General features: G+C 62.5%; 48 protein-coding genes and 1 tRNA gene (2 of these 49 cut by a window edge). 26 read left to right on the forward strand and 23 right to left on the reverse strand.

Annotated elements, in window-relative coordinates:
- A protein-coding gene (locus LJY25_RS21370) for a translocation/assembly module TamB domain-containing protein (protein ID WP_227608507.1) crosses the window boundary here: on the reverse strand, positions 1-36 show its 5' end (the start). Its footprint begins 4,533 nt before the window's first position; 36 of the gene's 4,569 nt are visible here — the first part of the coding sequence; it begins with the start codon at positions 34-36; the stop codon falls past the left edge of the window.
- Between the two features lie 174 nt (positions 37-210).
- On the opposite strand from LJY25_RS21370, the gene tsaD reads away from it, so the two are divergent.
- The 5 genes from tsaD to LJY25_RS11635 all read left to right on the forward strand — a co-directional run bounded on the left by tsaD (position 211) and on the right by LJY25_RS11635 (position 4,683).
- Positions 211-1,221 (forward strand): tRNA (adenosine(37)-N6)-threonylcarbamoyltransferase complex transferase subunit TsaD, encoded by a 1,011-nt coding sequence (gene tsaD, locus LJY25_RS11615; RefSeq protein ID WP_227608508.1) that lies wholly within the window; start codon positions 211-213, stop codon positions 1,219-1,221.
- Between the two features lie 246 nt (positions 1,222-1,467).
- On the forward strand, positions 1,468-1,935 hold the full coding sequence (smpB, locus tag LJY25_RS11620; protein ID WP_227608509.1) for an SsrA-binding protein SmpB: 468 nt from the start codon (positions 1,468-1,470) through the stop codon (positions 1,933-1,935).
- 165 nt (positions 1,936-2,100) lie between these two features.
- Positions 2,101-2,889, forward strand: a complete 789-nt coding sequence (locus tag LJY25_RS11625) for a C40 family peptidase (protein ID WP_227608510.1) — start codon at positions 2,101-2,103, stop codon at positions 2,887-2,889.
- A gap of 175 nt (positions 2,890-3,064) precedes the next feature.
- The gene (locus LJY25_RS11630) at positions 3,065-3,559 is read left to right on the forward strand and encodes an HNH endonuclease (RefSeq protein WP_227608511.1); all 495 of its coding nucleotides are present in this window, start codon (positions 3,065-3,067) and stop codon (positions 3,557-3,559) included.
- 59 nt (positions 3,560-3,618) lie between these two features.
- The gene (locus tag LJY25_RS11635) at positions 3,619-4,683 is read left to right on the forward strand and encodes a fatty acid desaturase family protein (RefSeq protein ID WP_227608512.1); all 1,065 of its coding nucleotides are present in this window, start codon (positions 3,619-3,621) and stop codon (positions 4,681-4,683) included.
- A 109-nt stretch (positions 4,684-4,792) separates the two neighbouring features.
- Here the strand turns inward: LJY25_RS11635 and LJY25_RS11640 are convergent, their stop codons facing one another.
- The 3 genes from LJY25_RS11640 to LJY25_RS11650 all read right to left on the reverse strand — a co-directional run bounded on the left by LJY25_RS11640 (position 4,793) and on the right by LJY25_RS11650 (position 6,402).
- Positions 4,793-5,656, reverse strand: a complete 864-nt coding sequence (locus tag LJY25_RS11640; protein WP_227608513.1) for an alpha/beta fold hydrolase — start codon at positions 5,654-5,656, stop codon at positions 4,793-4,795.
- 195 nt (positions 5,657-5,851) lie between these two features.
- Positions 5,852-6,109, reverse strand: a complete 258-nt coding sequence (locus tag LJY25_RS11645) for a hypothetical protein (protein ID WP_227608514.1) — start codon at positions 6,107-6,109, stop codon at positions 5,852-5,854.
- A gap of 29 nt (positions 6,110-6,138) precedes the next feature.
- Positions 6,139-6,402 carry a hypothetical protein gene (locus tag LJY25_RS11650; RefSeq protein ID WP_227608515.1) on the reverse strand — a complete coding sequence of 88 codons (264 nt, stop codon included), beginning with the start codon at positions 6,400-6,402 and terminating at the stop codon, positions 6,139-6,141.
- Positions 6,403-6,511: 109 nt separating this feature from the next.
- Between LJY25_RS11650 and LJY25_RS11655 the strand changes: the two genes are divergently transcribed.
- The 4 genes from LJY25_RS11655 to cphA all read left to right on the forward strand — a co-directional run bounded on the left by LJY25_RS11655 (position 6,512) and on the right by cphA (position 12,482).
- A complete protein-coding gene (locus LJY25_RS11655; protein WP_227608516.1) occupies positions 6,512-6,934 on the forward strand; it encodes a hypothetical protein in 423 nt (140 codons plus the stop codon).
- Positions 6,935-7,164: 230 nt separating this feature from the next.
- Positions 7,165-9,297, forward strand: coding sequence for a 30S ribosomal protein S1 (gene rpsA, locus LJY25_RS11660; protein ID WP_227608517.1), 2,133 nt, complete (start codon positions 7,165-7,167; stop codon positions 9,295-9,297).
- 198 nt (positions 9,298-9,495) lie between these two features.
- Positions 9,496-9,566, forward strand: a tRNA-Cys gene (locus LJY25_RS11665).
- A gap of 270 nt (positions 9,567-9,836) precedes the next feature.
- Complete coding sequence (cphA, locus tag LJY25_RS11670) at positions 9,837-12,482, forward strand: cyanophycin synthetase (protein WP_227608518.1); 2,646 nt, start codon at positions 9,837-9,839, stop codon at positions 12,480-12,482.
- Between the two features lie 78 nt (positions 12,483-12,560).
- Here cphA and LJY25_RS11675 read toward each other — a convergent pair whose 3' ends face one another.
- On the reverse strand, positions 12,561-13,508 hold the full coding sequence (locus LJY25_RS11675) for a hypothetical protein (RefSeq protein ID WP_227608519.1): 948 nt from the start codon (positions 13,506-13,508) through the stop codon (positions 12,561-12,563).
- 114 nt (positions 13,509-13,622) lie between these two features.
- On the opposite strand from LJY25_RS11675, the gene LJY25_RS11680 reads away from it, so the two are divergent.
- From LJY25_RS11680 to LJY25_RS11690, 3 genes are all read left to right on the forward strand, one after another.
- The gene (locus tag LJY25_RS11680) at positions 13,623-14,228 is read left to right on the forward strand and encodes a methyltransferase domain-containing protein (RefSeq protein ID WP_227608520.1); all 606 of its coding nucleotides are present in this window, start codon (positions 13,623-13,625) and stop codon (positions 14,226-14,228) included.
- Between the two features lie 63 nt (positions 14,229-14,291).
- Positions 14,292-15,116, forward strand: a complete 825-nt coding sequence (kdsA, locus tag LJY25_RS11685; protein ID WP_227608521.1) for a 3-deoxy-8-phosphooctulonate synthase — start codon at positions 14,292-14,294, stop codon at positions 15,114-15,116.
- A gap of 87 nt (positions 15,117-15,203) precedes the next feature.
- Positions 15,204-16,034 (forward strand): phosphatase PAP2 family protein, encoded by an 831-nt coding sequence (locus tag LJY25_RS11690; RefSeq protein ID WP_227608522.1) that lies wholly within the window; start codon positions 15,204-15,206, stop codon positions 16,032-16,034.
- A gap of 64 nt (positions 16,035-16,098) precedes the next feature.
- On the opposite strand, the gene LJY25_RS11695 is transcribed toward LJY25_RS11690, so the two are convergent.
- Positions 16,099-16,881 (reverse strand): O-methyltransferase, encoded by a 783-nt coding sequence (locus LJY25_RS11695; protein ID WP_227608523.1) that lies wholly within the window; start codon positions 16,879-16,881, stop codon positions 16,099-16,101.
- A gap of 98 nt (positions 16,882-16,979) precedes the next feature.
- Positions 16,980-17,366, reverse strand: coding sequence for a Co2+/Mg2+ efflux protein ApaG (apaG, locus tag LJY25_RS11700; RefSeq protein ID WP_227608524.1), 387 nt, complete (start codon positions 17,364-17,366; stop codon positions 16,980-16,982).
- A gap of 106 nt (positions 17,367-17,472) precedes the next feature.
- On the opposite strand from apaG, the gene ung reads away from it, so the two are divergent.
- Positions 17,473-18,135 (forward strand): uracil-DNA glycosylase, encoded by a 663-nt coding sequence (gene ung, locus LJY25_RS11705; RefSeq protein WP_227608525.1) that lies wholly within the window; start codon positions 17,473-17,475, stop codon positions 18,133-18,135.
- A gap of 272 nt (positions 18,136-18,407) precedes the next feature.
- Here ung and lepB read toward each other — a convergent pair whose 3' ends face one another.
- From lepB to LJY25_RS11740, 7 genes are all read right to left on the reverse strand, one after another.
- Positions 18,408-19,592, reverse strand: coding sequence for a signal peptidase I (gene lepB, locus LJY25_RS11710; RefSeq protein ID WP_227608526.1), 1,185 nt, complete (start codon positions 19,590-19,592; stop codon positions 18,408-18,410).
- 85 nt (positions 19,593-19,677) lie between these two features.
- The gene (dapB, locus tag LJY25_RS11715; protein WP_227608527.1) at positions 19,678-20,397 is read right to left on the reverse strand and encodes a 4-hydroxy-tetrahydrodipicolinate reductase; all 720 of its coding nucleotides are present in this window, start codon (positions 20,395-20,397) and stop codon (positions 19,678-19,680) included.
- Positions 20,394-21,041, reverse strand: a complete 648-nt coding sequence (locus LJY25_RS11720; protein ID WP_227608528.1) for a DUF5683 domain-containing protein — start codon at positions 21,039-21,041, stop codon at positions 20,394-20,396. Before LJY25_RS11720 ends, dapB begins: the two co-directional genes overlap by 4 nt.
- A 10-nt stretch (positions 21,042-21,051) precedes the next feature.
- Positions 21,052-22,008 (reverse strand): ParB/RepB/Spo0J family partition protein, encoded by a 957-nt coding sequence (locus LJY25_RS11725; RefSeq protein WP_227608529.1) that lies wholly within the window; start codon positions 22,006-22,008, stop codon positions 21,052-21,054.
- Between the two features lie 199 nt (positions 22,009-22,207).
- Positions 22,208-24,442, reverse strand: coding sequence for an FG-GAP-like repeat-containing protein (locus LJY25_RS11730; RefSeq protein ID WP_227608530.1), 2,235 nt, complete (start codon positions 24,440-24,442; stop codon positions 22,208-22,210).
- A gap of 292 nt (positions 24,443-24,734) precedes the next feature.
- Positions 24,735-25,544 (reverse strand): ParA family protein, encoded by an 810-nt coding sequence (locus LJY25_RS11735; RefSeq protein WP_227608531.1) that lies wholly within the window; start codon positions 25,542-25,544, stop codon positions 24,735-24,737.
- Between the two features lie 104 nt (positions 25,545-25,648).
- Entirely contained in the window at positions 25,649-26,329 is a 681-nt protein-coding gene (locus LJY25_RS11740; protein ID WP_227608532.1) for a metal-dependent hydrolase, read from the reverse strand.
- Between the two features lie 152 nt (positions 26,330-26,481).
- On the opposite strand from LJY25_RS11740, the gene LJY25_RS11745 reads away from it, so the two are divergent.
- Positions 26,482-28,152: an ABC transporter substrate-binding protein gene (locus tag LJY25_RS11745; RefSeq protein ID WP_227608533.1), complete on the forward strand. Its 1,671-nt coding sequence runs from the start codon at positions 26,482-26,484 to the stop codon at positions 28,150-28,152.
- A gap of 190 nt (positions 28,153-28,342) precedes the next feature.
- On the opposite strand, the gene LJY25_RS11750 is transcribed toward LJY25_RS11745, so the two are convergent.
- The 3 genes from LJY25_RS11750 to LJY25_RS11760 form a co-directional block, all read right to left on the reverse strand.
- Positions 28,343-28,927 carry a DUF6438 domain-containing protein gene (locus LJY25_RS11750; protein ID WP_227608534.1) on the reverse strand — a complete coding sequence of 195 codons (585 nt, stop codon included), beginning with the start codon at positions 28,925-28,927 and terminating at the stop codon, positions 28,343-28,345.
- 205 nt (positions 28,928-29,132) lie between these two features.
- Entirely contained in the window at positions 29,133-30,965 is a 1,833-nt protein-coding gene (gene yidC / locus LJY25_RS11755) for a membrane protein insertase YidC (RefSeq protein ID WP_227608535.1), read from the reverse strand.
- 320 nt (positions 30,966-31,285) lie between these two features.
- Positions 31,286-32,932, reverse strand: coding sequence for a CTP synthase (locus tag LJY25_RS11760; protein WP_227608536.1), 1,647 nt, complete (start codon positions 32,930-32,932; stop codon positions 31,286-31,288).
- A 201-nt stretch (positions 32,933-33,133) separates the two neighbouring features.
- Between LJY25_RS11760 and LJY25_RS11765 the strand changes: the two genes are divergently transcribed.
- From LJY25_RS11765 to LJY25_RS11775, 3 genes are all read left to right on the forward strand, one after another.
- Positions 33,134-34,486 (forward strand): D-alanyl-D-alanine carboxypeptidase/D-alanyl-D-alanine-endopeptidase, encoded by a 1,353-nt coding sequence (locus LJY25_RS11765; RefSeq protein WP_227608537.1) that lies wholly within the window; start codon positions 33,134-33,136, stop codon positions 34,484-34,486.
- A gap of 186 nt (positions 34,487-34,672) precedes the next feature.
- Entirely contained in the window at positions 34,673-36,082 is a 1,410-nt protein-coding gene (locus LJY25_RS11770) for a D-alanyl-D-alanine carboxypeptidase (protein ID WP_227608538.1), read from the forward strand.
- Between the two features lie 307 nt (positions 36,083-36,389).
- Positions 36,390-38,177, forward strand: coding sequence for an FG-GAP-like repeat-containing protein (locus LJY25_RS11775; RefSeq protein ID WP_227608539.1), 1,788 nt, complete (start codon positions 36,390-36,392; stop codon positions 38,175-38,177).
- Positions 38,178-38,442: 265 nt separating this feature from the next.
- On the opposite strand, the gene LJY25_RS21375 is transcribed toward LJY25_RS11775, so the two are convergent.
- From LJY25_RS21375 to serA, 3 genes are all read right to left on the reverse strand, one after another.
- Positions 38,443-38,571, reverse strand: coding sequence for a hypothetical protein (locus LJY25_RS21375; protein WP_317206595.1), 129 nt, complete (start codon positions 38,569-38,571; stop codon positions 38,443-38,445).
- A 237-nt stretch (positions 38,572-38,808) separates the two neighbouring features.
- Positions 38,809-39,312 carry a hypothetical protein gene (locus LJY25_RS11785; RefSeq protein ID WP_227608540.1) on the reverse strand — a complete coding sequence of 168 codons (504 nt, stop codon included), beginning with the start codon at positions 39,310-39,312 and terminating at the stop codon, positions 38,809-38,811.
- A 100-nt stretch (positions 39,313-39,412) separates the two neighbouring features.
- Positions 39,413-41,317 carry a phosphoglycerate dehydrogenase gene (gene serA, locus LJY25_RS11790; protein WP_227608541.1) on the reverse strand — a complete coding sequence of 635 codons (1,905 nt, stop codon included), beginning with the start codon at positions 41,315-41,317 and terminating at the stop codon, positions 39,413-39,415.
- A gap of 184 nt (positions 41,318-41,501) precedes the next feature.
- On the opposite strand from serA, the gene LJY25_RS11795 reads away from it, so the two are divergent.
- The 3 genes from LJY25_RS11795 to LJY25_RS11805 all read left to right on the forward strand — a co-directional run bounded on the left by LJY25_RS11795 (position 41,502) and on the right by LJY25_RS11805 (position 44,423).
- Positions 41,502-42,215 carry an outer membrane beta-barrel protein gene (locus LJY25_RS11795; RefSeq protein ID WP_227608542.1) on the forward strand — a complete coding sequence of 238 codons (714 nt, stop codon included), beginning with the start codon at positions 41,502-41,504 and terminating at the stop codon, positions 42,213-42,215.
- 245 nt (positions 42,216-42,460) lie between these two features.
- The gene (gene fbaA / locus LJY25_RS11800) at positions 42,461-43,543 is read left to right on the forward strand and encodes a class II fructose-bisphosphate aldolase (protein WP_227608543.1); all 1,083 of its coding nucleotides are present in this window, start codon (positions 42,461-42,463) and stop codon (positions 43,541-43,543) included.
- A gap of 199 nt (positions 43,544-43,742) precedes the next feature.
- Complete coding sequence (locus LJY25_RS11805; protein WP_227608544.1) at positions 43,743-44,423, forward strand: alpha/beta hydrolase; 681 nt, start codon at positions 43,743-43,745, stop codon at positions 44,421-44,423.
- Between the two features lie 11 nt (positions 44,424-44,434).
- Here LJY25_RS11805 and LJY25_RS11810 read toward each other — a convergent pair whose 3' ends face one another.
- The gene (locus LJY25_RS11810; RefSeq protein WP_227608545.1) at positions 44,435-44,890 is read right to left on the reverse strand and encodes a hypothetical protein; all 456 of its coding nucleotides are present in this window, start codon (positions 44,888-44,890) and stop codon (positions 44,435-44,437) included.
- Positions 44,891-45,119: 229 nt separating this feature from the next.
- Here LJY25_RS11810 and LJY25_RS11815 point away from each other — a divergent pair, with 229 nt between their 5' ends.
- From LJY25_RS11815 to LJY25_RS11830, 4 genes are all read left to right on the forward strand, one after another.
- Entirely contained in the window at positions 45,120-45,389 is a 270-nt protein-coding gene (locus LJY25_RS11815; protein ID WP_227608546.1) for a hypothetical protein, read from the forward strand.
- A complete protein-coding gene (locus tag LJY25_RS11820; protein ID WP_227608547.1) occupies positions 45,374-46,285 on the forward strand; it encodes a helix-turn-helix domain-containing protein in 912 nt (303 codons plus the stop codon). The genes LJY25_RS11815 and LJY25_RS11820 overlap by 16 nt, the downstream gene beginning before the upstream one ends.
- A 112-nt stretch (positions 46,286-46,397) precedes the next feature.
- Positions 46,398-46,913 carry a hypothetical protein gene (locus LJY25_RS11825; protein ID WP_227608548.1) on the forward strand — a complete coding sequence of 172 codons (516 nt, stop codon included), beginning with the start codon at positions 46,398-46,400 and terminating at the stop codon, positions 46,911-46,913.
- A 39-nt stretch (positions 46,914-46,952) separates the two neighbouring features.
- A complete protein-coding gene (locus LJY25_RS11830; protein WP_227608549.1) occupies positions 46,953-47,516 on the forward strand; it encodes a YceI family protein in 564 nt (187 codons plus the stop codon).
- A gap of 97 nt (positions 47,517-47,613) precedes the next feature.
- Here LJY25_RS11830 and LJY25_RS11835 read toward each other — a convergent pair whose 3' ends face one another.
- Together LJY25_RS11835 and LJY25_RS11840 are read right to left on the reverse strand one after the other, a co-directional pair.
- Positions 47,614-47,823 carry a PID-CTERM protein-sorting domain-containing protein gene (locus LJY25_RS11835; RefSeq protein ID WP_227608550.1) on the reverse strand — a complete coding sequence of 70 codons (210 nt, stop codon included), beginning with the start codon at positions 47,821-47,823 and terminating at the stop codon, positions 47,614-47,616.
- A gap of 66 nt (positions 47,824-47,889) precedes the next feature.
- Positions 47,890-54,552 (reverse strand): IPT/TIG domain-containing protein, encoded by a 6,663-nt coding sequence (locus LJY25_RS11840; RefSeq protein ID WP_227608551.1) that lies wholly within the window; start codon positions 54,550-54,552, stop codon positions 47,890-47,892.
- A gap of 201 nt (positions 54,553-54,753) precedes the next feature.
- Here LJY25_RS11840 and LJY25_RS11845 point away from each other — a divergent pair, with 201 nt between their 5' ends.
- On the forward strand, positions 54,754-55,278 hold the full coding sequence (locus LJY25_RS11845; RefSeq protein ID WP_227608552.1) for a GNAT family N-acetyltransferase: 525 nt from the start codon (positions 54,754-54,756) through the stop codon (positions 55,276-55,278).
- Positions 55,279-55,397: 119 nt separating this feature from the next.
- Positions 55,398-57,193 carry the 5' portion of an FUSC family membrane protein gene (locus tag LJY25_RS11850; protein WP_227608553.1) on the forward strand. The gene runs 355 nt beyond the window's last position, so the window shows 1,796 of its 2,151 coding nt (coding positions 1-1,796); the start codon lies at positions 55,398-55,400; its stop codon lies beyond the right edge, outside the window.

The raw sequence follows: 57,193 nt of genomic DNA on the forward strand, positions 1-57,193 counted from the left end.
CAGGATGGTCAGCGTAAGACGAAGGGGACGGGGCACCGGAACGAAAGCTTAAAGTAAGTGGGCGGCTTGGTAAAAGAGCGGAAAAGCAGTGGGGGCGTTGCCTGTAACGAAAGAAGGCGAGGTTGAACGTTTTAAACGACCTTTGCAGAGAAAATATGCGGCGCCGCCGACAAGCAGCAGCCCGGCCCGCCGCGCAAGCCTGGTTTAACTATGTCATTTCCTGTAATTCTGGCCATTGAATCCTCCTGCGACGATACGTCGGCGGCTGTCATGGCCGGGGGCGAAATTCTTGCCAATGTGGTGGCAACGCAGCAGGTTCACGAACAATACGGGGGGGTAGTACCGGAGTTGGCGTCGCGGGCGCACCAGCAACACCTGATTCCGGTTGTAACGGAGGCACTTCGCCGCGCAAAGGTAGAGAAATCAGACCTTGACGCCGTCGCCTTCACCCAGGGCCCCGGTTTGCTGGGTTCCCTGCTGGTAGGCGGCATGTTCGCCAAGTCGTTTGCCCTGGCGCTGAACAAGCCGCTGATTGCCGTCAACCACATGCGGGCCCACATTCTGGCGCACTTTATCCGCCCGCCCCGGCCGGTGTTTCCCTTTCTGTGTTTAACGGTTAGCGGCGGGCACACCCAGCTGGTGGTCGTGCGCAGCCCGATGGACATGGAAGTGGTGGGGCAAACCATCGACGATGCCGCCGGCGAGGCCTTCGACAAAACCGCCAAGCTGCTCGGGCTGCCTTATCCCGGCGGCCCCCACCTCGACCGGCAGGCCCGGGAAGGCAACCCGACGCGGTTTCCGTTTCCGGTGGGCGCCATGCCCGGCTACGACTTCTCGTTCAGCGGGCTGAAAACGTCGGTACTTTACTTTCTGCGCCAGCAGACCGCCCAGAACCCGGATTTCATCGCCCAGAACCTGTCCGACCTCTGCGCCGGCATTCAGCATACCATCATTCAGACGCTGCTGCGCCAGCTCGTCCGGGCGGCCACCGACCTGGGCCTGACGCAGATTGCCCTGGCCGGGGGCGTAGCGGCCAACTCGGGCCTGCGAACCGCCTTGCAGAATCTGGCGGGCGAAAAAGGCTGGGAGGTGTTTATTCCCGATTTCGAGTTCTGCACCGACAACGCCGCCATGGTAGCCATGACCGGGCACTTCCAGTTCGAGGCCGGGGATTTTGCCACCCAGCTCGTCAGCCCCGACCCGCGGCTGAAGCTAAGCTGAGGATCCGGGCTTCAAGCTGCAAGCTCCAAGCCGCAAGCTTTAAGTCGTAGCATTAACCCCACACCCGAATACCCAATACCGTAGCACTAACTCTGTCCGGTAAGCCTGGGAATTCCGCGCTACTTTTGACTCCGGCCAAGCTACGCTTTTGCCAGCCGCGTAAAAGTCCGGGGCAGCGCCATTCCGGAGCCTGTCCGCTTCCGCGGTGCCGTCAGCCGCTGCCCGGCCCTTCTTCAGAACAGTACCATGAGTAAAGACACCGCCCCCAAGAAAGTCAACATCCTGAACCGCCGGGCCAGCCACGAATACACGTTCCTGGTGAAGTACGACGCGGGCATGATGCTGCAGGGCACCGAAATCAAGAGCATCCGCGAAGGCAACGTGAACATGCAGGACGGCTTTTGTGCCTTCCACGCCGACGGCAGCCTGTGGGTCCACAACCTGAGCATCTCGCAGTACACCCTGGGCACCTACAACAACCACGAGCCCAAGCGGGAGCGGAAGCTGCTGCTTAATAAGCGCGAAATGCGGCAGCTGGCCGATAAAGCCAAAGAGCAGGGCCTCACCATCGTGCCCATCCGCCTGTTCGTCAACGACCGGGGCTTCGCCAAGCTGGAAATTGCCCTGGCCAAAGGCAAAAAGCTCTACGACAAGCGCGAGGACATCAAAGCCAAAGACCAGAAGCGCGAAATGGACCGCGCCAAAGAGTATTAAGGGCAAACCCGAGCCCGGGCGGGGCGGTTTTTCCGCCGGATGTTTGGCCGGCTGGCTTTTAAGCAGGAGTTTCGTAGGAATTTCCCCGCAGTGCCTGCAAGCGGAAGCTTCTGATGCTGGCTCTTTTGCCACTGCGCCATCTTACAATTTCACCAATTCCCTTCTGTGGAACACGGAATCTGCGCTTTGAGCGCCGTGCCGGTCCGGGCCGAGCCCTCCGACCGGGCTGAGCTCGTCACCCAGCTTATTTTTGGCGAGTGCTACTCCATTCTGCTCACCCAGGGTGCCTGGCACCAGATCCGGATTGCGGCCGACCAGTACGTGGGCTGGATTGACTTCAAGCAGCACCTGCCCGTCTCGGCCGAGTATTTCCAGGCCTGGGGCGCCGAAGACCATCCCCGCAGCCTCGACGTGGTGCAGATGGTGAGCGACGCCACGGTGCGCATTCCGGTGGTGCTGGGCAGCCGCCTGCCTTTTTTCGACGGCATGACGCTGCGCCTGGGCGAGCGGAACCTGTTCTACAACGGAGCAGCCACCAACCTGAGCTACAACCAGAACGGCCGCCGCGCCGCCCAACTGCTCAAGATGGGCCAGCACTTCCTCAAGGCGCCCTACGTGTGGGGCGGCAAGTCGGTGTTCGGCATCGACTGCTCGGGCCTGATGCAGCAGCTCTACGGGCTGGTCGGGATTCAGCTGCCCCGCGACGCCCGCCAGCAGATCGACCACGGCCAGCCGGTGCATTTCGTATCCCAGACCCAGCCCGGGGACCTGGCGTTCTTCGACAACGCCGAGGGCAACATCGTGCACGTAGGCATGCTGCTCGACGATCAGCAGATTCTGCACGCCAGCGGGGAAGTCCGCATCGACCCGCTCGACCACAACGGCATCTACCGCCGCGACCTGCAGAAATATTCCCATAAGCTCCGCCTCATCAAGCGCCTGCTGCCGGAGTAGGGGGTGCCTGCGTGCGCCGGAATCCAGTGGGAACTGCGCAAGCCGGGCCCTGGACCGCCTGCCCTTCTTCGTCGGGGCGCTCCGGTACCGGAACGCAACTCAAACCGGCCTGCTGTTGTTAATACGCTTAGAATCATCTAGCTTTCGCTGTACCCGATGATTCCACCCTGAGCGTATGGATCAAAAAGTTCTTGTCCTGAACGGCGACTACACGGCTATTACGCTTTGCAGTGTGCAGAAGGCATTTGTGTTGTTGTTTCTGGATAAAGCCGAGATGATTGCCAAGTCGGAGCACGGCACGCTGCGCTCCATCAGCCAGAGCTTTCCCAAACCCAGCATTATCCGGCTGCAGCGCTACGTGCGGGTACCCTACAAAGGCATTGCCCTGAGCCGGCACAACATCATGAAGCGGGACCATTTCGAGTGCCAGTACTGCGGCTCGACGAAAAACCTGACCCTCGACCACGTGGTGCCCCGCTCCCGGGGCGGGGAATCGAGCTGGACCAACCTGCTGACCGCCTGTGCCCGCTGCAACCATGCCAAGGGTCACCGCACGCCTCAGGAGGCGGGGCTTACCATCCGGCAGCAGCCGAAAAAGCCCACGCTCACCGGTTTTCTCAAGCTCAGCGCCGGCACCATCGACCAGAACTGGCACGCGTACCTGAACTGATGAGTTGCGTATAGGGTTAGGCAGGCTACCTTCGCCTTCTTTTTCTGACCCACCCCTATATGCACGCACCCAAGTTCGCGGCTTCGCGCTCGTTCCATACGGAGCTCAAAACCCGCATCAACGACTACTTCGCCGAAGTAGGCCACTCCACTACCGGAAACTACAGCCTGTTCATCAAGGCCGTGATTCTGATGGTGGGGTTTTCTTTTTTGTACATCCACCTCGTTTTCTTTACGCCCGCCGCCTGGCTGGGCATTCTGGAGTGTATTCTGATGGGCGGCGTCGGCGCCGCCATCGGCTTCAACGTGATGCACGACGGTGCCCACGGCAGCTTCAGCAAATACAAGTGGGTAAATGAGCTGGCCTCGTTTTCGCTGAACGTGATGGGCGGCAACAGCTTTATGTGGAACATGAAGCACAACCTGATTCACCACATGTACACCAATGTGGACGGCGTAGACGATGACATCGACGTGCAGCCCTGGATGCGGATGAGCACCACCCAGCCCCGCCACTTCATGCACCGCTTCCAGCACCTGTACTTCTGGTTTCTGTACTCCCTGCTGTACATCGCCTGGATTTTCGTGATGGACTACCTGAAGTATTTCAAAGGAAAGATCGGAGGTATGCCCATCAAGAAGATGACCTACGTCGACCAATCGGTGTTCTGGGGCTTTAAGGTGCTGCACCTGTTCCTGTTCGTAGCCCTGCCCATCTACATGGTTGGCTTTCTGCCCTGGCTGGTCGGCTTCCTGGTGTTTGGCAGCGTGGCCGGCTTTACCCTGAGCCTGGTGTTTCAGCTGGCCCACACCGTGGAGCATGCTGACTTCCCGATGCCCCACGCCGTGACCGGCAAGATGGAGGACGAGTGGGCCGTGCACCAGGTGAAAACCACCGCCAACTTCGCCACCGATAACAAAATCATCAGCTGGCTGGTGGGCGGGCTCAACTTCCAGGTCGAGCACCATCTGTTCCCGAAAATCTCGCACGTGCACTACCCGGCCATCAGCAAGATCATCCGGCAGGTGTGCGAGGAATTCAACGTTACCTATAACGAGTATCCCAAGATGCGCTACGCCGTGGCTTCCCACGTGTCGTTCCTGCGGCAGATGGGCCGCGACTAACCCGGCGTAAACGCAGAAGAGCCCGGCCCGGAAGCAATGCTTCGGAGCTGGGCTCTTTTTTATGCGCGGACTACAAAGTCCATGCGACATGTTGCGGCTAAGTGCCGGCTTAGAAACGGTTCGGCTGCGGGCGGGCCGGGGAACCGGCAAACCGGAGCAGGTCCTGATTCAGCCGGTCTTTCTCCGTGATGAACAGACCGTGCGGAGCGCCGTCGTATTCCACGTACTCGGCGTGGGGCAGAAACTCCTTCATCCGGGCCCCGCTGACTTTAATCGGTACGGTTTCGTCGGCGGTGCCGTGGACGACCAGGGCCGGCACCTTGATAGCCTGTAGATCCTGGCGGAAGTCGGTGGCGGCAAAGGCGTACACGTCCTGCTCGGTGGCCCGGGGCGAGGCCTGCTGGCAGATCGACTGCATCCAGTCGAGCGTGGGCTGGCTGACGGGGTGGCTCAGGGTGCCCACGCCGAAAAACTGCTTGCCGAAGGTGGTCAGGAAGTCGAACCGGTCCTTGTGCAGGCCTTCGATTATCTTGTCGAAGTTGGCTTTGGGCGCCCCGTCGGGATTATCGTCGGTCTGCAGCAGGAAAGGCGTTACGGAGGCCACGAAGGCTACGCGGGCTACCCGGGCGCCGCCGTGCCGGCTCATATAGCGGGCCACTTCGCCCCCGCCCATCGAGAAGCCCACCAGCGTCACGTTCTGCAGGTTCAGCTCGTCGAGCACGGCTTTCAGGTCGTCGGCCAGCGTGTCGTAGTCGTGGCCGTCCCAGGTTTTGGTGGAGTTGCCGAAGCCGCGGCGGGTGTAGGCAATTACGCGGTTGCCGTGCTTGGGCAGCTCGGCCAGCTGGTACTCCCACATTTCGTAGGAAGCGGGCCAGCCGTGAATCAGCACGATGGGGTTGCCCTGGCCCTGGTCGATGTAATGTAGTCGGACGTCTTCACCATTGGTATCCTGGCTTACTTTAATGTAGCTCATAATAGGAGGGAGGTTTTGGTTGTTGGATACCTCTGCTTACTCCCTAAGCTCAACCGGAGTTGGTGCCTGAGCAAACATAAAAAAGCCACAGACGACCAAGCCGCGCCCCGGCCCGGTGAAAAGCACCAGATCCCGGATAAAGCGGCGGCCCTGCCCCAAATTTTATACAGTTGAGCTTTGCTGCCCGGCGGCCGTTCAGCGCATGATCTTGCCCTGCAAGTCCCAGTGGCTGTGCCGGACGGCCATGCTGCCCGGCTCCCGCTTGATGGTGCGGGTGTACCGCTGCCCGGCGATAAGCCCGTCGGGGCGGCGCTTGCCGAAAAACAGCAGCACCGGTTCTCCGTGCTCGTTGGTGACGAAGGTGATGTCGTAGCCCTTGAAGACGTCGTCGATGGAGGTGGATGGCTCAAAGGTTTTGCTGAGCTTCTTTTCTAGTTCGCGGTGGAGCGGCATAGGTCGGTACGGGAGTGGTGGTAAATGCCCTATTCTTCGACGGTGGTGGGGTGGGCAGCGGGGAAGCCGGCTTGCTGCAGCGCCTTTTTAATGGCGGGCCAGTCCGGGTCGGAGCTCGTGGCGGAGGTCACGATGGCTTCGCCGGCTTCGAGCCGGTCGACGAGCAGGTTATGGCTCATCAGAATTTCGCGCACCGCTACCAGCTGGTCGGCGGCAGTCATGGCCGGCAGCTCGATGCGGTAGCGCACAATCTGGGTGAGGTGGCCGGAGGGGTCGGGAGGGAGGGTGGACATGGTCGGAATGTTAGCTTCTTGAGCCTCCTACGGAATTAAGCGCCCGCAAGGCTGGTACTGCCGGGCTAGGCGCGCTGGGCCGTTCGCGCGAATCGTTTCCTGTGCCGCCGTGAACGTCCTGCTCCCGTTCGGTCTGCTAACCTCCGCTCCCCTCCAGCCGTCAGCCGAGCTTCGGGCCGTGCTGCGGCAGGCGTTCGGCTACCCGGCGCTGCGGCAGTACCTGACCCATCCCGGAGCCCGGCCTCTGGTTTTTCGCTACGACGCGAGGCCCGTCTACCAGAACCGCCCCCTGTCGCGTCCCACGTTCGACGTGCCCCTGCCCGGCCAGCCGACGATCTGCTACGCCGCCGCGCCTCAGGACAGCCTGGATAAGCGCAACGTCTTTATCGTCGTCAGAGAGCTGCGCATCGACCGCGACCCGGCCGTGGTACGCCAGCTGATTCCCTATGAGGGCGTGGTGGGCCGGTTTCGGCTGGGAAAAGGCCCGAAAGGGGAGTGGCGGGTACGCAAGGCGGAGGTTGTTGAGCAGTAGTACCTTACTAGGGGCTAGTCATTCCGAGGCGGTGATGGGTAACCAGCCGGCTCTCATCCACTAAAGAAGCAGCAACAACCCGCAGTTCACCCTCGGAAACCTGCCCCAAAGTCTCTATCTTTGCGCCCCCGCCAGGGTGGCGGGCCTGGGCTTGAAGCTCAGGGAGTTACTCATAACGCGCCCGGTAGGTGGCCCTGAGCCGGACGTGTACAGAAGGGCCAAACAGTTTTATGGCAGTAGAAGTAGTAGACAACTTCGATTGGGACAACGTCGCCGCAACCGGCTTCGGTGGTAACTATACCCCCGAGCAGCGCGCTGAGATGGAGCAGATGTACGGCGACACCTTGACGACCGTACAGGAAGAAGAAGTAGTGAAGGGCACCGTAGTCGGCATCACCGACCGCGACGTGATCCTGAACATCGGCTTCAAATCCGACGGCCTCGTGCCCCTGTCCGAATTCCGCGACCTGGTAGACCTGAAAATCGGTGACCAGGTGGAGGTATTCATCGAAGACCAGGAAGACCTCAACGGTCAGCTGATCCTGAGCCGCAAGAAGGCGAAGATCAAGCAGGCGTGGAAGTCGATTTACGACGCTCTGGAGTTCGACAACATCCTGGAAGGGGTGGTTAAGCGTCGTACCAAGGGTGGTCTGATCATGGACCTGGAAGGCGTAGAAGCCTTCCTGCCCGGCTCGCAGATTGATGTGAAGCCCATCCGTGACTTCGACATCTATGTAGGTCGCCGCATGGAAGTGAAGGTGGTGAAAATCAACGCCGCTTTCGACAACGTAGTAGTATCGCACAAAGTGCTGATCGAGAAAGACCTCGAGAAGCAGCGTGAGGCTATCCTCAACAACCTGGAGAAAGGCCAGATCCTCGAGGGCGTCATCAAGAACATGACCAACTTCGGCGTGTTCATCGACCTCGGCGGTGTTGACGGCCTGCTGCACATCACCGATATCTCGTGGGGCCGCATCGCGCACCCGAGCGAAGTGTTGCAGCTCGACCAGAAGCTCAACGTTGTGGTGCTCGACTTCGACGAAGCCAAGAAGCGTATCTCCCTCGGTCTGAAGCAGCTGACTCCCCACCCGTGGGATTCGCTCGTGGCCGAGATGGGCGTAGGCTCGAAGGTGAAGGGCCGCATCGTGAACGTAGCCGACTACGGCGCGTTCATGGAAATCATCCCCGGCGTGGAAGGCCTCATCCACGTTTCGGAAATGAGCTGGAGCCAGCACCTGCGCAACCCGCAGGACTTCATCAAGCAGGGCGACGTGGTAGAAGCGCAGATTCTGACGCTGGACCGCGAAGACCGCAAGATGAGCCTCGGCATCAAGCAGCTGACCGAAGATCCCTGGACCCGTGGCGACTTCGGCACGAAGTACGCCGTTGGCTCCAAGCACAACGGTCTGGTACGCAACCTGACCAACTTCGGCCTGTTCGTTGAACTGGAAGAAGGTGTGGACGGCCTCGTGCACGTTTCCGACCTGTCGTGGACCAAGAAGATCAAGCACCCCTCCGAAATGGTGAAGGTGAGCGACCGTCTGGACGTGGTAGTACTGGAGCTGGACGTAGCCAACCGTCGTCTGGCCCTGGGTCACAAGCAGCTGGAGGAAAACCCCTGGGATACGTTCCAGACGGTGTTCACCCCCGGCTCGGTGCACCGCGCTACCATCACCGAGAAAACCGACCGTGGTGCCGTGCTCGAGCTGCCCTACGGCATCGAAGGCTTCGCCTACCCGAAGTCGCTGCAGAAAGAAGATGGCTCGCAGGCTGAAAACGGCGAAGCACTCGACTTCCGCGTAGTAGAGTTCTCGAAGGATGACCGCCGCATCGTGCTTTCGCACACGGCCGTGTTCAACCAGGCTTCGGAAGACGAAGGCCGCGCCTCGAAGTTCGCCAAGAAGAAGCCTGCCGGCGGTGCCGGTGCTGCTCAGGGCGAAGGCAAGATGAGCGACCTGAAGAAGCCCGCCACGGCGGAGAAGTCGACCCTCGGTGACCTGGATGCCCTGTCCGCCCTGCGCGACAAGATGATGGGCAATGAGCGTCAGGCCGGTGAGCAGAAGCTCCAGGCCAGCGCTGCTCCCAAGGCTGCTCCCGCTGCCGAGGAGGCTGCTCCCGCTGTCGAAGGTGGTATCCTGGCTGCCGTAACCGGTGCCGCTGCTGCCGCTTTCGACAAAGTATCGGAAGTAGCCGGCGACGCTGTTGAAGCTGCTACCAGCACCGACGCTTTCGCCAAAGCCAAGGAAATTGCCGGTGACCTCGCCGACCGCGCTACGGAAGTAGCCGGCGACGTAGTGGACCGCGCCAAGAACCTGGTTGCCGGCGACGACGAGGCTGACAAGAAGGACGAGGAGAAAGCCTAAGCTTTCCTGACGCCAACCAAGAGAAGCCCCGGCCGCCGCCGGGGCTTTTTTTGTGGCTTCTTATCCAGAAACGCCGGGGCTGGCCAGGAGCCTGTGCTGCTTGTGCCAGAAAGCCAGGAGGTTAAAAGCCCCGGCTCAAAAATCAGCCCGTGGTTTGGCGGAAGCCGGATTATGGTGTAAGTTTGCAGCCTGTTACCCGGCGACGTGACCGAGTGGCTAGGTAGAGGTCTGCAAAACCTCCTACAGCGGTTCGAATCCGCTCGTCGCCTCTTTTTCCTGTTTACCTGTTTTCATTGAAAGTGCCCCAGCTGATTAGCCCCAGCTGGGGTTTTTTGTTTTTAGCCGGTTTGGGTTTTCAAGAAGAGCTGAGTGCCGCAGGCCGGGCGCCAGATAAAGGCCGGATCACGCTGCAAAATGGTGCTGGGAGCTTGACAGCGGCGAAAAAAACGGGAAAATGGGTTTCTCAAAACAGAATCCCTACATTACATCACCCCGTACAAACGCCCACAAAACTCTCCTTTCCCAAGCGCAGGACTTTTATGAAGATTATTGACCTCCGCGCCATGCGCGGGCCCAGCTACTGGTCTGTCAAGCACAATAAACTCATTGTGATGAAGGTCGACCTGGAAGACTACGCCGACCAGTGGTCCAACGCGGTGCCCGGTTTCGCCGGCCGCCTTACCAAGCTGTTTCCCGACCTCGGCAAAAGTCAGAACAACACCGAATCCACCAAGCAGTCGGCCAAGCATCCGCCGCTGACCAAAGAGCAGCTCGCCGACGGCGAGCCCCTGGGCCACGTTATTCAGCACGTTGCCCTGGAGCTGCAGCGCATGGCTGGCATGCCGGTGTACTGGGGCAAATCATACCCGGCCCGGGAAGAAGGAGTAGAGTTTGTGGTGTTTGCCTATCAGGAGGAGCGGGCCGGCCGCCGGGCCGCTGAGGCCGCCGTGGAAATCGTGGAGTCTCTCTGCACCAAGCAGAAAATCGACGTCCGGCCCATCATTGATGAGCTGCACGAAATCCGGGAAGACGAGTTCTTTGGCCCCAGCACCTGGAGCATCGTGGCCGAAGCAGCCTCCCGCAACATTCCCTACATTCAGCTCAAGAACAGCTCCATCATCCAGCTGGGCTACGGCTGCAACCAGAAGCGCATCTGGGCCACCACGACGTCGTACACGTCGCACGCCGGGGTCGAAATTGCGGGCAATAAAAACCGCACCAAGGCTATGCTCAAGGATGCCGGCGTACCGGTTCCGCGCGGTACCACGGTGTACTCGCCGGAAGGCCTGCGCGACGCCATCGAGGAACTGGGCTTTCCCATCGTCACCAAACCCCTCGACGGCAACCACGGCAAGGGGGCCGGCATCAATATCACCAACTGGAAAGACGCCCTGGCCGGCTTCAAGGCCGCCCAGGTGTACTCCGATGCCGTCATTGTCGAGCAGTTTATCGAAGGCTTCGACTTCCGCCTGCTGGTGGTAAACGGCAAGCTCGTAGCGGCTGCCAAGCGCACTCCGGCCGCCGTTACCGGCGACGGCAAACGCTCGATTCAGGAGCTGATTGACGAAATCAACAAGGACCCGCGCCGCGGTGTGGGCCACGAAAAGGAGCTGACCCGCATCAAGGCCGACAAACACACGATGGCCATCCTGAAAGGCCGGGAGCTGACGCTGAAGTCGGTGCTGCCGGCCGGGGAGACGCTGTACCTGAAAAGCACCGCCAACATCAGCACCGGCGGCACGGCTACCGACGTCACCGACCTGGTAGATCCCTACAATGTGCTGCTGGCCGAGCGCGTGGCCGGCATCGTGGGCCTCGACATCTGCGGCATCGACCTGCTGACCACCGACATTGCCATTCCCCTGAACAAGACCCGGGGCGCGGTGATTGAGGTCAACGCGGCCCCCGGCTTCCGGATGCACGTGGCGCCCACCGAGGGACTGCCCCGCAACGTGGCCGCGCCCGTGGTGGACATGCTGTTCCCGCCTGGCTCCACGAGCCGTATTCCCATCATCGCCATTACGGGCACCAACGGCAAAACCACCACCACCCGCATGATTGCGCACATGGTGGCCGCCCAGGGCTACAAGGTCGGCTTCACGACCACCGACGGCATCTACATTCAGGGCGAGCAGCTCGAGAAAGGCGACTGCACCGGCGGGCAAAGCGCCGAGTTCGTGCTCAAGGACCCCACTATCAACTACGCCGTGCTGGAAACGGCCCGGGGCGGTATGCTGCGGTCGGGTCTGGGCTTTCACACCTGCGATATTGCCGTGGTGACCAACGTAGCGGCCGACCACCTCGGCCTGCGCGACATTCACACGGTCGAGGAAATGGCGGCCGTGAAAGGTGTGGTGCCCCGCACCGTGCGCAAGAACGGCTGGGCCGTGCTCAATGCTGATGACGACCTGGTGTACGCCATGGCCAAGAACCTCGACTGCAAAGTGGCGTTCTTCAGTATGGATGAGAAGAACCCCCGCATCCTCGACCACGTGGAGCAGGGCGGCGTAGCGGCGGTGTACGAGGAAGGCTACGTCACCATCTACAAGAACAGCTACAAGCTGCGCATCGACCGGGCTGCCGAGTTTCCGATTACGTTCGGGGGGCGCGCGACCTTCAACATCGAGAACTCCCTGGCGGCGGCGCTGGCCGGCTACCTGGCCGGGTTCGGGCGCGACGAAATCAAGATGGCCCTGCGCACCTTCATTCCCTCGTCGTCGAAGACGCCGGGCCGCATGAACGTGTACAAGTTTCCGCAGTTCGAAGTCATTGTCGACTACGCCCACAATACAGCCGGCATCGAGAAGTTTGCCGAGTTCATGGAGAACACGCCCGCCACGTACAAGGTGGGCATCGTATCGGGCCTGGGCGACCGCCGCGACGAGGACACCATCAGCTTTGCCCGCATCTGCGGCCGCATCTTCGACGAAGTCGTGCTGCGGCAGGACCGCGACCTGCGCGGCAAGTCAGCCAAGGAAATTGCGGGTCTGATGACCAAGGGCCTGCGCAAAGACAAGGAGGACGTCAAGATCACCGAAATCGAGCGGGAGACTGACGCCATCGACTACGTGCTGCAGAATGCGCAGCCGGGCTCGGTTATCACGATCCTGACCGAGAACATCAGCGAAACGACCAAGAAGCTCGAAGCCTACGAAGCGTCCCTGATGGAGTCGACCACGGCCTAGCGGCGCAACCCAATTCGCATAAAAAAGGCCCCGCTGTGCAGCGGGGCCTTTTTTGTCGATGTCCGGGAAGACTAAGCCTTACTTCAGCGTAAAGGTGGTTTTGCCGATCATCACGCCCTCGGCGTACAGCTCCACGGTGTGCAGGCCGGTTTTGTAGGTGGCGCCCTTGGCGTACACGAACTGCACGGGCTGGCGGGTGTTGTCGAACACGAGGTCCTGCTTGGCGGTGTAGAAGGCCTCGGAGCCGTCAATCATGAAGGTGCCGCCCCCGGTGCTCAGGTTGTACAGGGCCGCGCCGTCGGGCTCGATCAGGCGCATCATGATCTGCTTGGTTTCCTTGGGTGCCACGTCATTGCGGGCCAGGTTAAAGCTCACCTTGACTTTCTCGACGCGCTTGGCTTTAAACTCGTTCTCGTCGTCGTCCTTCTCCTTGTTTTTGGAGGTAACGATGCCCACGCGGATGTTCTCGGCCTGGAGGCGGGAAGCCACCGTCACTTTCTCCTGCAGCTCCTGGTTGGTGCGGGCGATGGTGCTGATGGTGTCGGTGAGCTTGTTCTGGCGCTGCTTGAGCGTGGTCGTCTCGGTGTAGAGCGTCTCGTTGTCGCGCTTGAGCTGAGCAATTTCGTCGTCCTTCTTGCGGAGCTGGCCTTCGAGGTTGGAGGCCCGCTGCTGGAAGCGCTTCTGGTCGGCAATGGTGAAGCTGCCGGCTTTAAAGGAGCGCAGGCGCAGCAGGTCGGCGTTGATGGAGGCAATCCGGGCTTCCAGGGAGTCGTTGGCCAGACCCATGGTCTGCACCTCCTGGCTTTGGCGCTCGAAGTCGGCCTTCAGGGCTTCGTACTGGCGGATCTGCTCTTCCAGCTTCACGTCCTTTTCCTTGACTTCGGTGGTGAGCTGCTCATTCTGCTTGGCTTTCTGCTGGTTCATGTAGAAAAGCAGGCCGTTGATACCCAGCAAAACCAGAATCAGGGCTACGCTCAGCAGCACCCGATTATTATTCCGGGGAGCGGGGGTCTCGTTTTGTTCCATTGCAGAAGGTGATTAAGTGGGTTGCCGGGTGGAAGTGGCAGGAAAGTTACCTTTACTCACAAAAATAAAGGGATTGGTTGCCCGGGCAAGTTTAGCGGAAAATACTCCATCAGCATGAAAACGGATTTAGAGCTCAACGAAACATACTGGCGGCAGCGCTACGCCCAGGGGCGCACGGGTTGGGATACGGGCGCCATAACGCCGCCGTTACGGGATTATTTCGATCAGCTGGGTGAACCCGACAGCCGCCGGATTCTGATTCCCGGGGCCGGCCGGGCCTACGAGGCTGAGTACCTGCATCATCGGGGCTGGCCCGAGGTGTACGTGGCGGACGTGGCACCGGAAGCACTGCACGACCTGCAGCAGCGCGTACCCGGCTTCCCGGCCGGCCACCTGCTGCTGGCCGATTTTTTCGAGCTGCCCGCCGAGCCTTCTTTTGATCTGATTGTGGAGCAGACTTTTTTCTGCGCCCTCGACCCGGCCCTGCGGCCCACCTACGCCCGCAAGTGTGCCGAGCTGCTGCGCCCCGGCGGCACCCTCATGGGTTTGCTGTTCGATACCGATTTCGGGCCGGGCGCTGAGCCGCCCTTCGGGGGCACCCGCGACGAGTACCGCGCGTACTTCGAGCCCTGCTTTACCTTTGTGCACTTCGAAACTGCCCACAACTCTATCCCACCCCGGCAGGGGCGGGAGCTGTTTATCTGCCTGCGCCGGAAATAGCGCCTGCCCACTTTTCTGGTTTCACCACTCATTCTCCGGGCCCGGCCCGAGGCTACTCATCCTATGCTCACTACCCTGACTTCCGCCCTGCCCAACTTCCACCATACCGACTCCGGCCAGTTCTTTCTGATGGCGGGTCCCTGCGTGATTGAGGGGGAGGACATGGCCCTGCGCATCGCCGAGCGGGTAAAAGACATCACCGACCGGCTCCGGATTCCCTACATTTTCAAGGGCTCCTACCGCAAGGCCAACCGCAGCCGCCTCGACTCCTTTACCGGCATTGGCGACGAAACCGCGCTGCGCATCCTGCAGAAGGTAGGCCGCGAAATCGGGGTGGCGACTGTCACCGACATCCACGAGTCGGACGAGGCGGCGCTGGCGGCGGAATACGTGGACGTGCTGCAGATTCCGGCTTTTCTGTGCCGGCAGACCGACCTGCTGATTGCCGCCGCGAAAACCGGCAAAGTCGTGAACGTGAAAAAAGGACAGTTCCTGAACGGCGAGGCCATGCAGTTTGCGGTGGACAAGGTCAGGCAGTCGGGCAATGAGCACGTGATTCTGACGGACCGCGGCAACTCCTTTGGCTACTCCGACCTCGTGGTGGACTTCCGGAACCTGCCCGCCATGCGCGCTTTCGGCGTGCCGGTAGTGATGGACGTGACCCATTCCCTGCAGCGGCCCAACCAGGCCAGCGGCGTCACGGGCGGGCAGCCGGCCCTTATCGAAACCATCGCCAAAGCCGCCATTGCCGTAGGCGCCGACGGGCTGTTCATCGAAACCCACCCCACGCCGGCTACGGCCAAGTCGGACGGGGCCAATATGCTGGCCCTGGATAAGCTGGAAGACCTGCTGGTAAAGCTGACCCGGGTACGGGAAGCCATTCGCTAGGGCCCCACCCGGCGGCAAAGTCAAGCGCAGGGCTTAACCTTTAGGGGCAGGCGTCGTTTCAGTGGGGCATAACATAGATGTTCCGCAATGAAACGACTCTTTCCTCTCTTCCTGTTTGCTTCCTCCCTCACGCTTACTGCTCCTGCCCAGGCCCAGCAGGTTGATTCGCCGTACAACCTGAGCTGGAAGGTGGACCTGCCGGTTACGCTAGGTCTCACCGCTATCAGCAGCACCGGCCTGTACCTGAACCTGCAGAAGGAAGGACTGACGGATGCCGAGGCGCTGGCCCTGGACAAAAACAACGTCCCGAAATTCGACCGGTTCATAGCCGGTAACTACGATGAGGGCGCCCGCACGATTAGCGACTACCTGCTCATTGGCTCCGTAGCGGCCCCCCCGGCTCTGATTGCGCTGAACCCCGGCTTCCGGGGCAACCGCGGGCAGCTGGCCGGACTGTTTGTGGAAACGATGGGCGTGACCACCTCCATCTTCACCATGAGCGTAGGCAACATCTACCGCTACCGGCCGCTGACGTACAGCTCGGAGCCCAAGATGAGCGAGCGGACCCGGGCCAACGCCACCAATTCGTTTTTTGCCGGGCACACCGCGGCAGCGGCTACGGGCACGTTCTTCACCGCCAAAATCTTCAACGACTTCTACCCCGATTCTCCAGCCCGCCCCTACGTATGGGCCGGGGCTGCCCTCGTACCTGCTGCCGTGGCATACTATCGGATTCAGGCCGGCAAGCATTTCCTGTCCGACAACATTGTCGGCTACACCGTGGGCGCGGCAGTCGGCATCGTGGTACCGCAGCTGCACAAAACGGCCAGCCGGGCCGGCATTTCCTGCGTGCCCATGTCGGGCTACACGCCCAACGGCTATGCCTACAGCGGGCTTCACCTGACGAAGAGGCTTTAGATCCTAGTTGTCCGTTGCTGGTTGTCCGTTGTCAGAACGATCCTAACAACGGACAACTACCTAGTTAGAATCGCAGCGTGAAGTGCTGCTTAGGCTGATTTTTCCGGAAGAACACCAGGCCTACGAAAAACAGGTCCACGGTCAGCATCACCTCGGGGTGCTGCCGGATCGTCTGCCAGGCCCGCTCCATCTCCGCCGACCAATGAATGTCGTCGAGGACAAAGACGCTGCGCTCGGTGCGATAGGGGAGGCACTGCTCGAAGTAGCGCACGGTGGGCTCGTAGCGGTGGTTGCCGTCGAAAAAAGCAAAGTCGATCGGACCGGGAAGGGCAGCCAGGGCCGGAGTTAGCGTGTCGTCGAGGTTGCCTTCTACCAGGTCGATGTTCGGTAGGCCAAGCTTCCCGAACGTGTGGCGGGCCTGGGCGGCGGTAGCCGGGCAGCCTTCAAATGTAACCACCCGGGCCCCCGGGTTCGGTGACGCCAGGTAAGCAGTGGTCAGCCCCAGGGAAGTGCCCAGCTCCAGGATGGTAGCGGGCCGGAAGTGGTTAACGAGCCGAAACAGCAGCTGCCCGAACCGGGCCGGCTTGGCCGCGTGGCGGGCAATATCGCGGAGGCGACGCTGCCGGCCCGCTCCCAGGCGTGAACCCGCGCCAAAGTCACGGACCGTGATACTTTCCGGACTGCTGAGCAGCTCCCGGCGTCGGGCCTCAATGCCGTTGAAGGGGGCGAACTGCCCGTCGTGGTGGATTACGTCGTTGTAGAGCCCAAAAACGAACGGGGAATGCAGTCCATGTGCATTCCCCGAGCGGAGCCAAAACCGGAAGTAGCTGAAAACCTGGTAAAGCAAATGACAGGACTTATGACGTAGGAATTAGGTCTTGGCAAGGGGCAGTCGGCAAGATTTCCCCTTGCTAAGACCTACGTCCCAAGGCCCCACGACCTAACCTAATTCAAACGGTAGGGAACGACGAGGGTGAACTCGGGAATCTGGACGGTGAACTCGCGGCCGTCGACCACACGCTCCATCTGGTAGGTGCCCAGCATCTTGCCCAGCCCGGTTTTAAGGTTGCAGCCCGACACATACTGATGCGACTGGCCGGGCTCCAGCACCGGCTGCTGACCGACCACGCCTTCGCCCTCTACCTCGCGTACCACGGCATTGGCATCGTGGATGTACCAGTGCCGGCGCAGAAGCTTGACAGTATACTCACTGTCGTTGCGAATATCAATTTTATAGGCAAAGACGTAGTGTTCCTGACCGGGGCTGGAATAGTCCGGCAGGTAGTTGGTCGTAACGCTGACAGTTACGCCCTGCGTAGTCGTCGTATTCATTGCAGTAGTGCGGTGGTGCGTTTGACTAACAGTAGTCTACGAATTTTGGTTTATCTACGCAGCCGGGGTAGCCCCCGATTTACCAACTCCCCAGAAATTCGCTTTTATGCAGGTAAAGATAGAAGAAAGTTGGCGCCAGCAACTACAAAATGAGTTCGAAAAGCCCTATTTCAACGAGCTTATTTCCTTTGTCCGCAGCGAGTACGCCGCGGCTACGGTGTACCCACCCGGACCCAGTATTTTCCATGCCTTTGACGCCTGTCCGTTCGACGCCGTCAAGGTCGTGATTCTGGGGCAGGATCCGTATCACGGTAAGGGGCAGGCCAATGGACTGGCTTTCTCGGTATCCGAAGCCGTGCGCACCCCGCCTTCGCTGCAGAACATCTTCAAGGAACTCAAGGCCGACCTCGGCATCGATACCCCGCCCCACGGCAACCTCGACCGGTGGGCCCGACAGGGCGTGCTGCTGCTCAATGCCACGCTCACGGTGCGGGCCTCGGAGCCCGGCTCCCACCAGAAGCGGGGCTGGGAGCAGTTCACCGACGCGGTTATTCAAAAAGTGTCCGACGAAAAGGAGCACGTCGTGTTCATCCTCTGGGGCGCCTACGCGCAGAAAAAGGGCGAAATCATCGATGCCAAAAAGCACCTTGTACTCAAAGCCGCTCATCCTTCGCCCTACGCCGCCGACAAAGGCTTCTTCGGCTCCCGCCCGTTCAGCAAAACCAACGCCTACCTGCAGGAGCACGGCCTCGAGCCGATTCAGTGGTAAAGTAATATCGAGTGCTTGGTGCTTCGTTCTTAGGGAACAGCACCGTCTCTAACTAAAGGGGGCCAAAAGACCGTCATTCCGAGCGGAGCCGAGAAATCTCGCGTGCTGATATTGGATTAGTAACTTCTGCGTCAGCACGCGAGATGCTTCGCCAGCGGTTCTGCATGACCTCCAGGATACAGCATCAGTGGCACGAAAAAGCCCCGTCGGGATTCCGACGGGGCTTTGTGCTTCGAGAAAAAGCTAACAGCCTTTACGTAGTAGCCAACAGCTTAGTTAATCAGATTGAACAGGCGGTTCCAGCGGATTTTGCCGAAGCCGCTGCCGTAGGGGTCTACCGACATCCAGATCAGCACGGCCTTGCCCACGATGTGGTCTTTCGGTACGAAGCCCCAGTAGCGGGAGTCGAGCGAATCGTGGCGGTTGTCACCCATCATGAAGTAGTAATCCTGCTTGAAGGTGTAGCTGGTCAGGAGCTTGCCATTCTGCAGCAGCTGCCCGTTCTGGAAGGTGAGGTTCTCATTGCGCTCGTAGCGCATAATGATCTTCTGGTAGAACCGGGTGTTCTGGGGCGTCAGCTGGATCGTCTGGCCTTCCCGGGGCAGTTGAATCGGACCGTAATTGTCGCGGTTCCAGTTAAGCGCCGGGGGCAGGGTAGGCATGTTCTGGGGGTAGTTGGGGTCGTAGTCGGGGTTGTTGGGGAAGGTTTCGGGCTCAGGGTTGCCGGCAGTAGCCTTCTGTTTGATAACGCCCTTCACGTAGGGCTGCTGGCGGAAGTACTCGGCCGTGGCCTCGGTGGTGTTCACCACGTAGCCGGGGCCCATTTCCGTCATCTGCGGCTCGGGCTCCCCGGTGGGGCTGTTGAAGTTGATAACCCCGCGCTCCTTGAAGGCGCGGCGGATGTCGTCGTTGGGCTCAGGCACCTGCAGGAAGTAGCTGGTCTGCATCTCCACCGGATTCGCCACCGGCTTGCCGTTGATAAACACCTGGGTGTCGCGGACCTCCAGCATGTCGCCGGCTACGGCCACGCACCGCTTGATGTAGTTGGTGCGCAGGTCCGCCGGGTGCTGGCTTTCGAAGGGCACGTTGAACACGACTACATCATTACGCTTCACCTCCGAAAAGCCGGGCAGCCGGAACGAAGGCAGCTGAATGGCATCGGAGTAGCTTTTCATGTCCGTGCCCCACACCGTCTGGTGGGTGAGCGGTACCTGCAGGGGCGTCTGGGGCGTGCGCGGGCCGTAGTGCAGCTTGCTCACGAACAGGTAGTCGCCCACCAGCAGGGAGTGCTCCATCGACGGGGTCGGGATGGTGTAGGCTTCAAACGTGGCCCAGCGGATCAGCGTGGCCGCTACGACGGCAAAGAGAATAGCGTCGCCCCACTCCCGGAAAAAGCCTTTGGGCTTCTTGTGCTTGGAAGTTTCGGTGGTGGGGGCTTGCCAGGATTGAACGGCCATAACGGGGGCGAAAAGCAGGTAAGACAAAGTCCGGCGGGGCCGGCCTTTGGATGAACGTCGAAATATCTGAATTAATTACCTGCGGCTACAGCCCCAGCAAATCCTTCATGCCAAATACGCCGGGGCGGCCGGGCAGCCACTCGGCCGCCAGCAGGGCGCCGTGGGCGAAACCCTCGCGGCGGTGGGCCTCGTGCTTCAGCTCGATGGAGTCGTCGGCCGAGGAGTAGGTGACGATGTGCGTGCCGACCACCTCACCGGTGCGCTCCGACAGCACCGCCAGCTCGTGCGCGGCGGTGGTCGGCTCGTTGCGCCAGCTTGTTTTGGTGGGGAAGTTGCGCAGGATGCCCTGGGCGGCCGTCAGGGCCGTGCCGCTGGGCTGGTCCACCTTCTGGGTGTGGTGAATCTCGGTTACCTGCACGTCGTAGCCCCCGAACTGGTGCATTTTGGCCGCGACGTACTCGTTGAAGTGAAAAAACAGGTTCACGCCCACGCTGTAGTTGGAGGCGTAGAAGAGGCTTCCGCCTACTTCCTTGGTCAGGGCCCGGGCTTCCTCGAAGTGGTGCAGCCAGCCCGTGGAGCCACAGACCACCGGCAGCCCCTGGCGCAGGCAGGCCTGGATGTTGGCAAACGCCGCGTCCGGGTGGGTGAACTCGATGGCGGCATCCACCTGGCCGGGGCCGAAGTCGGTAATGCGGGCCTCCGGACGGGAGGGGTCGATGATGCCGGCAATCTGGTGGCCCCGGGCTTCGGCCTGGGCGGCAATTGCCTGGCCCATCTTGCCGTAGCCGATAAGCAGCAGCTTCATTTAGAGGAGCGGGTTGGTTTGATAGTAAAGGAAACGGCAATGCCCGGGGTGGGAGCCAGGGTGGGCATGCGCAAAATGGTGGGCTCCCAGTGCATGCTCAGGTCGTCGCTCACGTCGAAGTCCTGGAGGTGGGCGTCTACCAGGGCATCCACAATCTGCATACCGTAGGCCAGGGCCGTGTAGCCGATCCACAGGTCGCGCTTGCCGCGGTAGAAGATTTCCCCGGTCTTCACGTTGTCGGCGGTGCGCTCCTGGCTGGACCGAGGGCCTTCGTCGATGGTGGTAGAGTCTTTGTCGGTGCGGGCGTCGTAGCCACGCTGGTACTCCTTGAACAGGCGCTGCAGGTAAATCTCGTTGGCAAGCGTACCACCCACGGCTCCGTACACCAGGGGCAGCTTCCAGTATTTGCGGTTGTAGATCTGCCCGGCCCCGGGCAGCAGGGCCGAAAACACCGCTGCTTTCGTGGGGCGCGTCACCTGAAACCACAGCAGCTTCTCGGTGCGCCGGGTTGAGTCCGGCACCGCCGGCGTGCTCACCGCCACCGAGTCGGGCCCGGCCGTGACGGTGGCCTGGGCGCACGCGGCCTGCGCTACGGGCAGCAAAGCCAGCAACAGCACTCCGGCGCGCCAAAAACCGCTCGTCATGATAACTACGTTAGGCCGGCTGCAGGATGTGCAGGATGCGCTGCATGTCCTCGACCGAGTCGAAGGCAATCTTGATTTCGCCCCGGCCTTGGGGGCCCGGCTTCACCTGCACCCGGCTGCCGAAGCGGTCAGAGAGGTGACGCTCAGCCCGGCGCAGCTCGGCAACGGGCACGTTGGCTTCCTGCTGTCCGGCGGGCTGCTGCTGGGCCGGAGCCGCCGGAGCGGGGGAGGAGCCGCCGTTGCGCACGAGCTGCTCTACTTTGCGTACCGACAGGTCCTCGGCCACGATGCGCTGAAACAACGCCAGCTGCTGCTCTTCCTGGTCGATGTTGATCAGGGCGCGGGCGTGGCCCATGCTGATGACGGCATCGCGCAGGCCGATCTGAATATCGGGCGGCAGCTTGAGCAGGCGCAGGTAGTTCGTAACGGTCGAGCGGTTCTTGCCCACCCGGTCGCCCAGCTCTTCCTGCTTCAGGTTGCACTCGCTCACGAGGCGCTGGTAGCTCAGCGCAATTTCAATAGCGTTAAGGTTTTCCCGCTGGATGTTCTCAATCAATGCCATTTCCAGCATCTGCTGGTCGTCGGCCTTGCGGATGTAGGCGGGAATGGCTTCGAGGCCGGCCAGCTTGGAAGCCTGCAGACGCCGCTCCCCGCTGATGAGCTGGTAAGCGTTGGTGCCGGTCTGCCGCAGCGTAACGGGCTGGATGATGCCCTGAATGCGGATGCTCTCGGCCAGCTCCTGCAGCGCTTCCTGGTCGAAGTGCGTGCGGGGCTGGTAGGGGTTGGCCTGAATGTGTTCCACCGGAATCAGGCCCACGGAGTTGACCGGGTGGGACACCAGCCGCTCGCTCTTCTTTTCGTAGCTGCCTTCAATCAGGGCGTTCAGGCCGCGGCCCAGGCCCCCAATCTTGCGCTTTGCGGCGGCGGGAGCCGCCGGCGTCTGCTTCTCTTCGTTCTTCTCTGACATACCTGCATTCAACTCCCACCCATTACCGGGCGAAAGCGGGATTCAAAAATACACAAACGCCGGGGATGGGACCGAAATTTTGTTCCACGGAAACGAAAAAACCGTGGAACACTCCGGGCCGGTGGCGCGATGGTACCACAATGCCGAACCCGGGGCATGGGGCCTGGTATGCGGGGCGGCAGAAGGGCGATGCTGCAGGTCAGGGCCGCACAAGCAGCTGGCGGGAGGCTACCTGGTCGTCAAACCAGATGCGCACGGTGTAGATGCCGGGCCGGATACCGGCCAGGGGCACCTCTACTGTGCGACGCCGCCCAATCTCCCCCTGATGTACCGTGCGGCCTACCGCGTCGAGCACGGCATAGCGGCCGCTAGCGGGCACGTCGGCCAGCTGAATCGTGGCATGTTGCGCGGCCGGGTTAGGATACACGCTTACCAGATCAGCGGCCGGGCGAACCGGGGTCGTGCTGGTAATCACGCCCGTGGAGTCGATGCGTACAGCATAAGAGCGCAGGTTTTTCGCAATCGTGAGCGTACCATTAAAGTCGAGCACGGCCAGGTCAGCGCGGCCGTCGTTGTCGAAGTCCTGCGCCCGGTAGCTGGCCGCGCTGCCCCCCACGTTGAGAATGGCGCTGGCGTTGGTGAAGTAGTTGTTGCCCGTATTCAGAAACAGCTTGGGTTGCCCGCCCTGGGTGCTGGCCACAAAGTCCGTCCAGCCGTCATTGTTGAAGTCGGCAGTTTCAATCCATTTAATCCAGGCATTGGTGGTTGGCCAGCTCTGGGGAATACGAGCGGTGTAATCCGTAAATGTGCCGTTGCGGTTGTTGACCAGCAGCTGCAGCTGACAGGTCTGATACTGATTCAGCGTCGACAGCAGCAGGTCAGGCCACTGGTCGTTGTTCACGTCAAACACGCTGATGGCTACTGTGCCCCAGGTTGGCCCGCCGTAGCGGTTGGGCAGGGCAGGGCCCGGCACGAAGTTGCCGGCTCCGTCATTCAGCAGAATCAGGTCGTTGGGGAGCCCGCTGCCATCAAGTGCACCGAGCACCAGATCCTGGTCATTGTCGCGGTCGATGTCGGCAAAGCGGCTGGCCATGTAAACGTCGGTCATCGAGGCAATTCGCGCGGGCAGCCGGCTGGTGTTGACGGTGAACTGTCCCGCACCGTTGTTGAGCAGCAGCCGGGGCCCGACCCGCTGTTGGTTATAGATGTTGCACACGTACAGGTCCTGGTCGCCGTCATTGTCCACATCAGCCACTGCTACGTGATGGGAGAAGTCATCGATGGCCGGGATGTTGCTGGCAGCTTCTACCAACTGTCCCCCGCTGTTTTGCAGGTAGAGGCGGTTTTGCCCGCCGGGGAAGGGCATAACATCGGTACCATGGTCGGCAATGAAAAGGTCGGCCCGGTTGTCGCCGTTGAAGTCAGCCACCGCGAAGTCGCGCGGGTGTACCATGGTGCTGGTCCCCACAAACGGCGCGTCGCTGGTGAAGCTCAGGTTGCCGTTATTGCGCAGGGCCTGTAGCGGGGCGGGGGAAGCCGGCAGGGTGGGCGGCCACACCAGACGAGCGGCGACCAGATCCTTGCGTCCGTCGGCGTTGTAGTCGATAACGCTCAGCTCTTCGGCCGAGCCGGCGCCGCTGGGCAGCGTCAGCTGACTGTAAGTGAAGAATACCCCCAGATTGGTCGTCAGGATAGGCTGCGGATCGGCCGCTTCCACGGCAGTGCCCGACCCGCGGGTAAGGTGATGACTGTTGGGCGTCAGGTCGCTGATAACCTGGCCGGTGCTTTCGTTCATCGGCCAGTTGGCCAGCAGACCGGCTTCGGTGCCGCTGAGTTGGAGGTTCATGTTCGCCTGCAGGCTGGCCGCCGGCTGGGCCATGCTCCACACCCGGGCCTGCCGGATAGCTCCGTTCAACCCGCAGCAAGTGGTTTGCCTGCCGGGCGTAGCGCCCGAGCCCACCGCGAAAGGCACGCCCGGGCTGGCCATTGGCGCACCCGGGCTGACCCGGGTGGCTACCTGCACCCCGTTGACGTAAAGGCGCAGCTGCCCAGCGCCCAGCGTACCGGCCAGGTGGACCCAGGTGTTGAGCGGCAGATTGGTGGGTGAAGTGGCCGACGCGTACGAGCCGGGGGCTCCGGTGGTCTGCACCAGCTCCGCCTTTAGTCCGGTCGCGTCCAGCGCCAGCACATAGTTCTGAAAAGGGTCGTTGGCCCGTGGGTTGTACGTCTTGCCCAATACCACGGCATAGGGTGAGGACGCCCTTAAGTACACCCAGGCTTCCATCGTGAAGGCCGTTCCCAGATTCAGGGTGCCGGTGCCGGCGGCCGTCAGCACCTGGTTGCCATCAAAGCTCTGGCAATAGCGTTGCGTAGGCTGGCTGTGGGCACTAAGGAAGCCCAGCAGCAGTCCACATACGAGGTAGATTTTTTTCATGTCCGAGGTGGGAAGAGCAGTACGTGAGAACAGTTTCGTCGTCGCCAGCCGGGAGGCATAGCTTCCACGATAGCGAATATCAGCATTTCCCCGCTGTTTTTTATACCGGCAGGAGGTGTGTAATGACGTCTGTCGGCCCCTGCGCGCAGCCAGGAAAGCGTGCGGCGGCCCGCATCTTTCTTCCCAAGCGTGGCTGGGCGCCCTCGATCTGCCGGCATCCGTGATGAGTGAGCCGCACGAAAAAAGCCCGGCCAGATGGCCGGGCTTTGCATAACGCAGGCTCTGCAATACGCTAGGCGGCGTCTTCGGCCGCTTCTTCCGGGGCGCCGGCGGCTTCCACGTTCTTTTCCACGATTTCGCGGGCCAGGTTCAGGTAGCTGATGGAGCCTTTGCTTTCCGCGTCGTGCAAAATCACGGGGATACCAAACGAAGGCGACTCCGACAATTTCACGTTGCGCGGAATAATGGTGTCGAACACGAGCTGCTGGAAGTGCAGCTTTACTTCCTCCACTACCTGGTTCGACAGGCGCAGGCGCACGTCGTACATCGTGAGCAGGATGCCCTCGATTTCCAGCTCGGTGTTCAGGCGGCTCTGGATGATCTTGATGGTGTTGAGCAGCTTGCCCAGGCCTTCGAGGGCGAAGTACTCGCACTGCACCGGGATAATAACCGAGTGGGCGGCCGTGAGGGCGTTGACCGTAATCAAACCCAGGGACGGGGAGCAGTCGATGATGATAAAGTCGTACTGGTCGGCCAGGGGGCGCAGGGCCTCCTTCATCTTCTCTTCCCGGTTGGGCAGGTTGATCATCTCCACCTCAGCGCCCACCAGGTCGATGTGGGAGGGCATCAGGTCGAGGTGGGGCAGCACGTTGGTGGTCAGGATGATGTCCTGGGCGTTGATGCCATCCACCATGCACTCGTAGATGCTGTTCTGAATGTCTTTCGGGTCGAAGCCCACGCCGGAGGTCGCGTTGGCCTGCGGATCGGCATCTACCAGCAAGGTCCGATACTCCAGCGCAGCCAGGCTGGCGGCGAGGTTGATCGAAGAGGTGGTTTTGCCCACCCCGCCCTTCTGATTGGCTACCGCGATGATTTTTCCCATGAGTTGAAGAAGCTGTTAGCTGATGGCTATTAGCTGTTAGCTAAACAGGTGTAAGTCGGACAAAAAAGCTAATAGCTATCCGCTACCAGCTAAAAGCTGATTTTCTATAAAGTTACCGTTTCCCCGATTTTCAGCAACACCAGCTCCTTGCCGGCAGCCTGGGCCTTGGTGCGGGCCTCGTCGTGGTTGATGCGGATGGGCGGAAAGGAGTCGTAGTGCATCCCAATGATTTTCGGGGTCCCGGTCCACTCGGCGGCCACCAGCGCGTCGTCGATGCCCATCGTGAAATGGTCGCCGATGGGCAGCAGGGCGAAGTCGAGCGTATGCCGCTCCCCGATGATCTTCATGTCGTAGGTGAGGGCCGTGTCGCCGGCGAAGTAGAAGGACTTGCCCTCGGCTTCCACGATAAAGCCTGCGGCCAGACCGGCGTAGGAGCCGTCGGGCAGGGAGCTGGAGTGGGCCGCGGCCACCAGCTTCACCGTACCGAAGGGCAGGCGGGCCGTGCCGCCCAGGTTCATTTGGTAAGTTGTTTTAAGGCCCTTGTCGGTAAACCAGCTCAGCAGCTCGACCATGCCCAGCAGCTCGGCACCGGTGCGCAGCCCGATTTCGACGGCGTCGGCAACGTGGTCGCCGTGGCCGTGACTCAGGAAAATATAGTCGGCTTCAATGGCATCCACGTCAACATCTTTCGCCAACGGGTTGGGCCGGATGAAGGGGTCAAAAAGCACTTTGCTGCCGCCGGTTTCGAGCAGAAAGCAGGAGTGCCCGTAATAGGTGAGGTTCATGGTAAAGCAGTTAACAGCTGGCGCCGGGAGGCCCGATTCTCAACAAAGTAGCCCGGTAAATCAAACTGCTGACGGAAAGACGAAAGCCGCTAGCCGAAAGCTAGGAGGGATCCGCTTAGTTTTGCACAAATATACGTGATTCCCCCGTTCCCATGCTTTCCGTTACGCGCCGTTTTGCCGGTTTCCTGGTTTCCCTGCTTCCGCTGCTGGCAGGCTGTTCCGGCCCGGCCGAGAGTACCGACAGCCGCCGCGTTTTCCGCTACAATCAGCCCGAAAGCCTGACTTCCCTGGACCCGGCCTTTGCCCGCAACCAAGCCAACACCTGGGCCGTGACCCAGCTCTACAACGGCCTCGTGGAGCTCGACGACCAGCTTAAGCCCGGCCCCTCGGTAGCCCGCCGCTACGACATCAGCCCCGACGGCCGGCGCTACACCTTCGTGCTCCGCCCGGACGTGCGGTTCCACGACGCCGACGTGTTTCCCGGCGGCAAGGGCCGGCGGGTGGTAGCGTCCGATTTCGTGTACAGCTTCCGCCGCCTGCTCGACCCCGGCACGGCCAGCCCCGGCGGCTGGATCTTCCGCGGCAAAGTGCTGGAGAAGCCCGACGGCGAACCGTCCGATACCTGCTTCGTGGCCGTGAACGACTCCACGCTGCGGGTCTACCTGAAGGAGCCCTTCATCCCGTTCCTGGGTATCCTGACGATGCCCTACGCCTACGTGGTGCCCCGGGAGGCCGTGCAGAAATACGGCAAGGACTTCCGGGAGCACCCGGTGGGCACCGGCCCGTTCCGGTTTCATCTCTGGGACGAGGGCAACGCCATCATCTACCACCGCAACCCGGGCTACTGGAAAAAGGACGCGCAGGGCCGGGCCTTGCCGTACCTCGACGCGGTGCAGATCAGCTTTATCCAGGACCGCAAAACCGAGTTTCTGACCTTCACCCAGGGCAAGCTCGACTTTCTGAGCGGGGTGCGGTCCGGCTCCCGGGATTTGATTCTGTACCCCGACGGCACGGTGCGGGAAGACTTCCGGGGCAAGTTCCGGTTTGAAAAGGTGCCGTATTTGAACACCGAGTACCTGGGCATTCAGCAGGACCCCACCAACCTGCGCGGGGCGGCGGCTAACCCGGCGCTGCGCGACAAGCGGGTGCGGCAGGCGCTGAACTACGCCCTCAACAAGCCCGAGTTCCTGGCGTACTTCCTGAGCAACGTGGGCAAGCCCGGCAACTCCGGCTTCGTGCCCATGTCGCTGCCCTCGTTTAACGCCCAGCTGGTGCCGGGCTACACCTACCAGCCGGCCAAGGCCCGGGAGCTGCTCAAGGCGGCCGGCTACGGGCCGGGCGGCAAGCCCCTGCGCCTGCGGCTGAACACGGTGGCCGAAACCAAGGAGTACGCCGAGTACTACCAGAAGAAGTGGGCCGAAGTGGGCATTCAGGTCGACATTGACGTAAGCCAGGGCGCGGCCCACGGCGAAATGATTGACAACGGCCGGGCCGCCTTCTTTACCCGCAGCTGGCTGGGCGACTATCCCGACGCCGAAAACTACCTGGCCCTATTCTACAGCAAGAACTTCGCCCCGGCCGGCCCCAACAAGACCCACTTCAAAAATGCCGCCTACGACCGGCTCTACGAGCTGGCCAAGCTGGAGCAGGACACTGAGAAGCGCTACGACCTGTACCGGCAGATGGACCGCATCATCGTGGAGGAAAGCCCGGTCATTGCCGTGTACTACGACGAGCTGGTGCGCCTGACCCAAAACAACGTGCGTGGCCTCACCCCCAACCCCATGAACCAGCTCGTGCTGGAGCGGGTACGTAAAGAGTAGCCTTACCCCGGCCCCCTCTCCTGAGAAGAGGAAAGCCTGGCGACAGAAAAAGAGCCCGCGTAACTGCTTACGCGGGCTCTTTCTGGTACAATCAATTCAAAAAGAAGGAGGGCCGATACGCAACCCCCATTGTCCAGGCAAGTACCTTCTAAGCCCTAAGCCCTAAGCCCTAAGCCCTAAGCCCTAAGCCCTAGTGGTCCGACACGACCGGCACGCCGATCTGCTTTTCCAGCTCGTCGCCGAGGTATTTGAGCAGGTCCTGGAGCGGTTGGGGAGCGCCTTCCTCGACCTGCACGGTCTTGGGCTTGCCGTCGGGCTGAATGATGGTGATAATCGTAGCGGGCATGTCGGTGGCGCCTTTCGAGTACAAATCCTGCAGGCCGGCAAAGTTCAGCTCCCGGGCCTGGCTCAGCACGTTGCCCACCACGGCGGGCGGCAGCTGAAGCTGGGCGGCGCCCATCCGGGGCACGTTGCGGTAGCCCAGGTAGGCCACCCGGCCATCGGGGTAGATGGTGGCCTCGTAGTGGGGGCAGGAGCCGTAGCAGGGTGTCTTCTTGAACACGATGACGGGAGCTTCCTCCGCTTCCTTTGCCTTGGCTACCGGCTTGGCAGCAGGAGCCACCGACTTCGTGGCGGCTGCCCTGGGCTTGGTTTTCGCCTTGAGCTTCTTCACCGTTGCCGGCTTGGCTTTACCGGACGCGGGGCGGGTTTGCTGGGCCTGGGCCGAGGTGATAAGCAGCAGGAGAGCAAGCAGCAGGGAAAGACAGGAGCGCATAAGGGGGCAGGTTAGGGTTGCCGGCCGGATTCCAAAAACCGGGCCGCGGTGGGAACGGGTAAATGTAAGGGTCCGCTCGTTTACGCGCATTGCAGTAAGGATAGCCATTTGTGTGGGGCGAAGGTCGATTCTTGGGGCAGCTCTGACGCACACGAAAAAGCCCTTCCGCACGGGCAGAAGGGCTTTTTATTCACTTTGATACAAACTATTTGCCTTTGTTCTTGGGCTGGCTCTGCTTTTTGGCTTCGGCTTCGCGCTCCTGCGTAGCTTTCATGGCTTCAGCGAGGCGGGCCTGGAAGCCACTGGGCTTTTTGTCCTTGTTCTTGACCTTGTTGGCTTCGAGCTGGGCGCGCAGCTTGGTTTCGTCCACGAAGCGGCGGGTAAGGGCCTGCTGGGCAAAGGTGACGACGTTGGAGATGAAGTAGTACCAGGTGAGGCCGGCGGCGAAGCTGTTCAGCACGAACAGGAAGATGAAGGGCATCAGGTAGCTGTAGAACTTCATCGGCCCCTGCATGGCGGTGTTGAGCTGGTTGCTCTGCCAGGTCATCAGCAGGGTCGAGGCTGTCATCAGCAGCGTGAACATGCTGATGTGGTTGCCATACCACTTGATGTAGAAGGGCAGCTTGGCGAATACGTCGTACGAGCTCAAATCCTTAGCCCACAGAAACTGTTCCTGCCGCAGCTCAATAGCGTTGGGAAAGAACTGGAACATGGCAAACAGGATGGGCATGGTAAGTATGGTGGGCACGCAGCCGGCGAGCGGACTCACGCCCATCGTGCCGTAGAGCTTCATCGTCTCGCTCTGCACCTTGGTCTGGTCGTCGCCATACTTTTCCTTAATCTCGTCGATTTCCGGCTTCAGCACCTTCATGCGGGCCTGCGACACGTAGGTTTTGTAGGTCAGCGGCCAGGTTACGAGCTTGATGAGCACCACCAGCAGGGCGATGATAATGCCGTAGGAGCTGATGAACTGCTCCAGGATGTGGAACACCGGCAGCACCACGAACTGGTTGATCCAGCGGAACAGGCCCCAGCCCAGGTGCACGTTCCGGTCGAAGCCAGGGGCTACCTCTTTCAGCAGGTTAAAGGCGTTGGGGCCGAAGAAGAAGCGAAACTGGCCCTTGCCGCCCAGCACATCGGCGGCCGGAATAGCCAGCGTGGTGCTCAAGGTCTTGATAAAGGTGGAGTCGGCCAGGTTCACCGTGGAGTTGAACTGCCCCCTCGGGAACTGGCCGTCGGCAATGATGCCGGCCACGAAGAAGTCGTGCTTGTGGGCCGCCCACTTCAGCGGCTCGTCTATCTTGATTTCCTCGGGCGTATCGCTGGCCTCGCCCAAAGAGCCGTGGTCGTCGTTGGCCAGATAGTGGTTGATGACGGAGTGGTTGCGGTTCTGCTGCAGGTCCTGCTCGGTCTGGCGCACGCGGTCCACGAAGGTGAAGGTAAGCGGCTCCGGGGCCAGTACGGCATTCAGGCCGGGCATCCGCACGTCGTAGCCCACTTCGTAGGAGTCGTTGAACAGGGTGTAGGCCTGCTCGATGCTGCCCCCGGCCACGGCGGCCGTGAACGTCAGGCGCTGCCCCTGCCGCTGCCCAACCGTGACCGGCTGGACGGCCGACGGCTGGAAGAACAGGTCGGAGAAGCGGACGGTACGGCCGTCGGTGGTGCGGAAGCGGGTGTCGATCTGGGCGCTCTGGGCGTCGAACAGGTCGAGGGGCTTGCCGAAGAAGGTCTTGTATTTGTTCAGGCGCACGGCTTCCACGCGGCCACCCTTGCTTGAGAAGGTCAGCGTCAGGTTGTCGTTGGCAAGCTGCAGCTGCTGGGCCGCGCCCTGGGCCGCCGAGGCAAACGAGCCCAGCTGCCGGGCGGCCGTAGCCGAATCGAGGGCGGCGGGAGCCGCCGGGGCACCGGAGGTGGTGGTAGCAGCGGCTACCGGCTTGTCGGCGGGTTTGTCTTCCGGCTTTTTAGGCGAAAAGAAAAACAGGTAGACGAGCAGCATGGCCGAAATCAGAAACAGGCCGGTTGCTTGGTTTTTGTCCATTTAGGTACTGACTGAGGGAAGTAAAATGCGCCGGAGCGCTAAGAGAAGCTGGAAGGTCAGGAGCGGGGAGGTTAAGGTCCGGCGCAGCACCTGACGGAAGGGTACGAAGGCCTGTCAAAAACCCGGCAAGCCCGGCCGGTTACCTGCAATGGCAGGAGTTTTTGTTGGTTTTCAGCGTATTCGGACGAAGTGACAGAGGCAGGAGCTGCTGCGCAGGGGTTCTTTGGGTAGCTAGGAGCCAGGAGTTCGAAGCCAGGAGGGAGAAAAGAAGCCGGGCCATTTCATTCTAACTCCTGACTTCCAGCTTCTAACTCCTCTTCTCAAAACTCATTTTTATGGTGCTGAATGGCTGCTTTCACGAAGCGGGCAAACAGCGGGTGGGGCGTTTCGACGGTGCTCTTAAGCTCGGGGTGGAACTGCCCGGCCACAAACCAGGGGTGGCCGTTCAGCTCGATTACCTCGACCAGACCGGTGTCGGGGTTCAGGCCCGAGGCTACCATGCCGGCTTCCTCGAAGGGCGCAAGATACTGGTTGTTAAACTCGTAACGGTGGCGGTGCCGCTCACTGATGTGGCTGCGGCCGTAGGCTTTGTAGGCCTTGGAGCCTTTGCGCAGCTCGCAGGCGTAGGCGCCCAGGCGCATCGTGCCGCCCTTCTGCGTTACTTTTTTCTGCTCCTCCATCATGGCAATGACGGGGTTGGGCGTCTGCGGGTCCATCTCGGTGGAGTTGGCTTTCTCCAACCCCAGCACGTGGCGGGCAAACTCCACGGCGGCCACCTGCATGCCGAGGCAGATACCGAAGAACGGAATGTTGTTTTCGCGTACGTACTGCACGGCGGCCACCTTGCCCTCGAAGCCCCGCTCCCCGAAGCCCGGGGCCACCAGCACCCCGTCCACGCCGGCCAGCAGCGTGCTCACGTTCTCGGGGGTGATATGCTCGCTCTGAATGCTACGCACCGTCACCTTGCACTCGTTGAGGGCACCGGCGTGCACGAAGGACTCGTTGATCGACTTATAGGCGTCGGGCAGCTCCACGTACTTGCCGACCAGGGCAATGGTCACTTCCTCGGTGGGGTTCTTGAGGCGGCCCAGGAACTCCTTCCAGATGTCCAGGTCGGGCTGGGCGGCTCCGCCGGTCAGCTTAAGCTTCTTGATAACCCGCTCGTCGAGGTGCTCCTTGAGCATGAGCAGGGGCACGGAGTAGATGCTGTCGGCGTCGAGGCTTTCGATAACCGAGTTGATCTTCACGTTGCAGAACAGCGCAATCTTCTTGCGCATCTCCAGCGGAATCTGGTGCTCGGAGCGGCACACCAGGATGTCGGGCTGCAGACCGGCGCTGCGCAGGTCGCGCACCGAGTGCTGGGTAGGCTTGGTTTTGAGCTCCCCGGCCGCCTTCAGGTAAGGCAGCAGGGTGAGGTGAATGACGAGGGAGTCGTTCGGGGGCAGCTCCCAGCGCAGCTGACGCACGGCCTCCACGAACGGCAGACTCTCGATGTCGCCGATAGAGCCCCCTATTTCGGTGATGACCACGTCGAACTCCCCGTGCTGGCCGAGCAGCAGCATGCGCCGCTTGATCTCGTCGGTGATATGGGGCACTACCTGCACCGTCTTGCCCAGGTAGGCGCCTTCGCGCTCCTTGCTGATGACGTGGTTGTAGATACGGCCGGTGGTGACGTTGTTGGCCTGGGACGTGGGCGTGTTCAGAAACCGCTCGTAGTGGCCCAGGTCGAGGTCGGTTTCGGCCCCGTCGTCGGTCACGAAGCATTCCCCGTGCTCGTAGGGATTCAGCGTGCCGGGGTCGATGTTGATGTAGGGGTCGAACTTTTGAATCGTTACCCGGAAGCCCCGCGCCTGCAGCAGCTTGGCCAGGGAGGCCGAAATGATACCCTTGCCCAGGGACGAGGTGACCCCGCCCGTTACAAAGATGTACTTGGCGGAGCTTACTGCGGAAGTGGGTCGGTCTGGCATAGCAAATCGGCCGCAAAGGTAGGGGAATAAGTGGGAGGCACGTAGCGAAGAATCAGAAGCTCCCGGGAAAACTCGCCTGCTTGCCCGGCGCAGTAAGCCGGCCTCACCCGCCCGGTCCGGCCGGGTGAGGCCGGGGAATCCCGCGGGCAGTTGCCGGATTTCTAATTTTAACGTCAGATTGCAGTCTAAATCACCCGCCCTATGCTGCGCCGCCTGTTCCTGACCCTGCTGCTGCTAAGCGCTTCGCTGTCTTCGGCGCTGGCCGACGGCGGCCGAAGCCCAGCGGCTGAAACGCCTTCCCGCCGGAGCAAAGGCCCGCGCTGGCTCCGTAAGCTGGTGACCCGCTCCCCGGTGCTGAGCCGGCACCACGTGGGCCTTTGCATCACCGACGTAGCGTCCGGGCAGCCTGTGTACGCCTACCAGGCCGGGCAGTACTTTATCCCGGCCAGCAACATGAAGCTGTTCAGCTTTTACGCCGGCCTGCGCCTGCTCGGCGACTCCCTGCCCAGTTTGCGCTACGTGGTCCGCCACGACTCGCTTTTGTTCTGGGGCACCGGCGACCCGACTCTGCTCCACGGCGACGTGCCCTCGCGCCGGGCGTTCGAGTTTCTGCAGCGCCGGCCCGAGAAGCTGTTTTACACCACCATCCCCTGCGTCGAGCCCTTTGGCCCCGGCTGGAACTGGGACGACTACAACTACTACTACCAGCCCGAGCGGGGGCCTTTCCCGATCTATGGAAACGTGGTGCGCTTTGCCGCCAAGGCCGGAGAGGCCCGCCCCCGCATGGTGCCCCGCTCGTTCGCGGCGCAGCTGGAGCCGGCCCCAGCCACCCTGCGCACCGACGACCACGTGCGCCGGGCCCCGCTGGAAAACAGGTTCTACCTGCTGCCTTTCACCAAGAGCTGGATCGACGAAACACCCTTCCGCACCAGCCCCGAGCTGCTGCTGAGCTTGCTGCGCGACACCCTGCGCCGGCCCCTCGGCATGGTGCCGTGGAAGCTGCGGCCCCGGGACAGCATCCGCACCCTGGCCGGTTTGCCTGTCGATTCGCTGTACCGGCGCGTGCTGCAGGTAAGCGACAATTTCCTGGCCGAGCAGTTGCTGCTGATGTGCTCGGCCCGCCTGAGCCGCGACTCGCTCAGCACCGAGCGCGTCATCCGGACCGTGCGTGGCCGCTATCTGAAGGATCTGCCCGATGCCCCGGTATGGGTGGACGGCTCGGGCCTGTCGCACCAGAACCTCGTCACGCCCCGGATGCTGGTGGCGTTGCTGCTCAAGCTGCACAAAGAGGTGCCGGAGCAGCGGCTGCTGAGCTTGCTGGCGGCCGGGGGCGGGCACGGCACCCTGCGCCGGGTGTACCGCGACCCGGCCGGGCCCTGGCTGTGGGGCAAGACCGGCACGCTGTCCCACGTTCATAACGTGTGCGGCTACCTGCGCTCCAGAAAAGGCCGGCTACTGGCCTTCAGCTTTATGAACAACAACCACACTCTCGAAACCGGTGAGGTCCGCAAGGAGATGGAACGAATCCTGACCCAGGTGCGGGAGCGGCTGTAGCCTCCCCGGCGAAAAGCGTTGGCATAGCCGGGAGAAGGAAACCCGCGGGCAGCTACGCACAGGGCCTTTGGGCCCGCGCCCCGGGCTGCCGGCTGCGGAAAGAAACAGCTGCCGGTTTTGCCCTCCATCAGCAGAATAGTCGATGTAAAAGCCTACAGGCCGCATTCCCTGCGTAAATTGCGGGCTGTGCTGCTACGTCCTCTTTACCTTCTGCTCCTGCTCGTGTGGGGCATGGCCCAGCCCCTGGCCTGCGCCCAGTCTGCCAAGCCGGCCGCCCCGGCCGATACCCTTCGCCCGGCCCGGCTGCCCTGGCTTGATTCCCTGTTGAATGAAGCGCCCGCCCTGCGCCAGCACCAGGTGGGCCTGAGCATTGCCGATGCCGCCACCGGCGAAGTGCTGTACGAGCTCAATGAGGCGCGGTATTTCACGCCGGCCAGCGTGATGAAGCTGTTCAGCTTTTACACCGGCCTGCGCCTGCTCGGCGACTCCCTGCCCAGCCTGCGCTACTTCAGCCGCGGCGACACGCTTTTCTTTCAGGGCACCGGCGACCCCACCTTCCTGCACGGCGACGTGCCCTCACGCCGGTCCTACACGTTCCTGGCCCGCAGGCCCGAGCGGATGCTGGCTTATTGTACCATTGCCACGCCGCCGGTGTATGGGCCGGGCTGGGGCTGGGACGACTTCAACTACTACTTTCAGCCTGAGCGCACGGCCTTCCCGATTTACGGCAATACCGTGCGCTTTTACGCCAACGCCCCGGTGCCGGCCCGGCCCAGGGGAGTGCCGGCTCCGCAGCGGGTGCGGGTGCTGCCCCACGTGTTTGCCCCCCTGGCCGGCGTAGCCGACGCCGAAGCCCGGCTGGGTCATGACCCCGACGTACACGTAACCCGAGTGCAGCTCGAAAATCGTTTCACCTACTTCACCGCCCCGAAAAAATGGGTGGACGAGGTTCCGTTCCGCACCAGCCGGGGCCTGCTGCTCCGCCTGCTCGGCGATACCCTGCGCCGCGCCGTGGTGGGCACCACGTGGAAGCCCCGCCCCGGGCGCGACTCGATCCGGGTGCTGACCGGCCTGCCCGCCGACTCGCTGTACCGCCGGATGCTGCGGGTCAGTGACAACTTTCTGGCCGAGCAGCTGCTGCTGATGTGCGCCACCCGCCTGGGCCCTCCGCGCGACTCGCTTAGCACCGTTCGCGTCATTCGCTATGCGCAGCGCCACTTCCTCGACTCCCTGCCCGACAAGTTGCCCTGGGTGGACGGCTCGGGCCTTTCCCGCCTCAACCTCGTCACGCCCCGCACCCTCAACGGCCTGCTGCTGCTGCTGCACCGCGAAGTGCCGGAGCGGCGCCTGCTGAGCTTGCTGGCGGCCGGTGGCGGGCAGGGGACCCTGCGCCGGCGCTACCGCGACGCCAACGGCACCTGGTTTTGGGGGAAGACCGGCACCCTGACCAACACCTGCAACCTGGCGGGCTACGTGCGCACCAAGAGCGGCCGTCTGCTGGCCGTAAGCTTCCTGAACAACAGCATCCCTGGCGACGACCAGGCCGTGCGCAATACCATGCAGCGGATTCTGGGCCAGGTGCGGACGCGGCTGTAGTAAGAAAGCCGGGCAAGTGAGCCGAATGCCCGGCCCGCTTGCCCCGGGTTGCCGTGCGGTCTTGGAAGAGAAACGGGAAGAGCCAAGCCCCCGCATAGTGCGGGCGGAAAGTGAATAGTGCGGGGTACGGAAGCATTCAATTAGTAAAACATACCGTTCGAACAGAGAAGTAAGCTGGACAGCAAAACGTGAGGCCGGCGGAAAGGCAGGAAAATACTTTTGTGCCAGCTCATCCATGATGTAAGAGGCGCAGCCTTGTGTAGCGTCATTGGCCGGGTGTGATTTTCAGTCCTTTCCTTACTCTTTTATGTTGCCATTTTACTTCTCGGCCCGCACGCTCCGCATCCTAGCTACGGTCGCTCTGGGCGCCTTGCTGCCTGCTGCGGTTCTGGCCCAGGCTCCCACTATTGCCTCGGTTAATCCCTTTAACCCATCAGCTGGGCCAAGCGGAACGACCGTCGTCATTACCGGCACCAACCTGCTGCTGACGTCTACAGTGCTGCTGAACGGGCAGACGATGCCGATTTCCGCCCGCACCGCCACCACGGTTACGGTTACGGTACCGGTAGCGGCCAACAGCGGCAGGGTACGGGTGACCACGCCCGGTGGCACGGCGCTCAGCACGCCGCGGTTTCTGGTGCAGCGCGCGTCGTCGGGCAGCACGGCTTCGCAGGTAGGCACGGGCTCGGTTAACTCTATCGATATCGGCGCGTATTCCACGCCCACTGCCACCGACCTTGATGGCGACGGTCTGGTAGATATGCTGGTGGGCACCGATGCCGGAACCATCATTCGCTACGAGCAGTACCCGGTGGGCAATGCCAATTACCCGGGCTTTATCACGCCCGGCACAACGCTCACGGCTAACACGACCAGTGCGCCAACGACTTTTGGGACTCTGGATGTAGGCAATTTCGCCAAGCCTACCGTGACGGACCTGGACGGGGATGGCTTGCTGGACCTGCTGGTAGGGGAGGGGACGGGCACGGTGCTGCGCTTCGAGCAGACTGCCGCCGGTTCCACCCAGTTCAACGCCTTTGGTGCTATCACGACGGCAACAACGGTGGCCTCTGGCACGGGCCTGGGCCAGTATGTAAAGCCTACGATAGCTGACATCGACGGCAATGGCCTGCTGGATATGCTGGTAGGGGGAGAATCGGGCCGCATTCTGCGCTACGAGCAGACGGCTGCTAACTCGGGCTCCTTTACGCTGATTGGCAACCTCACCACGAACGGTACGAACGTTATTGACTCGGGCGTAACGGCCAACGGAGTATCCAAGCCGCAGATTATTGATTTTGATGGCGACGGTCTGCTGGATCTGCTGATCGGCAACGTGGATGGCTTCGTGCAGCGCTACGAGCAGACAGCCATCAACTCGACTAATTTCACGCTGGTCGGAAACCTAACGAACGGCACCAGTGACCTGGACGTGGGCGGCTATGCGGCACCGGCAGTGGCTGACCTCGACGGCGATGGAATCCTGGATCTGTTCATCGGCAATACGGATGGCACCGTGCTGCGCTACGAGCAGGCTGCTGCCGCGCCCAACCCGCTGCCCGTCAAGCTGACGGCCTTCTCCGGGCAGGCTGCTGCCAACGCCAACGAACTGCGCTGGACCACGGCGCAGGAAGTGAACAGCGCCGCTTTCGTGGTAGAGCGCTCGGCTGATGGCGCCTTGTTCAGCGCTGTAGGGGAGGTTGCCGCCGCGGGCAACAGCACCGCCGCCCGCAGCTACACCTACTTCGATGCCCCGGCCACCGGGACCCGCTACTACCGCCTGCGGATGGTGGACCTGGATGGCACTACTGCCTATTCGCCCATCGTCGCGCTCGGCCGGGCTGCCGCCGCGGCCGCGGCGTATCCTAACCCCTTCGCGGAGGTGCTGAACGTGGCCCTGCCCGCCGGCGACGCCCCCCAGCCCGCCACGGTAATGCTGCTGACCCTGACCGGCAGGGCCGTGTACAGCCAAAAGCTGGAGCTGAGCGCCGTGCCCCGGACTCTACCTGCCCTGCCCGCTCTCGCTCCCGGCATCTACCTCCTGCGCCTGACCACGGCGGCCGGCACCACGACCCAGCGCCTGACCCGCAACTGATTTCATCCAAATTACCAAGAAGGCCCCTTCCTCAGGTTGAGGAAGGGGCCTTCGGGCGTTAAGCGGATGCATGAGCGTTAGGGAAGCAGTGCGGTAGTCTGCTGCAATATGCGGAAAGCCAGGACCGATAGGGCAATGGGAAATGAGCTGCAATCCGCGTCGGTTAGCAAATCAGGCTGGCCAGGGTGGTGCCCAGGGCGGCGCCGCGTAGGTTGGTCGCCACGATTTTTCCGCTGGGGTCCACCAGGAAATTTTGCGGAATGGCCTACACGTTGTAGAGCTTGGCGGCATCGGCCTGCCAGTCCTTCAGGTCCGAAACCTGGGTCCAGGGCAGCTGGTCGTCCTGGATGGCCTTCAGCCACTTGTCCCGGGCCTTCTCGGTGTCGAGCGACACGCCCAGGACCTCGTCGAGCTGACGGCCCGGCCAGCAGCAGCGCGAGGAGCGTGTTTTTCATTTGCGTAAGATCAGGATAAGATGCCGGAGAAGGATGGTTGCGCTCAGCGTCCCGGGCAAGGCTGATTGGTCAAGACCGTGCCCGGTCAAGGACCGGGACCAGCCGACGGGAGTTGCCTGGCTTGCCGGCATTGGCGGCTGCGGCAAGCTGCCGCTGAGCGTTCAGCCGCAAGTTGCCTAGCAGGTCTGGTGCAGCCAGATGTAGCGCCGGCCGTTCCAGTAGATCATGCCGCCGCCCTGTTCTTCTTTGGTAAGTTCGATGGTAGGCCGCTTCAGGTATATCGTGCGGGTGTCGCCCAGGTCGCCGGAAGGCGTGAAAAGCACCTCGTCGGTCGTGCGGCCCCGGTACACGCGCCAGTGGTCAGCCCAGGCAAGGTCGCCCTGCAGCATTTCGCGGCTGGTGTTCCGGCCGGTGCCCAGGATCTGGTGCGGCGCCCCACCCTGGTGCAGCATCACGATGCCCCGGCTGCCGGTGGCCCGGCGGGAAACCAGAATAGCTACGTCGGTTTTGCCGTCCCCGTTGAAGTCGGCGCTCAGGAAACCGGGCTTGGCATAGGCCGCCCGGTCGAAGGTCCTGCCCAGGCCGGCTTCGGTCCATTGCGTCTGCGCCCAGGCCGGCAGCACCGGGGCAGAAGCCGGCTTGCTCAGGGCCAGCAGGCTGGTTAGGAGGAATGTCAGCATATGTACTGCTATGTTTTTAGTTGTCAGTTGTTTGTTGTCAGTTGCCAGTAACAATACGACCTGACAACGAACAACTGACAACTGACAACTGCCAACCGATTTAATACAGCACCCGAAACTTAATCGTGTGCTCCACCTCGCGCAGGGCCTGGATTACTTCCTGGTCGTACTCGCGGTTGATGTCGGTGATGACGTAGCCGATGTGCTCGTTCGTCTTCAGGTACTGCCCCAGGATGTTGACGTGGTGGGCGGCCAGCACGTTGTTGATCTGGGCCAGCACGCCGGGCACGTTGGCGTGGATGTGAATCAGGCGGTGGGCCTGCTGCAGCGGCAGCTGGATGTTGGGAAAGTTGACGCTCTGCTGGGTGTTGCCGGTGTTCACGTACTGCATAATCCGCTCCGGCACGAACTCGGCGATGTTGCGCTGGGCCTCGGCGGTGCTGCCCCCGATGTGGGGCGTGAGCAGCACGTTGGGCAGGCCGCGTAGCTCGTTTTCAAATGTTTCGTGGTTGGTTTTGGGCTCGTAGGGAAACACGTCGATGGCCGCCCCACCCAGGTGGCCGGAGCGCAGGGCGGCAGCCAGGGCCGGCACGTCCACCACGTGGCCGCGGGCGTTGTTAAGGAACAGCGCCCCGGGCTTCATCAAGGCAAATTCCCGGGCCCCGATAAAGTTCTCGTTGTCGGGCCGGCCGTCGATGTGCAGGGTTACCACGTCGGCCTGCTGCAGCAGCTCGTCCAGGGTGCGGCACTTCACGGCATTGCCCAGCTGCAGCTTCTCGGCCACGTCAAAGTACACCACCTTCATGCCCACGGCTTCCGCCACCACCGACAGCTGGGCGCCGATGTTGCCGTAGCCCACGATGCCCAGGGTCTTGCCCCGGATTTCAAACGAGCCGCTGGCCGATTTATCCCACTCCCCGGCGTGCATCCTGGGGTTCTTCTCAGGGATGCGGCGGGCCAACACGATGATTTCACCCAACGCCAGCTCCACTACCGAGCGGGTGTTGGAAAACGGGGCGTTGAACACGGCCACGCCTTTCCGCATGCAGCCGGTCAGGTCGATCTGGTTGGTGCCGATGCAGAACGCGCCCACGGCAATCAGACGGTTGGCGGCTTCCAGCACCCGGGGCGTCACCTGGGTTTTGCTCCGGATGCCCAGGATGCTTACGCCCTCGATGCGCTCCACCAGCTCGTCCTCGTCGAGGCCCCCGGGCACGGTATCAACCTGGTAGCCTTCCTGGCGGAACAGCTCGGCGGCACGCGCGTCGGGGTTTTCAAGGAGCAGGACGCGGATGCGGTTTTTGGGGTATGAGAGGGTCATCGGTAGCTTATTCTGATAGAGGAATTCGTCGAAGGAGGGCGCCACCTCGTCGGCCCGGGCCACCACGGCGTCGCGGGTCACGTTTTCGGTAAAGGCGTAGAAGCGGTTGGCCAGTCCGGCCTCCCGGATCTGGTAGTCGGTGTAGCCGTCGCCGAGCACGTACACGTCGCCGTGCAGGTCGAGGCGGCGCAGCTGCTCGATCTTGCCGCCGTCGCGGCTGAGCACGTTGTCGGGGTCGAAGCCGGTGATGCGCCCCTCGGCATCGAAGGTGAAGGTGTTGGCCAGCACGTGCTCGGAGGTGATGCCGAAGTCGGCCACGACGGGCTCGATAAACTCCCGGAACCCGCTGCTGACGATATAGATCCGGCCGGGAAACTGCTCGAAGAAGCTGCGGTTGCGCACAATGCTTTCCGAAACCTTGCCCTTGAGCCGCTCCACCAGCAAAGGCAGATGCTCGCGCCGGGCCGGCAGCAAGGCCAGGCGCTGCTTCAGGGATTCCGCAAAGTTCAGTTCCCCGCTCATGCCCCGGTCGGTGAGGGCCCGGATCTGCCCGACTACGTTTTCGCGGTCGGGATGCCCCTGGAGCGCCACGTCGGCCAGCTCGTCGAGGCCCTCAACCTGGGTAAAGGTGCTGTCGAAGTCGATAATCAGATAAGGTAAGGCAGCGGCGTCGCGAATCGGCATAGTGGGGGCAATATCGGGCGGAAATGACGGGAAGCACGCGACCAGTGGAAAATTATGCCCGCGCTGCCAACCGTTGAGCGGCCCGGACGCTCTCCTATCGTACCGTGCTTGCCGGTATCCTTGCCGGGCCGGCAGTTTGTCATACCTTTTTCGTTTCTGGCTCCAACGGCCCCTTCCTGTACGTATGCAGAAAACCTTGCTCGTCCTCACTTTGCTGACCGCTCGCCTGGGTTATGGGCAGCACACGGAGCTTTCGGTGCATTTAAACTCGGGCTTCGGCTCTTTTCGGGGTGCTTCGGCCACCGAACGCTCCTCCATCGTCGTGTCGTCGCAGCCGACGACCGGCCCGGCGGTCTACACTTACAACCCCTACGGCAGCGAGTGGGCAATGGGGTACGGGCTAACGGGACAGGTACAGCGCGTGGGCCAGCGGCAGCGTCTGGTAGGGGTGCAGGCGGGCTACGAGGCGCTGCAAAGCCGGGTGCACATCCGGCGCGTGTTCCACACCATGCACGACGGCATCGCGGCGACGGGTAGAACGATCCTGACGAATCACTTTCTGACGGTGCACCCCTTCTATGGCTACCGCGCTCAGCTGCGCTCCGTGGCGCTGGATCTAAGTGCCGGACCAGAGCTGGCCGTGCTGCTTCACAGCCGGGAGCAGGGGCAGGCGGTCACCGAGCAGGGGGCGTCGTACGGCACAAGCCGCCAGCTGGAGTCCATGCCCCTGGACGTGCGCGCCCGGCTCAATCTGACGGCCGGCTACCGTCGGCTCAGCGTTTCGCTGGGCTACTCTTACGGCCTCACCAACTACTCAGAAGCCCAGCCCGGCGGCCCCGGCGAGCTGTACTACCAGTTTTTTCGGATCGGCACTGCTTACCGCATCGCAGGGAAGTAGCCAGCAACGGAAGCTTGAAATAAGAAGTGGCGATTCACCTTTTTGCGCTGCTTCGGGCCGGGGGGCGCCCGGCAGACAAGGCCGGGCGCACGGCTTTCGGGCGGGAGCTTATTCCGTCACCGTCCTTTCTTTATCTTTGACCCGTCCTTCCCGGCCCGGCCCGGTCCGAGCTGAACCGGGAAGGGCTTGCTGTTCACCTTACCATCCCACCACCTTCCTCACATTCGTTTACTAAGCCCTTCCTCATGGAAAACACTTTGACCGGCCTGCGAAACGGCGTCCTGCACAGCGACGAAGTTCAGTCCTTGTTCCAACACGCCAAGGCCAACGCCTACGCCCTGCCTGCCGTGAACGTGACCGGCACCAACACGGTGAATGCCGTGCTCGAAACCGCCAAGGCCGTGAACTCCCCGGTCATGATCCAGTTTTCCAACGGGGGCGCCCAGTTCTTCGCCGGCAAGTCGATTGCCAACGGCGACCAGCGCGCCAGCATTGCCGGCGCCATCTCGGGCGCCCAGCACGTGCACCTGATGGCCGAGCTCTACGAGGTGCCCGTGGTGCTGCACACCGACCACGCCGCCAAGAAGCTTCTGCCCTGGATCGACGGCCTGCTGGCTGCCGGCGAAAAGCACTTTGCCCAGTACGGCCAGCCCCTGTACAGCTCCCATATGCTCGACCTCTCGGAAGAGCCGATTGAGGAAAACATCGAAATCTGCAAGCGCTACCTGGAGCGCATGGCCAAAATCGGCATGACCCTGGAAATCGAGCTGGGCGTGACCGGCGGCGAGGAAGACGGCGTCGACAACTCCGACGTGGACTCCAGCAAGCTCTACACCCAGCCCGAGGAAGTGGCCTACGCCTACGAGCAGCTGAGCGAGGTAAGCAACCGCTTCACCATCGCTGCCGCCTTCGGCAACGTGCACGGCGTGTACAAGCCCGGCAACGTGAAGCTGCAGCCCAAGATCCTGAAGAACTCCCAGGAGTTTCTGCGTCAGAAGCTGAGCATCGAGGAAACCCTGCCCATCGACTTCGTCTTCCACGGCGGCTCGGGCTCGAGTCAGGAGGAAATCCGCGAGGCCATCAGCTACGGCGCCATCAAGATGAACATCGACACCGACCTGCAGTGGGCGTTCTGGGAAGGTATCAAGGACTACTACGTGAAAAACGAAGGCTTCCTGCAGGGCCAGATCGGCAACCCCACCGGCGCCGACTCCCCCAACAAGAAGTACTACGACCCGCGCGTATGGCTGCGCAAGGGTGAGGACACCTTTGTTACCCGCCTTAAGCAGGCCTTCGAAGACCTGAACTGCGTGAACCGCCGCTTCTAGCCTTCCGCCTGACTTACCTAGGAAAAGCCCCCGCTGGTCGGGGGCTTTTTTTGTGCGCCTCTGAAAATAAAGCCGGCCTGAGAATCTGTTCGGAAGCAGGCAGGGGGCAGATTTTCTACCTGGATAAGCCAAGCCCGGCAATATCAAAAATCCGGCGTGGGAGTATACAAAGGCCGTTCTACCTAGAGTCAAGACTCCTATGAGCCGGAAATCGAAACCTGAGCAGGTCGAGTTTGTCCTTGAATCCGTCACCCACCACGGAACTGCTGAGGGCGTAGAGGAGCTGACCCTGCACACCAACGGCGGGGATATGCCGGCCCGCTACCACCCGGCCCCGGCCGGCACCCCGGCGGTGATCTGGGTGGGCGGGTCGGGAGGCGGCCTCGACGGCCCGGCCGGGGGCATGTACCCGCGCCTGGCCGGGCAGCTCAGCGGCCGGGGCGCGGCCTCGCTCCGTCTGCACTACCGCCGCCCCAACTACCTCGAAGACTGCGTGCTGGATACCCTGCTGGCCGTGCAGTACCTGGTGCAGCAGCGCGGCCACCCGGCCGTGGCACTGGTCGGGCACTCGTTCGGCGGGGCCGTCGTCATTGCCGCCGGGGCGTTAAGCGAAGAAGTGAAAGCCGTGGTGCCGATGAGCAGCCAGACCTACGGCACCGACCTGGCCCCGCAGGTCAGCCCCCGGCCCCTGCTGCTGATCCACGGCACCGACGACGAAATCCTGGCTCACCGTTGTTCCGAAGACATCTACCGCCGGGCCCGGGAGCCCCGGGAGCTGCTGCTCTACCCCGGCTGCCGCCACGGCCTCGACGAGTGCCGGGAGCAGGTGGACCGGGACCTGGTCGCCTGGCTGACCCGGCAGCTGTTCGGTCAGGGGTAGCTGCCGCGACGTCAGCGGAAGTCCCGAAAACGCTTTTTGCTGAGCTCGTAGCCCACAATGGCCGGGATGTAAAAGCTGATGTCGGCCAGGAGCTTGGCCAGCAGAATGCCGCCGGCCAGGGAGCCGAGCCACCGCGGCAGGTAGTACATCAGCGCCGGGCGAATCAGAAAGCTGTCGGCCAGCTCGGCCAGGCCAAACTCCACGGCCAGGGCCCGGACATTGCGGGCAAAGGTTTTCACCGTGTAAGGGCGGCCCAGGGCCCGGCGCTGCCGGTAAGCTAGGCGGGCATCGAGCAGCAGCAGGTAGCCAAAGTACACCACGTTGCCGGCCCAGGTGGCGGCCAGGGCCGCCGCGACGCCACTGTGGGTGCTGCGAAACGCCAGCAGCGCCCCCGCCAGGGTGGCTGCCGCCGAGAGCAGCTCGGCGGGCAGGTAGCGGCGCAGCCATTCCAGAATCAGGGGCTTCATGTGCTCTTGTACGGAACGACGCCCGGCGGATAGAGGCGGGGGGCGGTTGCCGCGTGGTAGCGGCGTGAGGCCGGAGCAGCGGCTTGGTGCTGCTGCCAGGTGAAAAGCCTGATCCGGCAGTAAGGGTTAAGCAGAAGCTGGTTTCGTCAGACTGGCCGGCTTTCGGCGGGCCGGGGCGTTCCGGCCGGAAAGCATAAAACCCGACCGGGTAAAAGTGGTTATTTGCGGTATGCAGGTTGCCGTGACGCCCGATGTGGTAGTGCTTTTTGCCGTCCTGGCCCAGGCCGTATTTGCGGCCGGGCTCTTGTGGCTGGCCCCGTACAACCGCCTGCCGAACCGGTTTCTGGCGTTGCTGCTGCTGGTTATTGCCCTGTGGGTGCTCGACGGGTTTTTCCGGGTGGCCGGCATCTACGGGCAGAACCCCGACTGGTACTTCCTGCCCATCTATTACTCGTTTGCCTTCGGCCCCTGCTGTACTTCTACGTGCAGAGCCTGGTAAACCACGACTTCCAACTCGAGCAGCGGCACTTCTGGCATTTCGGGCCGGTGCTGCTTCAGGCCGGGCTCTACCTGTGGCTGTGCCTCCAGCCGTATTCGTTCCGGCTATGGTTCTGGGAAAACGTGCACCGGCCCTACACCTACCGCATTGAGTTTATCGGCACCTGGTTGTCGCTCATCGTTTACCTGGCGTTAAGCCTGCGCCTGCTGCGCCGCTACCAGCAGTGGCTGCCCGATAACTTCTCGGAAACCTCCCAGCTGCGGCTCACGTGGCTGCGCGTGCTGCTCGGGGTGCTGGCCCTGGTCAGCGCCCAGTGGCTGGTGGAAGTGCTGCTTCGGGAGCTTTACAACGTGTACTACGCGTATGACTACTCTACCTGGCTGCTCGGGGGCGTGGTGCTGCTGATCGGGAGCGTCGGGCTCCGGCAGGCCGACATGCGGGCCGTCAGCTTTGCGCCCGAAGCCGCATCCGGGGCGCTTGCCGTACCTCTCGTCCCGCCGAATCCCGCGGAGGCCGGCACGACCACCGCAGCGCCGACCGCTCCCCGGGAAGCTGCCGTGGACCCGGCCGTGCTGGCCAGGATCCGGCGTGCTCTGGAAGACGAGCAGCTGTACCTCAACCCGACGCTGACCCTGGCCGAGCTGTCGGCCCACACGGGGCTGGCCTCCCGGCTGATTTCATTTACCGTGAATAAAGGCTTTGGGCTGCCGTTCAACGATGTGGTAAACGGCTACCGGGTAGAGGCCGTAAAGCGCCGCCTCGCCAATCCGGCCGACGTGGCCCGCCTCACGCTGCTGGGTATTGCTTTTGAGTGCGGGTTCAACTCCAAAACCACGTTCAACCGCATTTTCAAGCAGTTTACCGGCCTGGCCCCGAGCGACTACCGTCCGCGCTAGCTGTCGGCAGCAGGGCCCGGATCATGATTCGGGACGTCCCGGAACCGGATCCGGGGCGCGGACACCCGGCGGCTCGCCCACCTTTGGCCCGTACTCCCAACCGACTACGGCCATGAAAAAAAGCTTGCTCCTGCTGGCCCTGCTGCCGGCTACCTCAGTTGTCAGCCAGGCCCAGACCGCTGCCTGGACCGACCACACCCGCGCCCTGCCCGACAAGCTGCGGCAGGTGCCGGTGGGCCTCTTGCTCTGGCACACGCCGAATCCGAACTATCCCGTAGCCGACCCCGACAAGCCCGGGCAGTACGTGTGGAAGCACCAGACCATGATTCGCTCCGAAGCGGGGGAGGAGCTGGAGGTGGTGGAGTGCGGCAGCTTTATCTGGTACAGCGCCGCGGGCTGGCAGGCCAACATGCGGGAAACGCCAACCGAGTTTGCCGAGCTGTTCAACTGCCCCGGAGGTCGGCTCCGCCCGGGTGTCACCTACACCTTCGCTAAAAACTACCGCTATGCCAGCAGCGCCCAAAGCCTTTACGGCGGGGATGCCCTCTGGTATATTCTGGCCAAAGACAAGGCTGGCAAGCTCTACAAGGGAATGGGGCTGATTGAAACCGAGTCCACCGTGCGCTAGCCCACAGGGTATGCCGCTGCCTGCTTTACTGTTCATGCCATGAACCCCTTGAGCCTGCTTCTGTTTGCCAGCCTGCTGCTGGCTTTTCGCTCCGCGCCTGCCCCTGCTGTTTACCAGGTTAGCCCGGCCGCCTCCCGCCTCACCTGGACCGGGTATGCCGAAACCGGCACCTGGGCTCCGTTCGGCACCCTGCTGCTCCGGCGCGGCTCCTTTACCTACGACGGCCGTCGGCTGCGGCGGGGGTACTTTGAGTTTGATATGACCACCATCACCCACGCCGAGGAGAAGCTGCAGGAGCACCTGCGCAATGCCGACTTTTTCGACGTCGTGCGTTTCCCCTCGGCGGTGTTTAAGCTGAATGAAGTGGTGAACGGCGAAGCGCGGGGCTTCCTTACCGTGAAGGGCATCACCCGGGCCATTCGTTTTCCGGTATCGGTAACCCGGCAGGGCGGCTCGCTGCGGGTGCACGGCACCGCTACCATCGACCGAACCCGGTTTAGCGTCAACTACAACTCCAGCTCCTTTTTTCAGAACCTGGGCAGCTACGCCATCCGCAACGACTTCCAACTCGCTTTTGTCTTGGTCGCCAGCCCATCGAAGTAGCTTTACCGGCGCGCACTGCTTGGTCGGGTCATAAAAAACCGGGGCAGCTTCCGGGCCCAAGACTCCGAAAACTGCCCCGGTTTAGGTGGGCGACCGGCTAGCGGCGTTTGCGTAGGCGGTTCAGCGCGTAAACGACGCCCCCGGCCAGCAGCACGGACGCTCCTCCGTCAATGGGCACCGAGGTAGGCGTGGAGGGCGTCGGAGTCGGACCTCCTGAGTCCGGGTCCTGGGCCTGGGAGGTCATCGGAACCAGCAGGAGCAGCGCCAGCAGGGCGACGCCGGGCAGAAAGGCAAAGAGTTGCTTCATAACAGTCCGCTTTCAGGGTGAAAAAGCAGGTAAAGCCCGCTCCTGCGACGGGAGCGGGCTTTGACCTTATTCGATGACCACACGCTTGGTAGCCGTAGCCGCACCAGCCTGCACGCGCAGCGTGTACACGCCTTGCGCCAGGCCCGAAGCATCCACGAGGGTGCTGGTGCCGGTGGCGTTCAGGGTGCGCACCGTCTGGCCCAGGGCGTTGAGCAGGGTCAGCTGAGCCGAAGCGGCACTGGCCGGCAGCAGGACCCGGAACTGGCCGTGGGCCGGGTTCGGATACAGCTGCACCTGCTGGCTCAGCACCTGCGAGGCCGTCGACAGGGCCCCGGTGCTGCGCAGCTCCAGGTAGAAGCGCCCGTTGGCCGTAGTGCCCGTCGTCTGGAAGCTGTAGCGCGTCGTGCCGGTCAGCAGCGTGCTCGTGCCCAGCAGATCGTCGCGCAGGGTCACGGTCGTGCCGGCGGCCAGGTTCAGCAGCTCGGCCACAGCCAGCGTGTACTGACCAGCCAGCGGCACCTGCACCGTCAGCGGTACCACCGTTGCCTGGTTGCCCAGCTCAGCCAGGCCCTGAATCGAGAGGCTCTGCCCGGTGCTGGCCATGGCCGAGAGGTTCAGGCTCGTTGTGTTGCGCAGCTTCTCGGCATCAAAGCCATTGTCGAGACCGGCGGTGGCACCAGCTTCCACATACACGAACAGCGCATCCTGACTGCTGCCGCTTTGCAGCTGCAGTTGCAGGCGGGGACGAGTGTCGGGGGCAGAGCGGCGGAACGTAGCTTGATCGGCGTAGCTGGTCACACGGTGGCCGTTGCGCAGCGTGAGGGTACCAGTGGTTTGACCCGGAGCTACCCGCACGAAGAAGCCCTGGCCGCTGGCAATCAGCGGGCCGCCCGAACCCATGCCGTTGATGTAGGAACGGTACGAGCCGGTGTAGGTGTCGCGGCTTTCGAACACGTACATGGTCCCGGTCAGACCGGTGCGGTCAGCCAGGCCCACCAGGTTCCAGTCGATGGGAGCCGGGTAGGGGTTGCCCACCAAGTGCCAGCCGGCAGCGGCGGCATTGCGGGTCGTGTCACCATTGCGGGCCAGCGACATAGCGTACGTGCCCGAGTTGAGCGTGCCGACGAAGTCCACGGTCTGGGAAGCACCCAGGTTCACCGTGTAGCCCCGGCCCACGACTAATGCATCAGAAAGAGAAGCCGGCGAGAACCAGCCTTTGTCAAAGGCCGACAGGTTGTTCAGGGCGGTGCGCACCCGGGTCTGCTCGTAGCCGAACACCGTGGGGAAGGAGCTTTCCGTCCCCGGGGTGCGGGACGTGTTATAGGCTCCGTTCACCACGGGAGTAAAGGCAGCTGTGCTCAGGTCCGCTACCGTCGAGTTTGCGACCGGCGAAGAGAAGTGGCGGTAGCCCAGGCCCGGGTTCAGCGTAGGGCTGATGTAGCGCTGCACAACCGCAGTGCCACCAGTCACGACACCCGTCAGGTTGTTGACGACCAGCGCCGTGCCCGTGGCATCACTAAGCAGCGTCAGCGTCTGACCGCCCAGGTCCACATTACCCGAGCCGGCAATAATGAGCGACTCGCGCACGCTCAGCGCCTGGCTCAGCGTGAGCAGGCTGGCGTTGAGCTTGGTCAGGCTACGAACCTGCGCGGGCAGACCGTTGCCCGTTACCTGGGCGGTGGCCCCGGTGTAGGTGTAATAAGCATCCGGGCTGAACGAACGGAAACCACTGAGCTGAACAGCCCCGGCGTTGCCCGAAGCGGTGATGCCGCCCGCGTCGCAGATACTAAGCTGGGCGCCGGACTGTAGCGTAAACGAGCCGGCGCCGGTGATGGGCTGGCAGTTGGTAACCAGCTGCCCGCCAGACTGCACCGTGAACGAACCAGCTACGGAAAGCGGGCCATCCAGCCGAAGTGCACCGGACGACGTGATGGTCACGTTGTTGTAGGAGCCGCCGGTGATAATCTGGGCACTGGTCACCGTCAGGTCACCGGCCGTGACCGAGAAACTCTGGCTGCTGGTGGCCGTGCCGCTGGGCGTCGTCACGCTGATCGTGCCGCTGGTAGCTCCCGTAGGTACGCTCACGGTGATCTGCGTAGCCGAGTTTACCGTGAAGCCGGGAGCAGCAGTGCCATTGAACGCTACTGCTGTGGTACCCGTCAGGTTCGTGCCGCTTATCGTGACGCTGGTGCCCGCTGGCCCGCTGCCGGGGGTGAAGCCACTAATGGTCGGCGCGCTTGCCGTAACGGTGAAGGGCGTACTGCTGAAGGCCGTGGCACCGCCGTTATTCACCCCGATCGGACCCGTAGTGGCGCCGGCCGGTACGATAGCCGTAATCTGCGTGGGGGAGTTAACCGTAAAACTGGCCGTGCTCGAGGCCTGATTGAAGGTGACGAACTGCACCCCGACGAAGTTGCTGCCGGTGATGACGACCGATGTGCCGGCCGGACCACTGGCCGGGCTGAAGGAGGTGATAACCGGATTGGCAAGCACCTGGAACGAGTTGCCGGAAGTGCCTGTGCCGCCGGGCGTGGTTACCCGAATCAGGCCGGTGGAAGCACCCGACGGCACGGTGACCGTAATCTCAGTGCCGGTGCCGTTAACCGTAAAGATGGTCGCGCCGGTGCCGTTGAACGTCACGGCGGTAGCGCCGGTGAAGTTGCTGCCGCTGATGATGACATTGCTGCCTACCGGGCCGCTGGCGGGGCTGAAGCTGCTGATAGCCGGGGCCGGGGCAGTCACGGTAAAGGTGAGTCCGCCGCTGCTGCCGCCGGGAGTGGTTACCGTAACCGAACCGGTGGTAGCGCCGGTCGGGACATTGAGAACCAGTTGCGAGGCCGAGTTGCTGGTAAAGATCGTCTGGGCCGTCCCATTGAAGCTAACCGAGGTGGCACCACTGAGGTTGGACCCTGAAATTGTGACGCTGGTACCTACCGGCCCGCTGGAAGGGCTAAGGCTGGTGATGGTCGGGCTGACTACGGTCACGGTGAAGTTGCCGCTGCTCGTCGCCGTACCGCCCGGGGTCGTCACCGTGATAGACCCCGATTGGGCACCGACCGGTACACTCGTCGTGATCTGGGTGCCGGCGGCATTCACGGTGAAGCTGGCGCTGGTACCGTTGAATGCTACCGCCGAAGCGCCGCCGAAGTCGGTGCCGTTGATGGTGACACTGGTCCCGACTGGCCCGATGTTGGGCGAGAAGCTCGTGATAGTAGGAGCCGGGGCTGCCACCGGGGTAATCAGCAGGCTGCTGGAAGCCGATGTAGCCAGGGCATAGCTAGGGGTGCTGCCACTGGAAAGCGCCGTGGGCACGACGTAGCTGGAGCCGCCGCCCCCGCCGCCGGAAGGAGTAGCGCCGCCACCTCCGCCGCCACCGCCGCCACCGAAGTAGCCGCCGCCACCGCCGTGGCCGCCGATTTCACCAAAGCCGCCGGTACCGCCGAGGCCGGCTGAGCCCGTGTCGCCGTTGCCGTACATAAAAATAGGGGCAATGCCGCCGGCGCCACCGGCCGTGGTAGTGCCCGCCCGGCCTCCGGCCGAGCCGCCGGTTCCATCTTCCCCGGCGTTAGAGCCGGGAGCCCCGCCACCACCGGCTATAACCAGGCGCTGGCCGAAGGTGCTGGTCAGCGTTCCGCTGCCGAAAGGAGCGGCGCTTGTGGCGCCCGTGATGCGACGCAGGTCGGTAGCGCCGCACCCGCCATTGCCACCAATCCGGCTGCTGTTGGTGTTGCCACCCTGACCGCCGCCATTATAGCCACCCGCACCGGGGGCGAACGGAGGGGAGGCAAAGGCCTGGCCCCCCGGACCCCCGACGACCACTGTGAGTACTTCGCCGGGAGTAACGTTTATGAGGGTATTGACAAGGCCGCCGCGGCCGCTCATAAAGCCCGAGCCCTGGGCCGTTACCTGCAGGCGTGTCATGCCGGCCGGCACGGTGTAGGTCTGCGGCCCGCCGGTGAAGCTGAAAGTAGTGGACGGGCCCGTGGCCAGCACTGTAAAGCTGGCGCTGCTGGTAGCCGTGCCGCCCGGGGTGGTCACGCTGATGGTGCCGGAGGTAGCGCCCGAGGGAACCGAGGTCGTAATCTGGGTGCCGGCCGAGTTGACCGTGAAGCTGGCGCTGGTCCCGTTGAAGGCCACCGACGTAGCCCCGGCGAAGTCGCTGCCGCTGATTGTGACGCTGGTGCCTACCGGCCCAATCGAGGGCGTAAACGAGGAGATAGCAGGGCTGACAAACACAGGCGTCAGCATCACGCTGCCGTTGCCGGTATTCCTGAGTCCATACGTCGGCGTGGTGCCGGCTGTGACGGCCGCGGGCTCTACGTAGCTGGAACCGCCGCCGCCGCCGCCCCAGAACTGGAAGCTGCTGGCTCCTCCTGCTCCGCCGCCACCGCCGTAGTAGCCGCCGCCGCCGCCGTAGCCGCCGCCGCCATTGGTAGCATTGCCGCCGTTACCGCCCTGGCCCAGGGAACCCGTCCCGCCTGTTACAGCGGGTTGGCCGCTGAACCAGCCGCCATTGCCCCCTGCCGATGTAGTACCCGGCTGTCCCCACTCGGTGCCGGTGAAGCCCGCCGTTCCGGCATTGGCGCCCCCGCCGCCCGCGCCGCCGGCAGTAACCAGGCGTCGGGATAAGGTACTGGGCAGCGTACCACCGGCCAGCGGGCTGGCGGTGGTTGCGCCGGGGATACGACGAATATCGGTAGCGCCAGCCCCGGCCCCACCGTGGTTGGAACCTGAGCCGGGCGACCTAGCCCCCCCATCGCCACCGCCGTTGTAGCCGCCTGTGCCGGGCGAGAACTGGTTGCCCATCTGGGCACTTCCACCGGCCACGATGGTGAGAACCTCGCCGGGTACTACGGTGATGCTGGCCGTGACGAGTGCGCCCTGGCCGCCGTTCATAACGGCGGTGCCGCCGGGGATGCCGGCACCGTTAGCCTGAACCTGCAGGCGGGTTACGCCGGCCGGTACGGTATAAGTCTGGGGCGAAGCCGTAAACGAATAGGTGCTGGTCGGGCCCGCGGTTAGGACGGTGAAGCTGCCGGTACTAGTAGCGGTGCCGCCGGGTGTAGTCACGCTGATAGGGCCCGAAGTAGCGCCAGCAGGAACAGAGGCCGTAATCTGAGTAGCTGAGTTCACGGTGTAGCTGGTAGCGGCAGTGCCGTTAAAGCTGACCCCGGTAGCGTCCGTGAAGTGGGTGCCTGTGAGAACGACACTCGTGCCCGGGATGCCGCTGGTAGGAGAGAAGCTGCCGATGGTGGGAGGGCTGGCTGTTACTGTGAAGCTGACGCCGTTGCTCGTGCCCGCGGGTGTGGTTGCCGTCACGTTGCCGGTGGTGGCCCCGGAGGGCACTACCACGCCCGTAATCTGGGTGGCGTTTACCACCGTGAAGCCGCTGGTGACAGTGCGGTTGGCGGTGCCGCTGAAGGTGATGGTGGTGGTGCCGGTGAGGGCCGTACCGTTCAGCGTGATAGTGCTGCCCACCGGGCCGCTGACGGGATTTAGGGAAGCAAGCGTAGGCGCAGGTGTGGCCGTGGTGTTGAGCAGTACGCCCACCGTTCCGGTATTGTAATTGCCGACGGCAATGTCCTGCTTGCCGTCCGCGTTCAGATCGTTCAGAATTACCCGGCTCGGGTAGCTGTTGGCGCTGGTGCTCAGCGTCGTCTGGCTGCCCAGTCCACCGGAGGTGAGGCCAAGCCGCACTCCTGCCTGATGAAGCTGGGCGATGGAGAATACCACGTCGGCCAGGCCGTCGCCGTTCACGTCGCCCACAGCCACGTCCGAAACCTGTCCGGAGCCGGCTGCTCCACTGCCACCTACGAAATAGGTGGTCATCGTGCCGAATGAGCCGGCACCCTGGTTGGGAATCACGCCCACCGTATTCAGTGTGTTGCCGACGACGACATCAGGAAGACCGTCGCGGGTGATATCAGCCAGGGCCAGCGACGATGGAGAGTCGCCTGAGTTGTAGGCGTAGGTACCCTCAGGGGTTATTTTAATAGGTGTGCCGTAGCCGGCACCGACTGATTTGAGCATCACCCGTACGCTGGCCTCTGCAAACCCACCCCCGCCGCTGGCAATGACCAGATCGGGCCGGCCGTCGGCATTCACGTCGCCGACCTCAACATCAGTTACACCGCTTGTGCCAACATTGTATGAAACCGCTGTGCCAAGCCCGCCGGAGGACAGGCGGGGCATCACCCCTACCGCGTTATTATGCGCAATGACTACGTCTAGCAGGCCGTCGGCCGTGACGTCAGCCAGCTGGAATCGAAGATTGGAAGTGTTGAAGCTGGTTGTATAACTGACGGCAGTTCCAAACGTGCCATTGCCGACCCCGCCGGAGCCCAGACCAGGGAATACCACGATTACGTCAGCGGGGGCGTTAGTCGCTACAACCATATCCAGAATGCCGTCACCGGTAATGTCGTTGAGCGCGACATCGGAGGCATATGAACTGGTAGTGTACTCAACCCGAGCAGCGTAGCCGCCGCCCGACTGTCCGAGCAGCACGCCTACCCGCTTCTGGCCGGGGCGGGTGTAAACCAGATCTTTCCGGCCATCGCCATTAAGATCGGCCGCGGCTACGGCGCCTGTGTTGCCGGTAGTGCTGTAGGTGCTGACGGCGCTGAAGGTCTGGGCCGCCGCCCGGGTGCCCAGCAGGCCCAGCAGCGGCAGCGCCAGCAGACCCGGCCTCAGGCGCCGAAGAAATGTTAGAGTAGGAGTGCGTCGCATATGATACGGTGAAGCGTGAAGCGGAAAAAGCCAACAAAATTGGAGAGACGGGGATGCGTAGGCAATACCTACTTTCAGGTATTTTCACTAGAACTTCATTTCATTGTGCTTTTGCAAGCCTGGCAGTAGGAGCCCTGATGGACTACCCATACTGGCCGCCGCGAATTCATTTTGTGCCGACCCCGGGCGTAGCTTTGCCCGATGAATTCACCTTTGCGCATACAGGCCGCCGCCGCCATCGATATTCCCCATCTGAACCAACTGGTCAACAGCGCCTACCGGGGCGACGCCTCCCGCCGGGGCTGGACCACCGAGGCCGAGCTGCTGGACGGCATCCGGGTGGATGAGCAGGGACTGGCTGAGATGCTGGCTGACCCGGCTGTCACGATTCTGAAAGCCGAAAATGAGGAAGGACGGCTGCTGGGCTGCGTGTACCTGAAAAAGCAGGACGCCAAGCTGTACCTGGGCATGCTGTCCGTGGCGCCCGACCAGCAGGACCGGGGCCTGGGCAAGCAGCTGCTGGCCGCTTCCGAAGACCACGCCCGGGCCCTGCACTGCACGGCCCTCACCATTACCGTTATTTCGGTGCGCGCCGAGCTGATTGCCTGGTACCAGCGCCACGGCTACGCACCCACCGGCGCCACCGAGCCGTTCCCCAACGACCCCCGGTTTGGCATTCCGCGCCAGCCCCTGCGGTTTATCGTGATGGAAAAGTCTTTGCGCTGAGTTGTTAGTTGTCAGGTGCTAGGTGTTCGTATCATTCTGACAACTGACAACTGACAACTGACAACCAGCAACAGACAACTGCGCCCGGCTACGTATAGGCAGGTAACTTTCCGGCGAACATGGGCAAGAACACCCGCAGTATTCAGTACTTCTTCTTTGGGCAGGACTTTGCCGACGGCCTCCGCATCACGCTGGTGGTGCTGGTGCCGGCCCTGCTGGCATCCTACTTCGGGCAGCTCGAAACCGGTCTCACGGTGGCGCTCGGGGCGCTGTGCGTCAGCATAACGGACCTGCCGGGCCCGGTGCTGCACAAGCGCAACGGCATGCTCTACGGGCTGCTGTGCATGGTCGTAGTGGCGCTGATTACCGGCTTTGCCCGCCTGCACAACGCGGTGATGGGCGTCGAGGTCATGGCCTTCAGCTTCCTGTTTACGCTGTTCACGGTGTACGGCACCCGGGCCGGGGCCGTGGGCTCGGCGGCCCTGCTCGTCATGATTCTGACCATGGACCTGCCCCTAACGCCGGCCCAGGTGCTGCTGCACGCGGCCCTGGTGGCGGCGGGCGGACTGTGGTACATCCTGACCAGCGTACTGTTTTTCCGGGTGCAGCCGTACCGCCCGGCCCAGCGCGCCCTGGGGGAGTGCATTCATGCCGTGGCGGCTTTTCTGCGCATCAAGGCCGAGTTCTACCAGGTTTCCACCGACCTGGCCGCCGACTACCGCCGGGTGGTCGCCCAGCAGATAGTGGTAAACGAGAAGCAGGACGCTGCCCGGCAGCTGTTGTTCAAGAGCCGGGAAATCGTGAAGGACTCCACCAGCAAAAGCCGGGCGCTGGTACTGGCGTTCGTCGACGTGGTAGACCTCTACGAGTACATCACGGCCACGTACTACGACTACACGGCCATCCGGGAGCGGTTCGGTCCTACCGGCATTCTGGAGGAAGTTGCCGCGCTAATCAAGCTCTTGGCTGAGGAGCTCGATGCCATCGGCCTGGCCATTCATGCCGGCCGGCCCTATACGAGCACGCTCGACGTGAACGGGGAGCTGGAGCGCCTCAAGCGCCGCATCGATGCCGTGGCCGAAAACGACAAGGACCAGCCCACGCTGGTATTGAAGAAGATTCTGGTGAATATCCGCAGCCTGCAGCAGCAGGTGCAGCGGGTGATGCACTACTTCAGCGGCCCCGGCGGCAAGCCCCGCCGCACGCTCGAGAACCTGGAGCTGGGTCGCTTCGTGAGCAGCGAGGACTACCGTCTGGAAGTGCTTACTGACAACCTGACGAGACGCTCCAACGTGTTCCGGCACGCCCTGCGCATGGCAGTGGCCTGTACGCTCGGCTTCGTGGTGGCCAAGCTGATGCCCCTGGGTCACCACAGCTACTGGATTGTGATGACCGTGGCCTTTATGCTCAAGCCGGGCTTCAGCCTGACCAAGCAGCGCAACTACGAGCGGGTAGCAGGTACTCTGGCCGGGGGCGCGGTGGGCGTATTGATTCTGCGGTTCGTGCCCAACGCCACCGTGCAGTTCGGCTTTATGCTGTGCTGCATGCTGGCCTCCTACAGCGCCCAGCGCCGCTACTATTTTGTGTCGGTGTTCTTCATGACGCCCTTCATTCTGATTTTGTTCAGCTTCCTGGGCATCGGCTACCTCAACCTGCTCGAGGAGCGCGTCATCGACACGCTCCTCGGCTGCACCATTGCCTTCAGCGCCGGCTACCTGCTGTTCCCGACCTGGGAAGCCACCCAGCTGCGGGTACATATGCGCGAAGTGGTAAAAGCCAACCTGCGCTACCTGCAGCAGCTGGCGGCCGGCCTCGCCGGCCAGCGCCCCGCCCTCACCGACTACAAAGTAGCCCGCAAGGATGTGTACGTCAGCTCGGCCAACCTCTCGGCCGCCTTTCAGCGGATGCTGTCGGA

The organism is Hymenobacter translucens (assembly GCF_020685205.1).
GTDB lineage: Bacteria > Bacteroidota > Bacteroidia > Cytophagales > Hymenobacteraceae > Hymenobacter > Hymenobacter translucens.

Bases quoted from the DNA above. Each gene is read 5' to 3' on its own strand.
- tsaD (WP_227608508.1), top strand. From the start codon at position 211: ATGTCATTTCCTGTAATTCTGGCCATTGAATCCTCCTGCGACGATACG.
- smpB (WP_227608509.1), top strand. From the start codon at position 1,468: ATGAGTAAAGACACCGCCCCCAAGAAAGTCAACATCCTGAACCGCCGG.
- LJY25_RS11630 (WP_227608511.1), top strand. From the start codon at position 3,065: ATGGATCAAAAAGTTCTTGTCCTGAACGGCGACTACACGGCTATTACG.
- LJY25_RS11635 (WP_227608512.1), top strand. From the start codon at position 3,619: ATGCACGCACCCAAGTTCGCGGCTTCGCGCTCGTTCCATACGGAGCTC.
- LJY25_RS11640 (WP_227608513.1), bottom strand. From the start codon at position 5,656: ATGAGCTACATTAAAGTAAGCCAGGATACCAATGGTGAAGACGTCCGA.
- LJY25_RS11645 (WP_227608514.1), bottom strand. From the start codon at position 6,109: ATGCCGCTCCACCGCGAACTAGAAAAGAAGCTCAGCAAAACCTTTGAG.
- LJY25_RS11650 (WP_227608515.1), bottom strand. From the start codon at position 6,402: ATGTCCACCCTCCCTCCCGACCCCTCCGGCCACCTCACCCAGATTGTG.
- rpsA (WP_227608517.1), top strand. From the start codon at position 7,165: ATGGCAGTAGAAGTAGTAGACAACTTCGATTGGGACAACGTCGCCGCA.
- cphA (WP_227608518.1), top strand. From the start codon at position 9,837: ATGAAGATTATTGACCTCCGCGCCATGCGCGGGCCCAGCTACTGGTCT.
- LJY25_RS11675 (WP_227608519.1), bottom strand. From the start codon at position 13,508: ATGGAACAAAACGAGACCCCCGCTCCCCGGAATAATAATCGGGTGCTG.
- LJY25_RS11680 (WP_227608520.1), top strand. From the start codon at position 13,623: ATGAAAACGGATTTAGAGCTCAACGAAACATACTGGCGGCAGCGCTAC.
- kdsA (WP_227608521.1), top strand. From the start codon at position 14,292: ATGCTCACTACCCTGACTTCCGCCCTGCCCAACTTCCACCATACCGAC.
- LJY25_RS11690 (WP_227608522.1), top strand. From the start codon at position 15,204: ATGAAACGACTCTTTCCTCTCTTCCTGTTTGCTTCCTCCCTCACGCTT.
- apaG (WP_227608524.1), bottom strand. From the start codon at position 17,366: ATGAATACGACGACTACGCAGGGCGTAACTGTCAGCGTTACGACCAAC.
- ung (WP_227608525.1), top strand. From the start codon at position 17,473: ATGCAGGTAAAGATAGAAGAAAGTTGGCGCCAGCAACTACAAAATGAG.
- lepB (WP_227608526.1), bottom strand. From the start codon at position 19,592: ATGGCCGTTCAATCCTGGCAAGCCCCCACCACCGAAACTTCCAAGCAC.
- dapB (WP_227608527.1), bottom strand. From the start codon at position 20,397: ATGAAGCTGCTGCTTATCGGCTACGGCAAGATGGGCCAGGCAATTGCC.
- LJY25_RS11720 (WP_227608528.1), bottom strand. From the start codon at position 21,041: ATGACGAGCGGTTTTTGGCGCGCCGGAGTGCTGTTGCTGGCTTTGCTG.
- LJY25_RS11725 (WP_227608529.1), bottom strand. From the start codon at position 22,008: ATGTCAGAGAAGAACGAAGAGAAGCAGACGCCGGCGGCTCCCGCCGCC.
- LJY25_RS11730 (WP_227608530.1), bottom strand. From the start codon at position 24,442: ATGAAAAAAATCTACCTCGTATGTGGACTGCTGCTGGGCTTCCTTAGT.
- LJY25_RS11735 (WP_227608531.1), bottom strand. From the start codon at position 25,544: ATGGGAAAAATCATCGCGGTAGCCAATCAGAAGGGCGGGGTGGGCAAA.
- LJY25_RS11740 (WP_227608532.1), bottom strand. From the start codon at position 26,329: ATGAACCTCACCTATTACGGGCACTCCTGCTTTCTGCTCGAAACCGGC.
- LJY25_RS11745 (WP_227608533.1), top strand. From the start codon at position 26,482: ATGCTTTCCGTTACGCGCCGTTTTGCCGGTTTCCTGGTTTCCCTGCTT.
- LJY25_RS11750 (WP_227608534.1), bottom strand. From the start codon at position 28,927: ATGCGCTCCTGTCTTTCCCTGCTGCTTGCTCTCCTGCTGCTTATCACC.
- yidC (WP_227608535.1), bottom strand. From the start codon at position 30,965: ATGGACAAAAACCAAGCAACCGGCCTGTTTCTGATTTCGGCCATGCTG.
- LJY25_RS11760 (WP_227608536.1), bottom strand. From the start codon at position 32,932: ATGCCAGACCGACCCACTTCCGCAGTAAGCTCCGCCAAGTACATCTTT.
- LJY25_RS11765 (WP_227608537.1), top strand. From the start codon at position 33,134: ATGCTGCGCCGCCTGTTCCTGACCCTGCTGCTGCTAAGCGCTTCGCTG.
- LJY25_RS11775 (WP_227608539.1), top strand. From the start codon at position 36,390: ATGTTGCCATTTTACTTCTCGGCCCGCACGCTCCGCATCCTAGCTACG.
- LJY25_RS11785 (WP_227608540.1), bottom strand. From the start codon at position 39,312: ATGCTGACATTCCTCCTAACCAGCCTGCTGGCCCTGAGCAAGCCGGCT.
- serA (WP_227608541.1), bottom strand. From the start codon at position 41,317: ATGCCGATTCGCGACGCCGCTGCCTTACCTTATCTGATTATCGACTTC.
- LJY25_RS11795 (WP_227608542.1), top strand. From the start codon at position 41,502: ATGCAGAAAACCTTGCTCGTCCTCACTTTGCTGACCGCTCGCCTGGGT.
- fbaA (WP_227608543.1), top strand. From the start codon at position 42,461: ATGGAAAACACTTTGACCGGCCTGCGAAACGGCGTCCTGCACAGCGAC.
- LJY25_RS11805 (WP_227608544.1), top strand. From the start codon at position 43,743: ATGAGCCGGAAATCGAAACCTGAGCAGGTCGAGTTTGTCCTTGAATCC.
- LJY25_RS11810 (WP_227608545.1), bottom strand. From the start codon at position 44,890: ATGAAGCCCCTGATTCTGGAATGGCTGCGCCGCTACCTGCCCGCCGAG.
- LJY25_RS11815 (WP_227608546.1), top strand. From the start codon at position 45,120: ATGCAGGTTGCCGTGACGCCCGATGTGGTAGTGCTTTTTGCCGTCCTG.
- LJY25_RS11825 (WP_227608548.1), top strand. From the start codon at position 46,398: ATGAAAAAAAGCTTGCTCCTGCTGGCCCTGCTGCCGGCTACCTCAGTT.
- LJY25_RS11830 (WP_227608549.1), top strand. From the start codon at position 46,953: ATGAACCCCTTGAGCCTGCTTCTGTTTGCCAGCCTGCTGCTGGCTTTT.
- LJY25_RS11835 (WP_227608550.1), bottom strand. From the start codon at position 47,823: ATGAAGCAACTCTTTGCCTTTCTGCCCGGCGTCGCCCTGCTGGCGCTG.
- LJY25_RS11840 (WP_227608551.1), bottom strand. From the start codon at position 54,552: ATGCGACGCACTCCTACTCTAACATTTCTTCGGCGCCTGAGGCCGGGT.
- LJY25_RS11845 (WP_227608552.1), top strand. From the start codon at position 54,754: ATGAATTCACCTTTGCGCATACAGGCCGCCGCCGCCATCGATATTCCC.